At 70.8% G+C, this 55,532-nt stretch carries 52 protein-coding genes and 2 pseudogenes (1 of these 54 running past the window's edge); 24 read left to right on the forward strand and 30 right to left on the reverse strand.

Features of this window, described 5'->3' with window-relative positions; translation table 11 throughout:
* Positions 1–295 precede the first annotated feature (295 nt).
* Positions 296–952, forward strand: coding sequence for a hypothetical protein (locus tag AB0G35_RS15145; protein WP_360948621.1), 657 nt, complete (start codon positions 296–298; stop codon positions 950–952).
* Between the two features lie 17 nt (positions 953–969).
* On the opposite strand, the gene AB0G35_RS15150 is transcribed toward AB0G35_RS15145, so the two are convergent.
* Positions 970–3,675: a SpoIIE family protein phosphatase gene (locus tag AB0G35_RS15150; RefSeq protein ID WP_360948623.1), complete on the reverse strand. Its 2,706-nt coding sequence runs from the start codon at positions 3,673–3,675 to the stop codon at positions 970–972.
* A gap of 594 nt (positions 3,676–4,269) precedes the next feature.
* Here AB0G35_RS15150 and AB0G35_RS15155 point away from each other — a divergent pair.
* Positions 4,270–4,767 (forward strand): DUF1772 domain-containing protein, encoded by a 498-nt coding sequence (locus AB0G35_RS15155; RefSeq protein WP_360948625.1) that lies wholly within the window; start codon positions 4,270–4,272, stop codon positions 4,765–4,767.
* 197 nt (positions 4,768–4,964) lie between these two features.
* On the opposite strand, the pseudogene AB0G35_RS15160 reads toward AB0G35_RS15155, so the two are convergent.
* A pseudogene (locus tag AB0G35_RS15160) lies at positions 4,965–5,441 on the reverse strand (GNAT family N-acetyltransferase); the annotation flags it as partial.
* A gap of 533 nt (positions 5,442–5,974) precedes the next feature.
* On the opposite strand from AB0G35_RS15160, the gene AB0G35_RS15165 reads away from it, so the two are divergent.
* From AB0G35_RS15165 to AB0G35_RS15180, 4 genes are all read left to right on the forward strand, one after another.
* Positions 5,975–6,553 (forward strand): hypothetical protein, encoded by a 579-nt coding sequence (locus tag AB0G35_RS15165; RefSeq protein ID WP_360948627.1) that lies wholly within the window; start codon positions 5,975–5,977, stop codon positions 6,551–6,553.
* Positions 6,554–6,747: 194 nt separating this feature from the next.
* Entirely contained in the window at positions 6,748–8,145 is a 1,398-nt protein-coding gene (locus AB0G35_RS15170; RefSeq protein WP_360948629.1) for an MFS transporter, read from the forward strand.
* Between the two features lie 144 nt (positions 8,146–8,289).
* On the forward strand, positions 8,290–8,991 hold the full coding sequence (locus tag AB0G35_RS15175) for a response regulator transcription factor (protein ID WP_360948631.1): 702 nt from the start codon (positions 8,290–8,292) through the stop codon (positions 8,989–8,991).
* Positions 8,988–10,373: a HAMP domain-containing sensor histidine kinase gene (locus AB0G35_RS15180; RefSeq protein ID WP_360948633.1), complete on the forward strand. Its 1,386-nt coding sequence runs from the start codon at positions 8,988–8,990 to the stop codon at positions 10,371–10,373. Before AB0G35_RS15175 ends, AB0G35_RS15180 begins: the two co-directional genes overlap by 4 nt.
* Before the next feature lie 29 nt (positions 10,374–10,402).
* Here the strand turns inward: AB0G35_RS15180 and AB0G35_RS15185 are convergent, their stop codons facing one another.
* Positions 10,403–11,446 (reverse strand): TAXI family TRAP transporter solute-binding subunit, encoded by a 1,044-nt coding sequence (locus AB0G35_RS15185; RefSeq protein WP_360948635.1) that lies wholly within the window; start codon positions 11,444–11,446, stop codon positions 10,403–10,405.
* Between the two features lie 157 nt (positions 11,447–11,603).
* On the opposite strand from AB0G35_RS15185, the gene AB0G35_RS15190 reads away from it, so the two are divergent.
* Both AB0G35_RS15190 and AB0G35_RS15195 read left to right on the forward strand, forming a co-directional pair.
* Positions 11,604–12,731, forward strand: a complete 1,128-nt coding sequence (locus tag AB0G35_RS15190) for a DUF5937 family protein (RefSeq protein ID WP_360948636.1) — start codon at positions 11,604–11,606, stop codon at positions 12,729–12,731.
* Between the two features lie 52 nt (positions 12,732–12,783).
* The gene (locus tag AB0G35_RS15195; protein ID WP_360948637.1) at positions 12,784–14,037 is read left to right on the forward strand and encodes an MFS transporter; all 1,254 of its coding nucleotides are present in this window, start codon (positions 12,784–12,786) and stop codon (positions 14,035–14,037) included.
* Positions 14,038–14,061: 24 nt separating this feature from the next.
* Here AB0G35_RS15195 and AB0G35_RS15200 read toward each other — a convergent pair whose 3' ends face one another.
* Positions 14,062–14,568, reverse strand: a complete 507-nt coding sequence (locus AB0G35_RS15200; RefSeq protein ID WP_360948939.1) for a MarR family winged helix-turn-helix transcriptional regulator — start codon at positions 14,566–14,568, stop codon at positions 14,062–14,064.
* Between the two features lie 341 nt (positions 14,569–14,909).
* Between AB0G35_RS15200 and AB0G35_RS15205 the strand changes: the two genes are divergently transcribed.
* Positions 14,910–15,980, forward strand: coding sequence for an alkene reductase (locus AB0G35_RS15205; RefSeq protein ID WP_360948638.1), 1,071 nt, complete (start codon positions 14,910–14,912; stop codon positions 15,978–15,980).
* 288 nt (positions 15,981–16,268) lie between these two features.
* Positions 16,269–16,595: a helix-turn-helix domain-containing protein gene (locus tag AB0G35_RS15210; protein ID WP_360948639.1), complete on the forward strand. Its 327-nt coding sequence runs from the start codon at positions 16,269–16,271 to the stop codon at positions 16,593–16,595.
* Here AB0G35_RS15210 and AB0G35_RS15215 read toward each other — a convergent pair.
* The 8 genes from AB0G35_RS15215 to AB0G35_RS15250 all read right to left on the reverse strand — a co-directional run bounded on the left by AB0G35_RS15215 (position 16,542) and on the right by AB0G35_RS15250 (position 23,265).
* Positions 16,542–17,144, reverse strand: coding sequence for a DUF3995 domain-containing protein (locus AB0G35_RS15215; protein ID WP_360948641.1), 603 nt, complete (start codon positions 17,142–17,144; stop codon positions 16,542–16,544). The two genes, AB0G35_RS15210 and AB0G35_RS15215, sit on opposite strands and share 54 nt — an antisense overlap.
* Positions 17,141–17,677, reverse strand: coding sequence for a hypothetical protein (locus tag AB0G35_RS15220; protein WP_360948642.1), 537 nt, complete (start codon positions 17,675–17,677; stop codon positions 17,141–17,143). The genes AB0G35_RS15215 and AB0G35_RS15220 overlap by 4 nt, the downstream gene beginning before the upstream one ends.
* Positions 17,678–17,797: 120 nt before the next feature.
* Positions 17,798–18,469: a response regulator transcription factor gene (locus AB0G35_RS15225; protein WP_360948643.1), complete on the reverse strand. Its 672-nt coding sequence runs from the start codon at positions 18,467–18,469 to the stop codon at positions 17,798–17,800.
* Positions 18,466–19,677: a sensor histidine kinase gene (locus tag AB0G35_RS15230; protein ID WP_360948645.1), complete on the reverse strand. Its 1,212-nt coding sequence runs from the start codon at positions 19,675–19,677 to the stop codon at positions 18,466–18,468. The genes AB0G35_RS15225 and AB0G35_RS15230 overlap by 4 nt, the downstream gene beginning before the upstream one ends.
* A 286-nt stretch (positions 19,678–19,963) precedes the next feature.
* Entirely contained in the window at positions 19,964–21,136 is a 1,173-nt protein-coding gene (locus AB0G35_RS15235) for an FAD-dependent oxidoreductase (RefSeq protein ID WP_360948647.1), read from the reverse strand.
* Positions 21,137–21,144: 8 nt separating this feature from the next.
* Positions 21,145–21,339: a ferredoxin gene (locus tag AB0G35_RS15240; protein WP_360948649.1), complete on the reverse strand. Its 195-nt coding sequence runs from the start codon at positions 21,337–21,339 to the stop codon at positions 21,145–21,147.
* Between the two features lie 43 nt (positions 21,340–21,382).
* On the reverse strand, positions 21,383–22,585 hold the full coding sequence (locus tag AB0G35_RS15245) for a cytochrome P450 (protein ID WP_360948651.1): 1,203 nt from the start codon (positions 22,583–22,585) through the stop codon (positions 21,383–21,385).
* On the reverse strand, positions 22,582–23,265 hold the full coding sequence (locus tag AB0G35_RS15250; protein WP_360948653.1) for a DUF3159 domain-containing protein: 684 nt from the start codon (positions 23,263–23,265) through the stop codon (positions 22,582–22,584). Before AB0G35_RS15250 ends, AB0G35_RS15245 begins: the two co-directional genes overlap by 4 nt.
* A gap of 711 nt (positions 23,266–23,976) precedes the next feature.
* Here AB0G35_RS15250 and AB0G35_RS15255 point away from each other — a divergent pair.
* Positions 23,977–25,083, forward strand: a complete 1,107-nt coding sequence (locus tag AB0G35_RS15255; RefSeq protein ID WP_360948655.1) for a DUF5954 family protein — start codon at positions 23,977–23,979, stop codon at positions 25,081–25,083.
* Positions 25,084–25,128: 45 nt separating this feature from the next.
* On the opposite strand, the gene AB0G35_RS15260 is transcribed toward AB0G35_RS15255, so the two are convergent.
* A complete protein-coding gene (locus AB0G35_RS15260) occupies positions 25,129–25,614 on the reverse strand; it encodes a winged helix-turn-helix domain-containing protein (RefSeq protein ID WP_360948657.1) in 486 nt (161 codons plus the stop codon).
* Between the two features lie 17 nt (positions 25,615–25,631).
* On the opposite strand from AB0G35_RS15260, the pseudogene AB0G35_RS15265 reads away from it, so the two are divergent.
* Positions 25,632–25,955: pseudogene (locus tag AB0G35_RS15265) on the forward strand (aldo/keto reductase); the annotation flags it as partial.
* 37 nt (positions 25,956–25,992) lie between these two features.
* Here AB0G35_RS15265 and AB0G35_RS15270 read toward each other — a convergent pair.
* Positions 25,993–26,364, reverse strand: coding sequence for a hypothetical protein (locus tag AB0G35_RS15270; RefSeq protein ID WP_360948659.1), 372 nt, complete (start codon positions 26,362–26,364; stop codon positions 25,993–25,995).
* 615 nt (positions 26,365–26,979) lie between these two features.
* On the opposite strand from AB0G35_RS15270, the gene AB0G35_RS15275 reads away from it, so the two are divergent.
* Together AB0G35_RS15275 and AB0G35_RS15280 are read left to right on the forward strand one after the other, a co-directional pair.
* Complete coding sequence (locus AB0G35_RS15275; RefSeq protein WP_360948661.1) at positions 26,980–27,387, forward strand: YciI family protein; 408 nt, start codon at positions 26,980–26,982, stop codon at positions 27,385–27,387.
* 8 nt (positions 27,388–27,395) lie between these two features.
* Complete coding sequence (locus AB0G35_RS15280) at positions 27,396–28,541, forward strand: DUF6596 domain-containing protein (protein ID WP_360948941.1); 1,146 nt, start codon at positions 27,396–27,398, stop codon at positions 28,539–28,541.
* Positions 28,542–28,651: 110 nt separating this feature from the next.
* Here the strand turns inward: AB0G35_RS15280 and AB0G35_RS15285 are convergent, their stop codons facing one another.
* Positions 28,652–29,554: a GNAT family N-acetyltransferase gene (locus tag AB0G35_RS15285; RefSeq protein ID WP_360948663.1), complete on the reverse strand. Its 903-nt coding sequence runs from the start codon at positions 29,552–29,554 to the stop codon at positions 28,652–28,654.
* A 412-nt stretch (positions 29,555–29,966) separates the two neighbouring features.
* Here AB0G35_RS15285 and AB0G35_RS15290 point away from each other — a divergent pair, with 412 nt between their 5' ends.
* Positions 29,967–30,638, forward strand: coding sequence for a TOPRIM nucleotidyl transferase/hydrolase domain-containing protein (locus AB0G35_RS15290; protein WP_360948665.1), 672 nt, complete (start codon positions 29,967–29,969; stop codon positions 30,636–30,638).
* A gap of 96 nt (positions 30,639–30,734) precedes the next feature.
* Here the strand turns inward: AB0G35_RS15290 and AB0G35_RS15295 are convergent, their stop codons facing one another.
* Positions 30,735–31,232: a cupin domain-containing protein gene (locus AB0G35_RS15295; protein ID WP_360948667.1), complete on the reverse strand. Its 498-nt coding sequence runs from the start codon at positions 31,230–31,232 to the stop codon at positions 30,735–30,737.
* A 21-nt stretch (positions 31,233–31,253) separates the two neighbouring features.
* Here AB0G35_RS15295 and AB0G35_RS15300 point away from each other — a divergent pair, with 21 nt between their 5' ends.
* Positions 31,254–31,718 carry an Lrp/AsnC ligand binding domain-containing protein gene (locus tag AB0G35_RS15300; protein ID WP_360948669.1) on the forward strand — a complete coding sequence of 155 codons (465 nt, stop codon included), beginning with the start codon at positions 31,254–31,256 and terminating at the stop codon, positions 31,716–31,718.
* A gap of 307 nt (positions 31,719–32,025) precedes the next feature.
* Here AB0G35_RS15300 and AB0G35_RS15305 read toward each other — a convergent pair whose 3' ends face one another.
* A complete protein-coding gene (locus tag AB0G35_RS15305; protein ID WP_360948671.1) occupies positions 32,026–33,177 on the reverse strand; it encodes an extracellular solute-binding protein in 1,152 nt (383 codons plus the stop codon).
* A gap of 263 nt (positions 33,178–33,440) precedes the next feature.
* Between AB0G35_RS15305 and AB0G35_RS15310 the strand changes: the two genes are divergently transcribed.
* On the forward strand, positions 33,441–34,190 hold the full coding sequence (locus AB0G35_RS15310; RefSeq protein ID WP_360948673.1) for a GntR family transcriptional regulator: 750 nt from the start codon (positions 33,441–33,443) through the stop codon (positions 34,188–34,190).
* 291 nt (positions 34,191–34,481) lie between these two features.
* Here the strand turns inward: AB0G35_RS15310 and AB0G35_RS15315 are convergent, their stop codons facing one another.
* The gene (locus AB0G35_RS15315; RefSeq protein ID WP_360948675.1) at positions 34,482–34,844 is read right to left on the reverse strand and encodes an AAA family ATPase; all 363 of its coding nucleotides are present in this window, start codon (positions 34,842–34,844) and stop codon (positions 34,482–34,484) included.
* 638 nt (positions 34,845–35,482) lie between these two features.
* Here AB0G35_RS15315 and AB0G35_RS15320 point away from each other — a divergent pair.
* Positions 35,483–36,286 (forward strand): alpha/beta fold hydrolase, encoded by an 804-nt coding sequence (locus tag AB0G35_RS15320; RefSeq protein WP_360948677.1) that lies wholly within the window; start codon positions 35,483–35,485, stop codon positions 36,284–36,286.
* Between the two features lie 670 nt (positions 36,287–36,956).
* On the opposite strand, the gene AB0G35_RS15325 is transcribed toward AB0G35_RS15320, so the two are convergent.
* Entirely contained in the window at positions 36,957–38,345 is a 1,389-nt protein-coding gene (locus tag AB0G35_RS15325; protein WP_360948679.1) for a PA14 domain-containing protein, read from the reverse strand.
* Between the two features lie 1,019 nt (positions 38,346–39,364).
* Positions 39,365–39,871 (reverse strand): hypothetical protein, encoded by a 507-nt coding sequence (locus AB0G35_RS15330; protein WP_360948681.1) that lies wholly within the window; start codon positions 39,869–39,871, stop codon positions 39,365–39,367.
* A gap of 571 nt (positions 39,872–40,442) precedes the next feature.
* Here AB0G35_RS15330 and AB0G35_RS15335 point away from each other — a divergent pair.
* Positions 40,443–41,333, forward strand: coding sequence for a hypothetical protein (locus tag AB0G35_RS15335; RefSeq protein WP_360948683.1), 891 nt, complete (start codon positions 40,443–40,445; stop codon positions 41,331–41,333).
* Between the two features lie 248 nt (positions 41,334–41,581).
* Here the strand turns inward: AB0G35_RS15335 and AB0G35_RS15340 are convergent, their stop codons facing one another.
* A complete protein-coding gene (locus AB0G35_RS15340) occupies positions 41,582–42,787 on the reverse strand; it encodes an acetylhydrolase (protein ID WP_360948685.1) in 1,206 nt (401 codons plus the stop codon).
* A 426-nt stretch (positions 42,788–43,213) separates the two neighbouring features.
* Here AB0G35_RS15340 and AB0G35_RS15345 point away from each other — a divergent pair, with 426 nt between their 5' ends.
* Positions 43,214–44,413 (forward strand): hypothetical protein, encoded by a 1,200-nt coding sequence (locus AB0G35_RS15345; RefSeq protein WP_360948687.1) that lies wholly within the window; start codon positions 43,214–43,216, stop codon positions 44,411–44,413.
* A gap of 268 nt (positions 44,414–44,681) precedes the next feature.
* On the opposite strand, the gene AB0G35_RS15350 is transcribed toward AB0G35_RS15345, so the two are convergent.
* On the reverse strand, positions 44,682–45,290 hold the full coding sequence (locus tag AB0G35_RS15350) for a TetR/AcrR family transcriptional regulator (protein WP_360948689.1): 609 nt from the start codon (positions 45,288–45,290) through the stop codon (positions 44,682–44,684).
* Between the two features lie 168 nt (positions 45,291–45,458).
* Here AB0G35_RS15350 and AB0G35_RS15355 point away from each other — a divergent pair, with 168 nt between their 5' ends.
* Both AB0G35_RS15355 and AB0G35_RS15360 read left to right on the forward strand, forming a co-directional pair.
* Positions 45,459–46,415, forward strand: coding sequence for a beta-ketoacyl-ACP synthase III (locus AB0G35_RS15355; RefSeq protein WP_360948943.1), 957 nt, complete (start codon positions 45,459–45,461; stop codon positions 46,413–46,415).
* A gap of 126 nt (positions 46,416–46,541) precedes the next feature.
* Entirely contained in the window at positions 46,542–47,243 is a 702-nt protein-coding gene (locus AB0G35_RS15360; RefSeq protein WP_360948691.1) for a hotdog fold domain-containing protein, read from the forward strand.
* A 616-nt stretch (positions 47,244–47,859) separates the two neighbouring features.
* Here the strand turns inward: AB0G35_RS15360 and AB0G35_RS15365 are convergent.
* The 4 genes from AB0G35_RS15365 to AB0G35_RS15380 form a co-directional block, all read right to left on the reverse strand.
* Complete coding sequence (locus tag AB0G35_RS15365; RefSeq protein WP_360948693.1) at positions 47,860–48,225, reverse strand: beta/gamma crystallin-related protein; 366 nt, start codon at positions 48,223–48,225, stop codon at positions 47,860–47,862.
* 67 nt (positions 48,226–48,292) lie between these two features.
* On the reverse strand, positions 48,293–49,165 hold the full coding sequence (locus tag AB0G35_RS15370) for a hypothetical protein (RefSeq protein ID WP_360948695.1): 873 nt from the start codon (positions 49,163–49,165) through the stop codon (positions 48,293–48,295).
* A 151-nt stretch (positions 49,166–49,316) separates the two neighbouring features.
* Positions 49,317–49,685, reverse strand: coding sequence for a peptidase inhibitor family I36 protein (locus AB0G35_RS15375; protein WP_360948697.1), 369 nt, complete (start codon positions 49,683–49,685; stop codon positions 49,317–49,319).
* A gap of 297 nt (positions 49,686–49,982) precedes the next feature.
* Entirely contained in the window at positions 49,983–50,867 is an 885-nt protein-coding gene (locus AB0G35_RS15380) for a LysR family transcriptional regulator (protein WP_360948699.1), read from the reverse strand.
* Between the two features lie 128 nt (positions 50,868–50,995).
* Between AB0G35_RS15380 and AB0G35_RS15385 the strand changes: the two genes are divergently transcribed.
* Entirely contained in the window at positions 50,996–51,397 is a 402-nt protein-coding gene (locus AB0G35_RS15385; protein WP_360948701.1) for a carboxymuconolactone decarboxylase family protein, read from the forward strand.
* 128 nt (positions 51,398–51,525) lie between these two features.
* On the opposite strand, the gene AB0G35_RS15390 is transcribed toward AB0G35_RS15385, so the two are convergent.
* The 3 genes from AB0G35_RS15390 to AB0G35_RS15400 all read right to left on the reverse strand — a co-directional run bounded on the left by AB0G35_RS15390 (position 51,526) and on the right by AB0G35_RS15400 (position 54,378).
* Entirely contained in the window at positions 51,526–52,836 is a 1,311-nt protein-coding gene (locus AB0G35_RS15390; protein ID WP_360948703.1) for a HAMP domain-containing sensor histidine kinase, read from the reverse strand.
* 3 nt (positions 52,837–52,839) lie between these two features.
* Positions 52,840–53,559 carry a hypothetical protein gene (locus AB0G35_RS15395; protein WP_360948705.1) on the reverse strand — a complete coding sequence of 240 codons (720 nt, stop codon included), beginning with the start codon at positions 53,557–53,559 and terminating at the stop codon, positions 52,840–52,842.
* A 333-nt stretch (positions 53,560–53,892) separates the two neighbouring features.
* The gene (locus AB0G35_RS15400) at positions 53,893–54,378 is read right to left on the reverse strand and encodes a DUF6194 family protein (protein ID WP_360948707.1); all 486 of its coding nucleotides are present in this window, start codon (positions 54,376–54,378) and stop codon (positions 53,893–53,895) included.
* Between the two features lie 87 nt (positions 54,379–54,465).
* On the opposite strand from AB0G35_RS15400, the gene AB0G35_RS15405 reads away from it, so the two are divergent.
* Positions 54,466–55,188, forward strand: coding sequence for a MerR family transcriptional regulator (locus AB0G35_RS15405; RefSeq protein WP_360948945.1), 723 nt, complete (start codon positions 54,466–54,468; stop codon positions 55,186–55,188).
* Here the strand turns inward: AB0G35_RS15405 and AB0G35_RS15410 are convergent.
* Positions 55,167–55,532 carry the 3' portion of an SRPBCC domain-containing protein gene (locus AB0G35_RS15410; protein ID WP_360948709.1) on the reverse strand. It continues 273 nt past the right edge of the window, so only the last 366 of its 639 coding nucleotides appear in the window; its start codon lies beyond the right edge, outside the window — the gene reads right to left on this strand; the stop codon is at positions 55,167–55,169. The genes AB0G35_RS15405 and AB0G35_RS15410 overlap by 22 nt on opposite strands.

Genomic DNA, 55,532 nt, shown 5'->3' on the forward strand with positions numbered 1-55,532 from the left:
AGCACGACGTCGCCGGGTGCAGGCGGCCGGGACCGCGGTGGTGGTCCTGTGCTACCTCGTCTCCCTCGCCGTCTTCGCCCTGATCACCCATTGACTCCGTGTACCCCTCGCGGCCGAAGCCGTGCTGGTCGGCCGCGCCTCTTCGTGGTCGAGTGACGGGGAACCGAGCCGGTCGCCGGCGTCGTCCTGCAGGTCATGATCGATCCCAGCAACCTCAGCCTTGATCAGCTCGCCGATGCCTGGCGGCGGGTGCATGACGGGTCCCCGGCGGACGAAGTTGGAGGACGATATCTGGGTGGGTGATACCGGGCTGCTGAACGGTCAACTCGCCGCGCAGGACGGCGAGATCGACGCCGGGCGGGTGCTGTGCCCAGGCAATGTGGCGGGGTGGGCGCGTCTTGCCGCGGAGGTGATCGCGCCGTTCAGCGTCCGTCGCGTCCCGGTGGGAATGCCCGAGCAGCACCTCAGTCGTATGCGCATCCTCTCGGGGATCGTCAACGACTACCCCTACGGCGATCCGGGCCAAGACCTGATCGACGAGGCCGCCTGCCTTCCGGCCCGGCCGACCCGCGGAGTGCTGGCCGGCTACCTCGTGACCATGAACGCGACCAGTTGGTACGCGATGTCGGAGAGAATCACCACCCGCTCCGTACCGGACGCCATGATCAAGGGCATCGAGGCCGCCGTGTTGCTGCTGGGCGATCGGCCCTGCACGCACGGCTCCGGCGAGCACCCCGACACCAACGATCCGGACCACGTGAACCGGATCGGCTATCAACTGCGCAGCCCGGGCGGCCGGGCCGAAATCTCCGAGTATTACGGGTGGGATGAGGAAGACGAAGAGGACCTGGAGGACGAGCCCCTGGATGCCTGGGTGTGCCCTGCCTTCCTGCGCGACCTGGCGGACGAGACGCTCACGACGTTGGCCTGTGAGGTACGCACGGCGCGGTGACAGGAGCTGAGCACCGTTCAGCGGGCCGCCAGGTCCTGCTCCGCCCAGATGGTCTTGCCCCGCCTGGCGTGCCGGGTGCCCCAGCGCTGGGTGAGCTGGGCGACCAGGAGGAGGCCGCGTCCGCCCTCGTCGAAGACGCGGGCCCGGCGCAGATGCGGGGCGGTGTCGCGGGAGTCGGAGACTTCGCAGATGAGGCTGCGGTTGTGGATCAGCCGCAGCTGGATGGGCGGCTGCCCGTACCGGATGGCGTTGGTGACCAGTTCGCTGACCACCAGCTCGGTGGTGAAGACCGCGTCGTGCAGCCCCCAGGCCGTCAGTTGCGCGGTCGCGTCGCGCCGGGTCCGGGCGACGGCGGCGGGGTCGGAGGGCACGTCCCAGTGGGCGACCCGGTCGGCTCCCAGCGCGTGGGTGCGGGCGATCAGCAGCACGATGTCGTCGGCGGGACGGGCCGGGAGCAGTGCGTCGAGGACGTTGTCGCAGGCCTCCTCCATGGACGTGGCGGGCCGGGCGAGAGTGCTGCACAACAGGTCGAGCTGCTCGTCGGGATCGCGGCCGGGGGACCCGAGGAGGCCGTCGGTGAAGAGGGCCAGCAGGCTGCCTTCGGGCAGCTCGACCTCGACGGATTCGAAGGGCAGACCGCCCAGCCCGAGCGGTGGGCCCGGTGGTACGTCGAGGACCTCCGCCTGGCCGTCCGGGGTGACCACGGCGGGCGTCGGATGGCCGGCGCGGGCCAGTGAGCAGTGCCGGGAGACCGGGTCGTAGACGGCGTAGAGGCAGGTGGCGCCCACGTCGCCGGGAGCGGCGGGACGGGACCCGTCGGCTTCGACGTCCGACTCGGTCGCGGCGTCGGCGGACAGCCGCAGCACGATGTCGTCGAAGTGGGTGAGCAGCTCGTCCGGCGGCAGATCGATATCGGCCAGGGTGCGGATCGCGGTCCGCAGCCGGCCCATGGTGACCGATGCCTCGACCCCGTGGCCGACGACATCGCCGACGACCAGGGCGACCCGGGCACCGGAGAGCGGGATGACGTCGAACCAGTCGCCGCCCACCCCTGCCTGCGCGGGGAGGTACCGGTAGGCGACGTCCAGGGCGCTCTGGTCGGGCAGGCCCCGGGGCAGCAGGCTGCGCTGCAGGGCGTCCGCCATGTGGTGTTCCCGGGCGTAGCGGCGGGCGTTGTCGATGCAGACGGCGGCTCGGGCGCAGAGTTCCTCGGCCAGGGCCAGGTCGTCCTCCTCGAACGGTGCGGTCCGTCCTTCGCGCCAGAAGTTGGCCACGCCGGCGACGAGGCCGCGGGCGTACAGCGGGGCGGCGATGAGGGAGTGGATGCCGTAGTCGAGCAGCCGCCGGGCGCGTTCGGGGTCCTGGGCCTGCCATCCGTGAGCCGTGCGCAGGTCCGGTTCGATCCGTGCGCGCCCCTCAGCCATGCCTCTGGCCTGGGGCGTCGAGGGCCGGAAGGTGATCCGTTCGCCGGTGGGATAGAGCGGGTGGTCGTCGCGGACGCCGACGGTGGCGGTGCGGCGCAGCGTAGTCTGCGTGCCGTGGGGCTCCTCGCCGCGCAGCACCGGCTCGGCCAGGTCGACGGTGACGAAGTCGGCGAACCGCGGTACCGCCGCATCGGCCAGTTCCCGGGCGGTCCGGGTCACATCGAGGGTCGAGCCGATGCGGACGCTGCCCTCGTACATGACGTTCAGCCGGTTCCGGGCCGCCTCCGTCTTTCCGGACAGGGCGTGCAGCTCGGTCGAATCGCGGAGGGTGACGACGGTGCCTCCGGGGTCGTCCTGCCCCTCGGTGGCGCGCTGGTTGACGGCGAGCAGCCGGTCCCCCGCCGAGTGCAGCTCGTCGCTGGCCGGTCGGCCCGAGGCCAGCAGGGCGGCGGTGCGCGGGGCGAGGCCGAGGGTGTCGACGTGCCGGCCCTCGGCATCGGCGGGGAGGTCGAGCAGCCGACGGGCCTCGTCGTTGGCGAGCAGCAGCCGGCGGTCCTCGTCGACGATCAGGACGCCTTCCCGGACGGAGTGCAGCACCGCGTCATGGTGCTCGTAGAGCCGGGTGATCTCGGCCGGTCCCAGGCCGTGCGTCTGCCGCAGCAGCCGCCGGCTGAGCAGCGCCGTCCCGCCGGCGGTGACGGCCATCGCGGCGGCCGCGGCGGCCAGGACCACCGGCACCTGCCGGTTGAGGGTGGCGCTGACGTTCTTCGTGGTGATGCCGGCGACGACCGCGCCGATCACCCGGCCCTGCGCGTCCCTGATCGGCACGTTGGCCCGGACCTGGGGTCCGAGCGTCCCCTTGGCCGTCTCCGTCGTCGTGTGACCGGACAGCACCGACCTCAGATCACTGCTGAAGTGTTTGCCGATCCGGTCCGGTTTGGGATGGGTGTAGCGGATGCCGTCCCGGTTCACGACGACGACGAAATCGACCCCGGACCCCAGCCTGACCGACTCGGCCCGGGGCTGGAGCGCCGCCGTGGGATCGCGGGACCGCATGGCGGCCTCGATGCCCGGCGCATGGGCGAACGCCTCGGCCACGCCCAGTGACCGCTGACCGGCCTCGTGTGTGCTGTTGCGCTGGGCGTCGATGACGAGTGCGAAGGCGGCGCCGACGCAGAGCAGCACGATGACCGCCAACTGCAACAGGAACATCTGGCCGACGACGCTGTGCACGCTCAGCACCGAGCGGGAGCCCGTGCGCCTGCCGCGTCCGGGTCTCCGCGCATGTGCGGCCACCATGCCCTTCCACTCCTCTTTCGCTGGGGGAAGGCGATGTGTCGCCGGGGAGGCGACCGGGCCCCTGCCCGCCAGACGGTCCCCGCAGGCCGGAACCCCGGGCCCTACGACGGTCCGGTTCACAGACCGCCGGCTGTCGTGGAACGTACGGCCTCGGATGACGGCCCTCTCTCGGGCAGTGCCGCCCCAGGGCGCACCTCCAGAGTGCCGTCCCTGCGCCAGCCCTGCATGAGCGGTGCCGTCCTTACGTCAAGGGTAGGACGTCAGCAGGCGGATCCCAGGCCCGAAGCCCAAGCCCCTGGCCCGGCGGCCGGGCTCGGCGTGCCAGCATGCCACCCCGGCGGCGGGGCCTCGGGGGGGCACGGTGCCTGGTGTCCCCGCCGTCGGCACCGCTGGATGATCCGGGTGGCGGCGTCCGGCGGGGCGGGACGGCGGGGTGCAGAACAGATGCTTCTGGCTGCCAGAAGCGAACGATCTTGGACTTGCGGCGGATACCCGGCCATCCTTGAAGCCGATCTCGGCTCCCGGCTCACCGCCTGCCAGGGCCGGCCCACGGTCAACTCCTCCACCCCGCGCCAAGCACCGGAGCCGACAACCATGCACATCAGACTCATCCATGGATTCGCCCTGCTGTGCACCGGCCTCCTCGCCGGTGCGTTCGGCTACGGCGCGGCCAACCTCGTCCCGACCTTCCACGCGGTACCGCTGGAGATGCGGTTGTCGTTCCACGCCGAACTGATGAAGATGAACGGCATCACGATGCAGACGGCGATGGGCGCGTCGATCCTGAGTTCCCTCACACTCGCCGTCCTGACAGCGGGCCGCGCCCGACTGGTCGCGGGTGCGGCAGGGCTACTGGCCCTCGCGTCCTTTGTGATAACCCGGTTCGGCAATGTGCCGATCAACGCGCGGATCAAGCAGTGGGCGCTCGCCTCGGCCCCGCCCGGTCATGCGGAGATCCTGCGGCGCTGGGAACTGTTCAACACCATGCGCACACTCACCGCCTTGGCGGCCTTCGCTCTACTGATCGCCCTCGCCGTCCGCGAACTGCGAGCAGCCGGCCGCTCCGTACCTGGTCAGGGGCACGGGTCCTAGTGTGCTGTCCCGGCCCGGCTGCAGAACTTCCTCAGACACGGCAGCCCAGACTCCAGCTCCTTGACACGCTCCAGGGCATCGCGGACCAACTCCCGTTCCTGGTAGGTGAGAGGGACTGCCCTCGCCCGGGCGCGGGCGAACCTTTGGCGTAGGCGGAGTCGGTCGTCAGAGATCGACGGGTGGAGCGCAAAAATCGGCAAGTGCCGAAGAAATGTCAGGCCGGGGCGGCCGGAGAGCCGCGTCTCGCCGGTGACGGTGAAACCTGCACGGGCCAGTACGGCCCGGGACGCCGCGTTGTCGAGGGTGGCGGCCGCGCGCAGGGTGGTCAACCCGTATCTGTTGGCGGCGAGGCCGCACACCTCCCGCACGGCCGAGGTGGCCAGCCCCATACCCGCGGCCCGCTGCGCGATCCGATACCCGAGCTCGGCACCGCCGTCCATGACGTCCACCAGGTTGATCCGCCCCAGTACCTCGTTCGCGGCACCGATCAGCACGTGGAAGAAGCAGACCCCGGCCTCCTGCTCGGCCAGCCGGTCACGGTGTACCTCGTCGAACCGGGCGAAGTAGTCCTCACCGCGGTCGGGAACGGACGCTGCGAAATAGGCCCGATTCTCCCGCTCGAAGGCCAGGAGCGCAGGGACGTGGTCCGGACGCAGCAGTTGAAGCTCAGGCATGGCCTAGGACGATAGGCAACCTGACGGTCCGCCCGCCACACGTCGCACCTTCCTCTCCGCTCCGCAGGGTCACCGGGGTCACCGGGGGCACCGCAGGACCCGATCACGACCCGGAGCCGGCGGGAACGCTCGGGTTGGCCGTGTCGAAGTAGACCGTGTCCGTGTCTGGATCGAGAAGGAACGTGCCGGAGCACGTCCCGCCCGTCACTTCACGGTCGCATCATCACCGCGCCGAGCGCGAGCATCGCCGCAGTTGCGCCAGCGGGCACGCCGGATGCTTGGCGGCCGGGAGCCGCGGGCGGCGACCACGGGCAGGCACGTCATCTCCCGTCAGGGACCGTCGCGGTGTTCCGGCGGCTTGCGGCGATCCGCGCCGGAGCGGGTCAGTGCGCGAAGCGGGCGCTGGGCAGGGCGACGGTGACGGTGGTGCCGAAGCGGGCGCCGGCCAGGGCGACGTTGACGGTGGTGCCGCCGATGACGCTCAGCCGTCTGTAGGCTCTGTGGCCTCGGGGGGAGAGCTCATGCGCCTTGTGATGACCGACGACTATGCCGCGATCGTCATGTCCGTCGACGCCGGTCTGCTGGTGGGGGGAGCCGTACAGGCCCACGGCACGATCAACACGGTCAAAGAGCGTGTCAGAGCGGTGAACGAGCGACACGCGGCAGCCGTGAGGGTGATCGCCGACCGCCTTCGCGCAGGGGAAGAGCCGACGCATGCCGAACTGTCCCGGGCGCACAGGTGGGCCCGGAAGGCAGCAGGAGACCTGCGGAGGCGCTTCGAAAGGCCCGCAACCGTAGGCCTGTTGTGGGCCGTCATGTCGTTGTGGCTCGCCGTCTCCGTGATCGCGACCCTGTGGTGGTCAGCTACGGCAGGACACGGCCGAGCCCCGTGGCTGGCCGCGGCAACGTTGGCGACCACAGCCCTCGCCACCCTCGTCCTCCTGGCAGAGACGGCTCTCCGGTTCTGGTGGGCCGGCGAGGCGGCGACGGACGCCTTGGAGGAGGAACGACTCCAACGCCACGTTGCGGCGGTCGACATGGACCCCGAGTTGTCTCAACGTGTCAGGCAGCACCTCGACGAGTTCGCCAGGGGCGGCCCAACACCCCACTGAGGGCGAAGCGGTCTGGTCGGTTTCGCCACGGCGCCCGTCGTGTGGAGATCGCGGGTGCACTCGCAGTGCCGCCGCTCCTTTTCTTAGCGGGATGTTAGATCTGGCGGCGAAGCCTTGTTCCGGTGTGCTGGCGCACGCATGCTCTGGGCACGTCATCACCCCTCTCACCAGGGGTCTTTTCGTCAGGAGCCGCCATGTCACTGTCTGCCGGAACGCGCGAAACACCGCCCGGCGACGAGCGCGCGAAGCGCCGTCTCGCTCTGGTCGGCGGGTCGCTCGGCAATCTCGTCGAGTGGTACGACTGGTTCGTCTACGCCACCTTTGCGATCTACTTCGCCGACTCGTTCTTCCCCGGGGAGAACCCGACCGCCCAGCTGATGAACACGGCGGGGATCTTCGCCGTCGGCTTCCTGATGCGACCGGTCGGAGGCTGGATCCTCGGACGCGCCGCGGACCGTCACGGGCGCAAAAGCGCGCTCACCCTCACCGTCGCCATGATGTCGATCGCGGCACTGCTCATCGCCGTCGCACCCACCTACGGACAGGCCGGCTACTTCGGTGCACTGGTCCTGCTGCTGGCGCGGCTCTTGCAGGGGATGAGCATCGGCGGGGAGTACGCCGCGAGCGCCACCTACCTGACCGAGGCCTCGGCCCGCGGTCGCCGGGGGCTGGGCTCGTCGATGCAGTACGTGTCGATGACCTGCGGCCAGCTGCTCGGTCTGGGCATTCTCATCACCATGCAGCACACCCTCAGCAATGACCAGCTGGCGAGCTGGGGATGGCGGATCCCCTTCGTGCTGGGGGCGCTCTTCGCGGTGGTGGTCTTCTGGCTGCGGCGTCGCTTGCAGGAGACCGAGGCGTTCACCGAGGTGTCGGCGGCCGGCGGCGCGAAGGACGACACCCGCGGCACTCTGAAGGCGCTCTGGTTGCACCGCCGTCAGGCGTGTCTGGTCATGGCGCTCACCCTCGGTGGCACGGTGGCCTACTACACGTACACGACGTATCTGACCAAGTACCTGGTCGGTAGCGCGGGCATGGCGAAGTCCACCGCGACGCTGGTCAGCTTCACCTCGCTGGTGGTCTTCGCCGTGCTGCAGCCGTTCGCGGGGGCGCTGTCGGACCGCATCGGCCGCCGTCCGCTGCTGATCACCTTCGCGGTCGGCTGCACGGTCGGCACCTACCCGATCATGATGGCGCTGCGGTCGGCGTCGTCGTACTGGTCAGCGCTGGGGCTGTCGCTGCTGGCCCTGGTGATCGTCACCGGGTACACCTCGATCAACGCGGCCGTGAAGGCGGAGCTGTTCCCCACCGGGGTGCGCGCGCTGGGCGTGGCGCTGCCCTACGGGATCGCCAACGCGCTCTTCGGCGGTACGGCGGAATACGTGGCGCTGTGGTTCAAGGACGCGGGCCACGAGACCATGTTCTTCTGGTACGTGTCCGGGTGCGCGCTGGTCTCGCTGGTGACGTACGTCCTGATGCCGGACACTCGGGACGCCGCGCTCAGCCGGGCCGAGGCCGTGTCCGAGGCCGCGTCCGGGGCGGCATCCGAACCGGCCGTCGTGCCGGGCGCTCCGCTGGAAGCCAGAAGTTGATCTTTCGCGGCGGCAGGGGCAGGTAGCTGCACGGCGCCGGCCGCAGCCAGGGCGATCGGCAGCCTCTTTCGTGGAGGCTGCCGATGTTGTATGCCAGGAGGCACACTGTCCCAGGTGACCGGGGGATGACAGAGGAAAGCCCGCATGCACGCACTTTTGGTCGAGGACGACGACCGCATGGCCCACGCCCTGGGCATCGCCCTCGCTCAGCGCGGGCACACCGTCCGCCGGGTCGGCCGGGCCTCGGACGCGCTGCAGCATGCGCACGAGGCCGAGTTCGTGCTGCTCGACCTCGGCCTGCCGGACCTGGACGGCCTGGAGCTGCTACGGCGGCTGCGGGCCGTCTGCAGTGCCCCCTTGATCGTGGTCACCGCCCGCTGCGGGGAGCGCGACATCGTGCAGGGCCTGCGCGCGGGCGCCGACGACTATGTGATCAAGCCGTTCCGGACCGCGGAGCTGATGGCCCGCATCGATGCCGTCCGCCGGCGCACGGACGTACCCTCCGGCGGCCGGAACGCGGGCGACGGCGACCGCGGCGGGCCGGTCCGCACCGGTGACGTCGACATCGACCTGGCGGCCCGCACCGTCACGGTGGCCGGGGCGGAGGTGCGGCTGACCCGCCGGGAGTACGACGTGCTGGCGTTTCTCGCCGCGCGGCCGGGCGAGGTGCACTCGCGGGAGGAGATCCTGGACCGCATCTGGGGCGATGTCTTCCTGACCGCCTCACGGTCGCTGGACGTCCATGTCGCGGGCGTCCGCGCCAAGACGGGCCGGCCGGGCCTGATCCGTACGGTCCGCGGATTCGGCTACCAGCTGGGTGACGGCGGCCGGGAGGACGGCCCATGAGGCGCCGGCTGCTGGCCGTGCTGATCGTGCTCATGGGAGTGGCGGTGCTGCTGCTGTCCGTCCCTCTGGCCGGCACCCTCGCCCAGAGCCGCACCGAGCATCTGCTGCTCCAGCGGCGGGCCGACGCGGTGCGGTTCGCCGACCTCGCCGACCGGGTGCGTACCCCGACCGACCGGGCTGAGCTGTCCGCCGAGATCGGCCGGTACGCCGAGCTGTACGCGGCCGGGGTACTGGTGGAGGACGCGGCAGGACATCCGGTCGCCCGGGCCGGCCGGGGCGCTGCGGCGAAGGCTGCCGCCCAGGCGGTGGACGCCCGGAGCCGGGCCTTGACCGGCCGCCCGACGGCGCAGCTGCCGACGATCTGGCCCTGGGGCCCGTCCACCGTGGTGCTGGCCGAGCCGGTGGGCCAGGACGAGCGGGTGAGCGGAGCGGTGGTGCTGGCCGCCCCCACCGATGCGGCACGACGGGACGTGGCCGTCCGCTCCGCCCTCATCGCGGCGGGCGCGCTCGCCGCCTTCACCACGGCTGCCCTGGTCGCGGTGGGGATCACCCGGTGGCTGATGCGCCCGGTGCGTGATCTGGACCGGGCCGTCGAAGGGCTGGCCGCCGGCAGCCTCCAGGCACGGGCCGCCTCCGACACCGGGCCGCCGGAACTCCGCCGACTGCGACAGCACTTCAACACCATGGCGGAGGCGGTGGCCGACTCCATCGGCCGTCAGCGGGACTTCGTGGCCGACGCCTCCCATCAGCTGCGCAACCCACTGGCCACCCTCGTGCTCCAGCTGGAGAACATCGAACCGCACCTCCGTCCCGGCCCGGGCCGGGACGAGTTCACCCGCGCCCTCGACGAGGCCGAACGACTGGGGGAACTGCTCGACGGACTGCTCGCGCTGGCCCGGGTGGAATCGGGCACCGCGGCCCTGACCGAGCAGGACCTGTCCGCGGAGGTACGTGAGCGCGTGACGGCCTGGGACTCCGTCTTCCGCAAGGCCGGTATCGAGCTGACCGCCGACGTCAGCGACGGCCTGCGCGGGCGGGTCCTGCCCGATGCGGTGGGCCGCATCCTGGACGCGCTGCTCGACAACGCCGCCAAGTTCCTCCCGCCCGGAAGCCGGGTCGAGGTACACGCCACGCTGCGGGACGGCACCGTCGTCGTGCGCGTCGCCGACGACGGCCCCGGCGTCTCTGAGGACCAATTGCCCACCCTGCTGCGGCGTTTCGTCCGCGGCGCGCAGCACCAGAACACCCCCGGCAGCGGGCTGGGGCTGGCCATCGCCGACGAGATCGCACGCATCAGCGGCGGCCGGCTCTCCGTCGGCCACAACACACCGCGAGGCCTCGCGGTGGAGCTGCTGTTGCCGGAGAGCGGGGGAAGGCAGTGACCGCCGTGTCTGCCTGGTCCGGTTGCCGGTCAGCCGTATGCGGAGCGGTAGTAGTCGGCCGCGCCGGGGTGGAGCGGCACGCCTCCGGTGGAGATGGCGAAGCGGGGCTCCAGCCGCGCCCCCGCCGTCACGTCCCGTAGCAGGTCGCGCCACCGGACGAAGACCACCTGGAGCAGTTCGCGCACCGCGTCCGCGGGCACATCGGTCCGTGCCAGCAGGTAGTTGCCGACGCCGATGGTGCCCACGGGCGCCCGCAGCCCGTACACCCCGACGGGGAGCGTGACCGTCGTGTACACCGGGCCGTAGCGATCGCGCAGCGGGGCCACGAAACCGTCCAGCGGCAGGAAGCGCAGCGGGACGGCGCGGGCGAGCTGCGACAGCGCGGGCGTCGGCACACCGCCGGACCAGATCAGCGCATCGACCGTGCCGGCGCGCAGGGCCCGCACCGACTCGCCGAGGCCGAGCCGCAGCTCGCGCACCGCTCGGTCGCCGCTCAGTCCGGCGGCCCGCAGCAACCGGCTCGCCAGGACCTGGACTCCCGACCCTTCCGCTCCCGTGGCGACCGGCCGCCCGGCGAGTGCCTGGACCGTGCGGACCGGTCCGTGGGCGGGGACGACGAGATGCGTGTAGTTCACATAGACCCGGGCCAGTGCCCTGACCGGCACCGGCCGGGAGAACTCCGCCCGGCCGTGCACCGCGTCCTCGGCGGCGTCGGCCATCGCCAGCGCAAGCTCCACCGCACCCCGGTCGAGCCGACGCAGGTTGTCGACGCTCGCCGAGGTCCCCACGGGAACGATCTTCAGCCGGTGCTCGCCGGAGGTGACGGCCTTCGCCAGCGCCCGGCCGAAGGCGTGGTACGGCCCACCCTGGGGTCCCGTGGCGAACCGCAGCCGCCGCACGGGACCGGACTGCGACGAGCAGCCGGCCAGGAGGGCGGCCAGCCCGCCGACGCCGAGCCCCAGCACGCTCCGGCGACCGGGGCCGGGGTACGGCTCCTCTCCGGCCCGCGACACGGCTTGCGCCGGAGCCGGTGCCCCGGCTGCCGCTGTCCGCCCCGCATCTGCGCTGGTCACGGGCCGGAGTGTAACCGCCGTGCGCACATCACGGCCATGGCCTCGGACCGGCGGTAACGGGCGGCAAGGCCGTGGATACGGAGCCGCCGGAGGGTTCTCCCGTCCTCGTCCGCGGGGCATGCCGGCGCCGGGGAACCGTGCGGCGAGGATGGCGTGCATGACGATCGTGTTCCGGATTCCGGCCAGTGGTGCGGAGCGAGTGGGGTTCGCCTACTCGCCGGCGATGGAAGCCGTGCTGAGTCTTCATGTGCTGGTGGAGCCCAAGCACCACCCGGTCCAACATGGGTGGGTGCGGGCCATGCGCAAGCTGTCACCGGGGCTGAAACGGGAGATCGAGGCCTTCTCCTTCGCGGTGCGCGCGTACTTTCCCGAGTTCCTCTTTCCCCAACCGACGGGCGGGCTGCCGGACTTCGCGGGTGAGCTGGCCGGCCTGCGCGCAGCGGACCCGGATCTGGTACGTCTGGAATTCGCCGTCCCGTTGCTCAGCCCGTGGCCGGGCGGCGACGAAGGCAGGGATCCGCGGGTTCTGGACCGACCGGAAGTGCGCCGCCGTCTGCGCGAGCGGGCCGTGGTGGAGAGCGACGAGGCGATGGCCGCGATGCTGTTGGACGACCCCCGGGCGCTGCTGGAGCGGTTCCTGGCCATGCTGGAGCGGTACTGGCAGGAGGCGTTCGAGGACGAATGGGCGCGGCTGGAGCCTGAATTGGCGGCCGGTGTCAGCGAGGCGGGCCACCAGATCGCCGAGCGCGGCCTGTACGGGATGCTCCGCGGCCTGTGGCCGGAGGTACGCAGTGATGCGCGGGCCGAGACGTTCTGGCTGGAGAGACCACACGATCACGACATCGCCATCGGGCCGGAGGACAGGCTCGTGCTCGCCCCCAGCGCCTACGTATGGCCGCATGTGCGGGTCAACTGCGATGTCCCCTGGCCCCTCGGACTGGTCTTCCCCCTCTCCTCGATCACCCGGGAGGCCCGCCCGAGGATTCCGCCCGCCCGGCTCGTCGGCACTCTCCGGGCGCTCGCCGACGACACCCGGCTGCGCGCCCTGCGGCTGATCGCCGAACGCCCGCGCAGCACCCAGGAACTCGCTCCGCTCGTCGGCGTCAGCGAGGCCGCGCTCTCCAAGCACCTGCGCGTACTGGCGGACGCCGGCCTGCTGGAACGCCGCCGCGAGGGCTATTACGTCCTGTACCGGCTCGTGCCCGACCAGGTGGCGGGCCTGGCCCCCAGCCTGGACAGCTTCCTGCACAGCGACGATCCCGGCCAGGGACGGGCCACTGATTAGCTGTCTTCCGAATGAGTTGATCACGGCCGCTGGGGAGACCAACAGTGGCGGCATGTCACTGCTGAGGGACCGCAATTTCCTGCTTCTCTTCGTCGGCCAGGGCGTCTCACGCTTCGGCGACGGTCTGTACACCGCCGCGACCGCGTGGCTGGCCTGGTCACTGACGAAGGATCCGGCTGCCGTGGCCCTGGTCGGCGTGGCCGCGTTCGCGCCCGCCTTCGTCGCCACGTTCGTCGGTGCCTCGTACGCCGATCGCCACGACCGCCGGAAGCTGATGGTCACCACCGATCTGGTCCGGGTCGCCGTGCTGGCGGCGGCCCTGGGGCTGCTCTCCCTCGGCCTGTTGAATCTGCCGGTGCTGGTGGCGGCGACCGCGTTGCTGGCGTTGGTCGGTGCGCCGTTCGCACCGGCCCGCAACGCCATCGTCACGCAGATCGTGCCGGGCGAGCGGCTGCTGCAGGCCAACGGGCTTCTGCAAGTGGCCTTCAGAGCGGCCTTCTTCGTCGGTCCGCTGATGCTCGCGCCGCTGCTCGCCTACGGCTCACTGCAGTTGGCGCTGGTGGTCAACGGGCTGACGTTCGTGGTCTCGGCGGGTGCGGTGGCCGCCATCCGCGTGCCACGCCCTGCTCCGAGCGACAGCCGTGCGGGGCTGTGGTCCGATCTCGCGGCCGGGCTCAGGGCGGTGCGCGCCGCCCCCGACGCGCTGGTGGTCATCGTGACGTTCGCGCTCGCACTCGCCCTCACCAACGGTTTCCTGACGGTCGGTCTGGTCGGCGTCGCGGCCCAGGGCAGTCAGTACGGCTTGCTGCTGGGCGTCGCCGGGGTTGCCGAGGTGGTCGGGGCGCTGCTGATCTCCCAACTGCCCGTCCGCCGGCCGGCCATGGCCGCGGTGCTGGCTTGGGCGCTGCTCGGGATCTTCCGGGCTCCGCTGGGCATGGTCACCTCCGGTGCCGTGGCAGCGGTTCTCCTGGCGGCCACCGGGCTGGCTTCGGCCCTCACCGACATCCCGCTGATCGCAGTGGTGCAGCAGCGCATTCCGCCGCACCATCTCGCGAAGGCGCTGGGCCTGTGGGAGGCCGGGGTCGCCGGAGCCCTGACGGTCTCGCCCTTCGTGGCCTCGACCGTGATCACGCTCGTCGGGGTCCGGCGAGCCTTCCTGCTCTCCGGTGCCGCCCTCGTCGTCCTGGCCGTGATCGCCGCGCTCGTCCTCGCCCGTATCAGCGCACCGCAGTCCCCGCGAGGCCGGAGCGACGTTACTGCCGAGGGGTCCGGGCCGGGCGCAGTCGCCCACAAGCCTGCGCGGTGACGTACCGGTGTCCGCGGCACTGCACTACGTGCTCGACCGCTTCCGTCCGCTGTCGGCCGGGGCGCCACCGGGCGCGGCAGACGCGGCAGTCTGGGCGGCGGCGCGGGCGAGGCTGGCTTCGACGCGTCGCAGGGCTTCCAGCGTTTCGGCTTCCTGCTCAGGGGTGAGGGCGCCGGTCGAGGCCTCTTCGAGCTCGGCCCAGATGCGTTCGACTTCTCGGCGCAGCGCCTGACTGGCGGCAGTGGGCTCGATGAGGGTGGCGCGTTTGTCGTCGGGGCAGGGGCGGCGGCGGACGAAGCCGGCGTTTTCCAGACGCTTGATGCTGCGGGTCATGGTGGCGGCGTCGGAGTCGATCAGACGCACCAGATCGGTCTGCCGCTGGGGGCCGAGTTCCCACAGGTGCATCATGACCAGTTCCTGGCCGAGGTGGAGGCCGAGCGGACGCAACAGCTGTCCGGCGATCATGCGGTGCAGGCGGGCCACCCGGAAGATCGCGTGACTGACGGGCCCCGCCTGGGCGGAGGCGGGCACCGGCACGGTGGAGGTGGCCGGCGTCACCTTCGGCGGCTGGCTCGGTCGGCTGGAGGTGTTCGGGTCGGCTGCCCGGCTCATCAGGATCTCTCCTTCCCCGGCCCTGAAGCTGGCCGGACAGCAATCAGGATAACCGCCGCTTCACGCTCTTCGACGCCTCCGTGAACAACGGAGAGCCCCAAGTGAAGACGGACAAGGTGACACGGCTCACGCACCACGCCGGAAGGTCTGACTTGATTTACTTGTCCGGACAGGTGTTTTACTTGTTCGGACAGGCAACGCCCTGGCGCGGGCACGGAGAACCCGGCCCGCAGCACATCACTCACCCCCAGGGAGAGACCATGACCACTGCTTTCGACCCGATCGTCCTCGGCAGCAAGCCCCTGGCAAACCGCGTCGTGATGGCGCCGATGACCCGCAGCCGCGCCTACGGACCCGGTGCCGAGCCGACGGAACTGATGGCGACGTACTACGCACAGCGGGCCGGCGCCGGGCTGATCGTCACCGAGGGCATCCAGCCCTCGACGGTCGGCCAGGGCTACCCCGACACCCCCGGCCTGCACACGCCCGGGCAGGTCCGGGCCTGGCGGACGGTGACCGACGCCGTGCACCGCGAGGGCGGCGTGATCTTCGCCCAGCTGATGCACACCGGGCGGATCGGCCACCCGAGCCTGCTGCCCGACGGCCTGGTGCCGGTGGGTCCGTCGGCGGTGGCCGCCAAGGGACAGGTCTTCACCCATGAGGGGCCGAAGGAATACGTGACGCCGAAGGAGCTGAGCGAGGCGGAGATCCAGCAGACCATCGCCGACTTCGCCGACGCGGCCCGCAACGCCGTCGAGGCCGGCTTCGACGGCGTGGAGCTCCACGGCGCCAACGGCTACCTGATCCACCAGTTCCTCGCCCCCAACACCAACCAGCGCACCGACGCCTGGGGCGGCGACACCGAGGGCCGGATCCGCTTCGCCGTCGAGGTCGTCTCGGCCGTGGCCGAGGCGATCGGCAGCGACCGGGTGGGCCTGCGGATCTCGCCCGGAAACACGTACAACGACATGGCGGAGGACAACCTGGGCGAGGTCTACGGGGCGCTCCTGGAGCGGATTTCGGGCCTGGAGCTGGCCTACCTGCACCTGATGGAGGGCCCGGACCGCGACCTGACCCCGCTGCTGCGCAAGGCCTGGAACGGCGCGTTCGTCCTCAACCCGTTCACCTACCCCGACGTCACCGGCACCGACGCGCTGAAGCTGGTCGAGGACGGCAGCGCGGACATGGTGGCCTACGGCGCCCTGTTCCTGGCCAACCCCGACCTGCCGCGCCGTCTGCTCGCCGGCGGCCCGTTCAACACCCCCGACAAGGCCACCTTCTACGGCGGCGACCACCGCGGCTACACCGACTACCCCACCCTCAGCGCCTGAGCACCGACCCCGCCGGCGTGGCCGCACGGTGAGTCAGCACGCGTGCGGTTCGCCTCTCCCCGCCTTCTCCGGGAGTTCCGGGCGTCCGCTTCAGTGCCGGCAGTGCCGAAAAGGGCCGCGCAACCAGGGCAAGGCCGTTCTCCTTCCCTGACGCGGGATGCTGCCGCCTCGTCCTGTCGTCCGCCGTGGAGCGGGCAAGGCGGCATCGGGGCCGCAGCCGGAACCCCCGGCCGGCTGCGGCCCGTCCCCCGCATTGCCGCACCACCAAGCACGGAGCACCCAGACCCGATGGCAGCCCGGCCCGCCCTCGCGCCGCTGACCGCCGATGCGGACCTCATCGCCGCGTTCGAGGTCCTCGGCCACAAATGGAACGGAATCATCCTCCACACCCTGGCCCCCCGCCCCGCCCGCTACGGCGAACTGCACACCGCCATCGGCTCGATCAGCACCAAGATGCTCGCCGACCGGCTGCGCGAACTCGTCGACGCCGGACTCGTCACCCACCACCAGCTCCCGCCCGGCCCCGCCACCTACGCCCTCACCCCCGAGGGCCGAGCCCTCCTACCGGCCCTGGATCAGATCCGCACCTGGGCGCGGCAGCACCGCACCGCCTGACCCGTCCCGTTCCCGCTCCGTGCCGAGCCGCCGGTAGCGCCAGGCCGCGATGCCCCAGCATGCGCCGAACAGCAGCCAGTACGGCGACCACAGCAGGAGATCCCACTGTGCCTGGAAGCGCGCGAGGTCCTCGTGGTCGGGTGGTGCGGAGGACCAGCCGGCCAGCAGGCCGAGGTCACCGGCAAACCCGTAGCCCAGCAGGCCGGACGCCCGCGCCACCATGAACCCACATCCCACCCACGATCCGGCGAGCAGTGCCGCGCGGCGGAACCTTCCGTGCGGCCCGAAGCGGCCGGACAGGTGCAGCGCGGCCGCCATGCCGACCAACGCCAACGCGACCGACGCCCAGTGACCGGCGACCGCTCCCGGAGTACCGTCGAGCAGGTCGTCCCGGGCGCCGGCGGGCAGCGGGGTCTGCCGCATCAGGAACGTGCCGCCCAACGCCCAGTCGAGCTTCATCGCGCCGTAGGCGAAGGCGCACCCGAAGACGAGGGGGGCGGCAGCCGCTGTCGGGCTCCGGCGACCGGTCCGAGCACGCCGAGCGGTCATGTGCGTGCCTCCGCCCTCACGACGGCGCGGGGACGGCTGCGCCGCACGTACGACACCGCCACCACGATCCACGCCACGATGCCGACGCTGCCCGCGACGGCCTCGTAGAGGGGGCCCCAGCCGAGGTGTGTCAGGGCCAGGTCCGCACGCTGCAGGATGAGCAGCGCTCCCAGCCACTGCAGTACCACGGTGGGTGCCAGGGCGCACAGCAGCGCCCAGCGCGGGAGGCGCGCTCCCCAGCGTGCGGTGGTCGCCCATGCCACCACCGCAGCGAGGAGGCCGAGTGCGGCGTTGCCCGCCTGGGCCAGTCCCGGATGCGCGAACTGCGCCTGGACGTGGGCGGGTGCGGGGTGGCCGGGCATACCGACCTCCCCGCGCGCGGCCATGTACACCTTCTGACCCACGTACACCAGCGAGCCGACCACCGACACCCACGCCGCCACCCTGACCGCAAACCCCGCGGGCACCGGTCGCGCCGACCGGAGCAGTGTGCGGCGGAGCACGGCAAAATGCGCGGTCACATGCACTCTCATGGCCTCCATGCTGTTCCGCCGCCGACGCCCCCGCTTCGTCCCGCAGTCGCATCCCGCTCCGCCGAGCGGAGGAACGCGCGCGGCCGCGCCTCCCCCTCGGAAGCACGGCCGCGCCGCTCGTCATGTCGGTTCGGTGCGGGCCAGTCCCGTCTGGTAGGCGATGACGACGAGTTGGGCCCGGTCGCGGGCGCCGAGTTTCGTCATCGCTCGGTTGGCGTGGGTCTTGGCGGTGACGGGGGTGACGAAGAGCCGCTGGGCGATCTCGTCGTTGGACAGGCCGGCCGCGACCAGGGTGACCACCTCGTGCTCCCGCGGGGTGAGGGTGGCCAGTTGCGGTGGTGTGTTCGGGCCGGGTGGTGCGGGTTGGGCCAGGAAGCGGGCGATCAGGGACTTGGTCGCGGCCGGGGACAGCAGGGAGTCCCCGGCGGCCACCACCCGGATCGCGTTGAGGAGTTCGTCGGGGTTGATGCCTTTGCCGAGGAAGCCGCTCGCACCGGCGCGGAGTGCTTCGGCCACGTATTCGTCGTTCTCGAAGGTGGTCAGGATGAGGATCTTCACGCCCGCGAGGTCCTCGTCGTCGCTGATGAGCTGGGTTGCGGCGAGGCCGTCGAGATCGGGCATGCGGATGTCCATCAGCACGAGGTCGACGTGGTGACAGCGGGCCAGTGCGACGGCCTCGCGTCCCGTTGCGGCTTCGGCGACGACTTCCATGTCGGGGGTGGAGTCGATGAGCATGCGGAAGGTGCCGCGCAGGAGGGCCTGGTCATCGGCGAGCAGGACGCGGATCGTCATAAGGTCAGGTCCTTCCGGTCGGTGCGCAGCGGCAGTTCGGTGTGGATGCGGAAGCCTCCGGCGGGGCGGGGGCCCGCGGTGAGGGTGCCGCCCGCTGCCTTGGCCCGCTCGCGCATCCCGATCATGCCGTGGCCCGTGCCGGACCCCGCGCCGGGGGCGTCGTCGCGGCTGTTTTCCGGTGTGCGGGGGCCGTCGTCCTCGACGGTGATCCGCAGGACGTCGGGCCGGTGGTCCAGGTGGATGCGCACGGGGACGGGTCCTGCGTGCTTGCGGGTGTTGGTCAGCGCTTCCTGGATGATCCGGTAGGCGGCGAGGTCGGTGATGGGCGGCAGCGGCGCCCCGGGTGGCCGGCCGGTCCGTTCGAGGGTGAGGTCGAGCCCGCTGTGGCGGAAGGAGTCCAGCAGGTTTCCGAGGCCGTCGAGGCCGGGCGCGGGCTCGCGCGGCGCGGTCTGGTCGTCACCGTGGCGCAGGACTCCTACCGTGTCGCGCAGCTCGTCCAGTGCCGTCCGGCTGGTGTCGCGGATGCGTTCGAGGGCCTGGTAGGCGTGGTCGGGGTCGGTGCGCATCAGGTGGTGGGCGACGCCTGCCTGGGCGTTGACCAGGGTGATGTGGTGGGCGACGACGTCGTGGAGTTCCCGGGCGATGCGCAGGCGTTCTTCGGTGACGCGTCGGCGGGCCTCCTCCTCCCGGGTGTGTTCGGCGCGTTCGGCTCGTTCCAGGGCGCCGGCGAGCAGCTGGCGGCGGCTGCGGGCGGCGTCGCCGCTGGCCACTGCCAGGCACATCCCGGCGATCACGGCCAGGTGCTGCCAGAGGTTCTCCAGACCCGGCTCGCGGAGCAGCGACGCGGCCACGATGACGGCGGCCACCCAGGCGGCGACGCGTCGGGCGAAGCGCCGATCGGACCGCACGGCCACGGCCTGGACCGCGACCGCGGTCGGGATCGGCGAGGCTCCGGGGAAGGAGAAGAGGAGGATCTGGGCGATGTTGACGGCCACGGTCGCCACGACCACCTGGACCGGCCGGCGGGTGCGGGCGACCAGCGGCACGCAGGCGAGCGCCAGGCCGCCGACGGACCAGGCGATCGGGCTCTGGTGCCGGTAGGCGGTGCCCGCCGCCACCGGGGCGGACAAGGCGAAGCAGGTGAGTGCGACCGTCAGATCGGCCATCCGCGGCCAGGCCCGCAGCCGCCCCATGGGCCCGTCGATCATGTGCACTCCTTCAGCGTACGCAGCCCCGTGCGCATCTGAGTTCTGCACACCGAGGGCTCCGCACCCGGATCAGGCCCGGGTGCGGAGCCTGCGGGCTTCGCGTGGTCATGGTTGCGGCGGTTTCGGCCGGGCGTTGGCCCCTGTCGTCGCGCGGGTGCGGACTCTTGGCCTACCGCGGCCGCAGAACGGGCCCGGTCAACAGCTGCCACCGCCGCGGCGGATGCCGCTCTGCCGTACGTCCGTCAGGCGTCTGGCAGGTGCGGCGGCCGTGGCGCGGGTGGGGGAGTCAGGCGGCGGCGTGCTCGGTGAGGCGGCCGCGGTACCGGAGCAGGGCGCGCGGACTGTTCCAGCCGAGCGCGCCGACGACCCGGCCGTCTGCGTGGTAGAGGGCGACGAACCTGTCTGAGCGCGGGTCGCCGTCGACGACTTCGATGTCTGCGTCGGAGGGGCACCAGCCGTGGAATTGGACCTTGGTGTCGTAGTGGTCGGTCCAGCCGAACGGGACCGGGGCGTAGGGCAGGGCGCGGCTCGGGCCGGCCAGGAGGTTCGTGGCGGCGGTGACGGCTTGTTGGGTGGCGTTGGTGCGTTGTTCCAGCCGGATCCGTCCACCGGCGGTGGGGTGCGGCCAGTTGGCGACGTCCCCGGCCGCGTAGACGCCCGGTACGACGTGGCAGGTGGGATCGCACAACACTCCGTCGCCCAGGGGGATCCCGGAGTCGGCCAGCCAGTCGGTGGCCGGTACCGAGCCGATGGCGACGACGACCACGTCGGCGGGCAGCCGGGTGCCGTCATCGAGGACCACCGCGGTGACCCGGCCGTCGTGGCTGCTCATGCCGGTCACCTGGCGGCCCATGCGCACGCTCACTCCGTGGTCGCGGTGCATCTGAGCAACCAACTCCCCTATTTCGGTGCCGACTTGGCGGGCCAGTGGGGTGGGCTCGATGTCGACGAGGGTGACGTCGAGGCCGAGGCCGCGTGCGGTGGCGGCGATCTCACTGCCGAGGAAGCCGGCGCCGATCACCACCACACGGGGCCCGGCCAGCAGCTGGGCGCGCAGCGTCAGCGTGTCGTCGAGGGTGCGCAGCACATGCACCCCGGCCAGGTCGTGACCGAAGGGCAGACGGCGGGGACGTAGCCCGGTGGCGAGGACCAAACCGTCGTAGTCCGCCCTGTCCCCGTCGTCCAAGGTCACGGTGCGGGCCACCGGGTCCACCGCCGTGGCCCGGCAGCCCAACTTCAGTTGCAGTCCAAGGAGTTGGATGTCCTTCTCCGGGCGCAAGGTGGCCTTGTGGGGTTCCCAGTGGCCGGCCAGGATCTGCTTGGACAGCGGTGGCCGGTCGTAGGGGGGCCGCAGTTCCTCGCCGATCATGGTGAGCGTGCCGGTGAAGCCCTGGCGGCGCAGGGTCTCGGCCGCGGTCAGGCCGGCGGCCGACGCGCCCACCACGACGATGCGGTCCATGGTGGGCACTACTTCTCCACCTCGATGGCCAGCGCGGGGCAGCGGGCGGCGGCGTCCTCGACCCGGGCCAGCAGTTCCTGCGGCGGGGCCGGGGCGAGCAGGACGACGATGCCGTCCTCATCGCGCTGGTCGAAGACCTCGCCGGCAGCCAGCACGCACTGCCCGGCCCCCACACACTTGCCCTCGTCAATGGTGATCTTCATGGGAGTCTTCCTCTGTGATGTCGTTCGATGACGTCGGCGCGGCCTACCAGGTCACGGGCAGTTCGTGGACGCCGTAGACGATCATGTTGTCGCGCATCGGCACCTGTTCCACCGGCACGGCGAGGCGCAGTGTGGGGAACCGGTCGATCAGAGCGGTCAGGGCGGCCTTCATCTCCACCCGGGCCAGCTGCTGCCCCAGGCACTGGTGGATGCCGTGGCCGAACGCCAGGTGCGGGCTGGAGGACCGGTGCACGTCCAACTGCTCGGGGTCGCCGGTGAAGTGCTCCCCATCGCGGTTCCCCGACGGCAGGCAGGCCACCACGGTGGCGCCTGCCGGAATCAGGTGGCCGCCCAACTCCACGTCCTCCAGGGCGGCGCGGCGCACGCCGTACTGGATGACGCTGAGGTAGCGCAGCAGTTCCTCGACGGCGCCGTCCATCAGGGACGGGTCGGCGCGCAGGGCCTCCCACTGACCGGGGTGCTGCAGCAGGCACATGGTGGCCAACGCGATCATGTTGGCCGTCGTCTCGTGCCCGGCCAGCAGCAGCAACACCCCGACACCGGCCAGTTCCTCGTCGGTCAGTTCGCCCGACGTCACCAATCCGCTGAGGATGTCATCGCCGGGCTCGGCCCGCTTGGCGACCGCGAGTTGGCCGATGAAGCCACTCAACGCCTGGTGTGCCTGCAGGAGTTCCTCGGGAGTCGCATCGATCCTGATGAGCGTGGCGGAGTTGCGTTGGAACTCCTCACGGTCGGCGTAGGGCACTCCGAGCAGTTCGCAGATCACCAGCGAGGGGATCGGCAGCGCGAAGGCCTGGACGAGGTCGACCGGGCGGTCCTCGGTGGCGGCCAGGGCGTCCAGATGCTCGGCGACGATCTTCTCCACCGCGGGGGTCAGCTGCCGCATCCGGCGCACGGTGAACTGACCGGTGAGCAGCCGGCGGAACCGGGTGTGCTCCGGCGCGTCCATCATGATGAACATCCCCGGCAGGGGCGGCGGCACCGGAGCGTCGGCCGCGGGACCCCCACCGGTCCGCAGCTGGCGGCGGCGGGAACTGAACCGCGGATCGGCCAGCACCTCCCTCACCTCCTCGTACCCGGTGACCAGCCAACCCGGCAGGCCGTCGGGCAAGGTCGCCTCCGCAACGGGGGTCTGCTCCCGCAGCGTGCGGTACGCCGGCGGGGGGTCGAACGGGCAGGTCCGCGTCGTGGGCTGCGTCCTGGTGACGGGCTGTGCTTCGGTCATGACCGGGAAGTCCTTTCCAAACAGGGAGAACGGGGGGATGCCTCGATGCCCAGGGGGCCGGGGGTCTCGCAGCGGTGCGTTCCGGCATCGCGCCGGTAGATCCGCCACCCCAGCAGTGCGCCGAGCGCGAGCACCACCGGGCCGAAGAGGTCGACCGAGCCGAGGGCGACCACCTGACCGGAGAGGAACAGCGGAAGCTGGATCGCCAACATCGCCAGGTGCCCGGCGAACACCACGAGGTTGCCCTTGACGAAGGCCCGCCGACGCACCGCACACCGCCGCCACTTGGTCCGCTCCCCCGTGATCAGCCCGACCATCAGGCCCATCGGCGGCCATCCGAGCAGCAACAGCACCGGCGTCACCACCGCCATCACGCAGTGGATCACCAGCCCGGGGAGGAAGAAATCCGTGGCCTGGCCGCTGCGGGCCGCCAGCACACCCCCGACGCAGATCAGGCCGAGAGCGACCAGAGCGCGCCGCACGGCTTCGCCACGCACCAACCGGTAGACGCAGACCCCCACGCCGGCCCCGACGGCCAGCGCCAGGGCGACGACGACCCGGTGCGTGACGGCAATGCCCACGGTGAAACCGAAGACCGGCGCGACATCGATCACGGCGTCGCGCAGCCGGCGACGGATCGCGTCGCCAGTGACGTCCGCATGGTCTGGCCCAGGATCCATGGCCGCTCCAACCCCTCGACGTGCGGCGTTCGTTCGGCCGCTTGGGCACTCTCCACGGTGCCGTGCGACGGCACGGCTGTCGTCGACCGTCCGCAGACTCTTGGCCTGCTGCGAACGCAGTAGACGGCTGCCGGACCTGCTGCGAACGCAGACACCGACCGGGGCCGGAGCCAGATGAGCGGGACACCGAGCGCCCGAAGCAGACCATGGGGCACCGCCGACACCGGCGCCGTCGTCCGGAACGGCGGGCCGGCCCCACTGCCGGACGGGTCGAGCGGGGCCTTGGACGCGGGCGGTGGCATCCCCCCGATCGGCTGAAAGATCAACTCATGACGCAAAGGTCGATCGCAGGCGGGGGCATGCCCTGGGTGATATCCGCCCGTCACTGGAGGTTCCATGCGCCATCGTCACGTCCTTCGCCTTGTGGCCGTTCCCCTGTCGGCTCTCCTCCTGACCCTGGGAGCAGCCCCCGCCGCATCTGCGGCGGACGGCGCCACCATCGGCGTTGGCCTCGGCGCCGGTCTCACCTCGGCCGTCGGCGCCGTCCTCCGTCTCGGTGTCGGGTAGTCGTCGCTTCGGTCACTTCCACCGGCCCCGACCCGCTTTCCGTGCCCGGGCCACGCCGGGAGGCCTGACGGGTGCGGTACCTGAAAGAGGCAGGGAATCCGGAAATGCCGGATGGCGGCATGCCGTCGTCGGCAGGATATGGGCATGAGCCATGGGAATGTGGGGCCGGGCGGAGCGCGTCCGGTAGTGGTGCGGGTCCCGGTGGAACCGGTGGAGGCCGCTGTGGAGGCGGACGCGGTGGACGCCGTGGTGCAGGTCGACGCGGTGGCGGTGCGCGGCCCGCTGTTCGGGGTGGCCGCGCAGGGGGTGGCGGAGGGTCCGCGGTGGCGGGTGGTGGTTCCCGTAACGGCCGGCTGTCCACAGACGGCGCGTGACAGTCTGAACTCGCTGCTGTGGTTCCGGGCGAAGGACGAGGCCCGGGACAGGACGGAACGCCGCGCTCTGCTGGCAGCGGTCGCCCGGTTGGAGAGCGAACGCGTCGACGAACTCGTCGTGCTCGGGACCCGCTATCGCATCGTGCGTGCCGAGGAGTACGCCGGTATGGACGCCGACGGCATCGAGCAGCCGCGCCCGACCGACCCGGAGCCGGTCAGGCCCGACTGGGCCCGCGGTTCCAGGGAGGCGCCGATCGATGACGGGCTGGTCCTGGACCCCGATGAGCCGGTCACACCCGCCCAAGCCGCGGAGCGCCTGGCGCTGCGCAGCCTGGCCTACACCGGTTCCCGGTTCCCCGACGACGTACGCGGTGACTCACAGCGGGCGGTGGAAACCCACCCCGACGTCTTACTGCTGCCTGCGACGTTCGCGGTGGTGGAGCGGGCCGCGGACGGTGGGTGGATGCCGGGCAGCGCCCTGCACGGCAGTGCGCACGAGGCCCGTAAGACACTGGACTTCTCCCTGACGTGGTGGGAGCCGCGCAGGAGGGGTCTCGTCCCGGTGGGCGCTGACAGGGACATCGACGCACGTACCTTGGTCGCCGAAGGTGTCGACCCCGCGGCCGCGGAACTGACCGCGTACGTCGAGGCCGCCGACCGGCTCCGCGCCGGCCGGGTCAACCAGCTTGAGGTCGACGGCACCGTCTACCGGATCGGCCGCACCCGCCGCCTGCTGCGCTGGGGCCCCGACGGCCCCGAAGGGCCACGCCCCTCCGACATCGACAGGCATGCTCCCGAGCGCATCCACCCGGTGCTCGACGAGGACGGCACCATCCTCCCCGAGGACCCGGAGAACGAGGCTGAGCCTTCGCTCTGATGGCTGCCTTCGCTCTGACGGGCCCACCGCCCGGCACTCCCTTCGCTATGGGCCGGCGGCGAGCACGGATTCTGCGACCGAGGTGCGTGCATACAGCACGGAGCGGCCGGTTCGGTGGGCGCTGACGAAGCCTGCCGTGCGCAGTGCCGTCAGGTTCTGGGAGACCCCGGCCATGGAGATCCCGGTGCGCTGTGCCAATTCGGTGGTGGTGGCCGGGGTCTCCAGTTCGATGAGCAGCAGGGTCCGCGAGCGGCCGAGCACGGCGGAGACCGCAGCGGTCCGGGCGGCGGGGCGGCGTTCCCAGAGCGCACCGACGCCGCGCGCCCGGTAGGCGAGTTGCGGTGGGTCCGGCGGTGCCACCCGGGTGGACAGGCCCGGTCCCTTGAAGGCGGAAGGAATCAGGTCGAGGTCCCGCCGGACCCGGTCGGCGGGCGTGGCCATGATCGCGGCCAGCTCCTCCCTCAGCGCGGGGGCCGGCCCGGGGGGTGCCGGGTTGAGGAAGTCCGGGGCGTAGCCCGAGGCCGGGATCAAGTCGGCGAGCCACCCGCCGTCCAGACCAGGACGCCTTCGTCTACACCTGCGGTCAGCACGGTGTCGCCTTCGTTCCGTTCTACGCGATCGCCGCTTCCGGGCGCCAAGCCGGGAGAACGAGCGACCGCGATCGCCCGGAGCTCCTGGCCGTCGCCCAGGCCCACGGGGCCAGCCCCGCGCAGGTCCGCATCGCCTGGACACTGCACCGCGGTTCGCACGTACTGGCCATCCCCGGCACCGGCAACCCGGACCATCTGGCAGCCAACGTGGCCGCCGGCGCCCTACGGCTCTCCGAGACCCAGCGTGCTCTCCTTGACTCCCTTCACTGCCAGGGAGCGTGAGAAGTCCCGGGGGACGACTCACCGGTCCAGGGGTGCCTCAGGCCCGGTACAGCGCCTCTTCGAGCCGCGCCTTGATGACCTGCTCATACTGCAGGCCCCTGCGCTTGTCCTTCCGCATGTTGGCGTCCAAGGCCCGCTCGGCGTAGTCCGTGGACTCGTGAAGGAGATCCCTGACCTTCTCGCGGTCGTGTGCCCTCCTGCAGGCGGGCAACGCGTGGCTGATCTCCCTCTTGGTGGCGTTGTTGTACGACGCGGCCTCTCTCGTGTTCCCCCGCTTGCTGGACTGGATGGCGTAGTAGTTGCGTGACTTGGCGAAGTCGATCCTGCCCTTGCACTCCGACACGGCCGCGGCGGGCTGGGCCGATGCAAGGGGGATGACGAAAGCGGCGGCGGCCAGCGCGAGCGCCATGGACGCCCCTGCCGCCTTGGTGTTCCCCGTTTTCCCACGCACTGTGACTCTCCCTTTTTCCGGGACGCCTGCCGGGTCCCGTGACGGTCGGCCGGTGGTCGGCTGATGGTCGTCCAGCCGCCACCCATCATGCCGATCCCGGTGAGCCGCTCGCCTCCTCTTCAGGTCGGAGGACACTCCTCCGCAAGACGGAGGGGAATCATCGACGCTGGTCATGCTTGGCGCCATCGTCCTTCATGCCCGTCGCAGCGAGACCCGGACGAGCACCGCCCCATACCCTCCTCCACGCCGAACAGCCCGCCGGCCCGAGCGCACTATGAGGCACCAGGAGCACACGTACGGTGATGTGCGCGCGAGGCCCTCTCACCCTCTCACCCTCTCCCCACGCCGCGAAGCGGACACCGCGGGACGACTCACCCGCCCACCCGACGCACCCAGCCCACCCGACACACGCAGCTCACCCGGATCCCCCGGACCCCCCGGATCCCCCGGATCTCCCGGCTCATCCGCGCGTGCCAAAAAAATTCGTGCGGCGATGTCGAGAAACCGTGGCTGGCTCCGTCCCCGAGGTGAACGCGACCACAATGGGTCGCACCAGCAACGAGGAGAAACACGATGGCCAAGTACTTGCTGCTCAAGCACTACCGCGGCGCCCCGGCTGCGGTGAACGACGTGCCCATGGACCAGTGGACACCGCAGGAAATCTCGGACCACGTCCAGTACATGCAGGACTTCGCCGCCCGGCTGGAGAAGACCGGCGAGTTCGTCGACGGGCAGGCGCTCGCCCCGGAGGGCGCCTGGGTCCGGTACGACGGGGAAGGGCGCCCGCCGGTCACCGACGGTCCGTTCGCCGAGACCAAGGACCTCATCGCCGGCTGGATGGTGATCGACGTCGACAGCTACGAGCGGGCCGTCGAGCTGGCCGGGGAGCTGTCGGCCGCGCCCGGGAAGGGCGGGAAGCCGATCCACGAGTGGCTGGAGGTGCGCCCGTTCCTGGCTGCGCCGCCCACCATCACGGAGTGACCTCCCCCATGGACGAGGCGCTGCTGCGCAACCTCACGCCGAGCGTGCTCGCCATCCTCGTCCGCCGCGGAGCCGACTTCGCGGCGGCCGAGGACGCCGTCCAGGACGCGCTCGTCGAGGCGATCCGCGTCTGGCCGGCCGAGCAGCCGCGGGATGTGAAGGGCTGGCTGGTCACCGTGGCCTGGCGCAAGTTCCTCGACGCGAGACGCGCGGACGTCGCCCGTCGCCGGCGTGAAGAACGCGTCGACGAAGAGCCGGCGCCCGGGCCCGCGCCCACGGTGGACGACACGCTCCAGCTCTACTTCCTGTGCGCCCACCCGTCGCTGACACCGTCATCCGCGGTCGCCCTCACGCTGCGCGCCGTCGGCGGGCTCACCACCCGCCAGATCGCCCAGGCCTACCTGGTGCCCGAGGCGACCATGGCACAGCGCATCAGCCGGGCCAAGCGCACCGTGTCCAAGGCGCGGTTCGACCAGCCCGGCGATGTCGCCACCGTACTGCGCGTCCTCTACCTGGTCTTCAACGAGGGCTACTCGGGCGACGTCGACCTCGCCGCCGAAGCCATCCGGCTCACCCGGCAGCTCGCGACCGCGATCGACCATCCGGAGGTGGCGGGGCTGCTCGCCCTGATGCTGCTCCACCACGCCCGGCGCGCCGCCCGTACGGTGCCCGACGGCAGCCTGGTACCGCTCGCCGAGCAGGACCGCGGTCGGTGGGACACCGAGCAGATCGCCGAGGGCGTCGAGATCCTGCAGGCGGCCCTCGCCCGCGACCGACTGGGCGAGTTCCAGGCCCAGGCCGCCATCGCCGCCCTGCACGCCGATGCGCCCACCGCCGAGGAGACCGACTGGGTACAGATCGTCGAGTGGTACGACGAGCTCGTGCGCCTGACCGACAGCCCCATCGTCCGGCTCAACCGCGCGGTCGCCGTCGGTGAGGCCGACGGACCGCGCGCCGGCCTCGCGGCACTGGCGGCGCTGGACGACTCACTGCCCCGCCACACCGCGGTGGCGGCGTACCTCCACGAGCGCGACGGCGACCTGGAGACGGCGGCACAGCTGTACGCCGAGGCGGCCCACAAGGCACCCAACCTCGCCGAACGCGACCACCTGACGCGCCAGGCCGCCCGGCTCAACACCCGCCGGTGTCGCTGACGGGTCACGCTCGGACGCGAGGGCTGCGGGCACGGTGGCCGAACAGGCAAGCGGCGGGGCCGTGCAGAATGAGCCTGCCGGTCCCAGCCCCGCACAGTCAGAAGGCCCGCTCAGACGAAGTCGATGCGCTCCTCGCTGACCGGGTAGCCCACCCTCTCGAAGTGTGCCGCCATCGGCAGGTTCGTCTGGTCGGTGGCGGCCGCGATGCGCGTCGCGCCCCGTGCCACCAGATCGTGGGTGCACTCCACCAGCAGGTCGTGGGCGTAGCCGTTGCCGCGCTGCTCAGGCAGGACGCCGATGAAGCCGATGCACGGACCCGAAGGATTGTGCGCGGGGACGTGGAAGCCCGCCAGTTCGCCGGCCCGGGTGTAGGCCAAACGCCACCAGCTCCGCGGCGAAGGCATCCAGGTCAGGATCCTCAAGAGCTCTTCCACCGCCCCGTCCCGGCCGTACCGCGCGATGTCGTCCAGGTCGTGGGCATCCAGCGAGCCTTCCTGGATCCGGCGCACCACCCCACGGATGACGTCGTCGTCCGGCTCCGGCCGGTACACCAGGCGCCCGGTGCGCTCAGGAAGCGCGCAGTCCACGGTCCAGGTGTAGCGGTAGCGCTCGACCAGCTTGCGCAGGCCCGCCGCCTGGGCTGCGGCCATCCGGGCGTCGGCCGCCGCCCGCACCTGGGGCTTCTCGCGCCAGCCAGGCGGCAGCAGCAGGCTGTACTCGGCGTGAAACGGGGCGGTGCGCAGCAGTCGGACGGCGGCCTCGGCATCGGTGAAGTCGAACCAATCAAGGGCGATCGGCTTTTCGTCACCCGGCTTGGCCCACCAGGCTGCGCGGGCGACCACGACGCCGTCGCGCAGCGCGACCCAGGTCCATTCGGGCCGGTACTCGCCGCCGTCACCCACCATGCCGTAGACACCGCCGAGAACCGCGCGGCCGACCAAGCCGGGGTCGGGCAACGAAGCGAACAGAGGTGTCTCGCCGGCAACCAGCGGACGGATGACCAGTTCAGTCATGATGAAGCAATCCTTCGGGAAAGTAACGCGAAGTGACGCGCTCCCGAATCAGACCTCCGGCGCCCGACGGGCGGGGCGGGAGCGCACAACAGCTGTGATGATGAGCATTGCTCTCGCCTCCTTCCCTACGATCACGGGCGCCTGTCCACCATAGACGCGCACGCACACAGACGTCCACGCATTACCCACCCCCACCCCCATCCCCGCCTCAATGCCTCAATGCCTCAGCTGGAACACGGCAGTTGGGGCCATCGGTCACCCCGTGCTCTCAATCCGTCCATGCACCGAGGCAAACCAAGGACCACCGGCGACAGGACTCCCCTCGCCGTCCCCGTACGCGCGCTCAGGCACCGATCGACCCACTGGCAGAAAATCCCTACCGTGACGGCCGGAAGCAGCGCACACTCGTCCCATGGCTGACATGGCGTCGTTCCGGGAAGCAGTCACCGCATGGGCAGCCGGCGGCCCCGGGGACCTGGCGCGCGAGCTGGCCGTACAACTTCCCGTGCGGGCAGCCGTCCTCCTCGAAGGACTCAGCGACGCCGCGGCGATCAGCGCACTGGCCACCCGCCGCGGCCGGAACCTGGCTGCCGAAGGCATCTGCGTCCTGCCGATGGGCGGCGCCATGAACGTCGGGCGTTACGCCCGCTTCCTCGGACCGTCCGGGCTGGGCCTACGCCTGACAGGTCTGTGCGACGAAGCAGAGCGCCCCTATTACGCCCGCGCCTTGGAACAAACCCAGGCAACGGAGCAAGCCCAGACAACAGGGCCGGCCCAGGCACCGGACCACGCCCGGGCCACACGGCAAGAGTTCTTCGTCTGTACAGCGGACCTGGAAGACGAACTCATCCGCGCCCTGGGCGTCACACAGGTGGAAGAACTCATCCGAGTCGAGGGCGACCTGCGCCCCCTGCAGACCTTCCTACGCCAGCCCGCGCAGCAAGGCCGCACCCCACAACAGCAGTTGCGCCGCTTCCTCGGCACGAAGAAAGGCCGCAAAATCCGCTACGGCCGCCTCCTCACGGAAGCCCTCGAACCCCACCGCACACCCGCCCCACTCGACCACCTGCTCACCAGCCTCTGACCACTGGCCGGCCAGCCATGGCGAAGGGGCCGGTGAGCGCCCGGCTTTGAAGCAGAGCCGGATGAGGGCTGTGGGGCAGTGTCGTCCTCCCGGCCGTCAGGTGAAGTCAGTGGCGGGCTCGGTGGCATAACGGCTCATCGTTTGGACGTGTGCCTCGGGGGTCAGTGTCCGGCCGCCGGCAATCATGTCCTGGAGGTCTCGGAAGTACTGGACGTACCGGGCGGGTGTGAACGTGCTGAGCATGACGGCCGGTTGGCCGGTCACGTTGGCGAATGTGTGCGGGGCTCCGGGCGGGACCATCACGAGCGTGCCCGCGGTCGCGTCGTAGTCCCTGTCCCCGACCGTGAACCGCACGGTGCCGGAGAAGATGTAGAAGCCCTCGTCGTGCTGGGCGTGACGGTGCTGCGGCGGTCCGGGGGTGTGCGGCGCGAGGACGGACTCGGCGAGCCCGAGACGGTGACCGGTGTTGCTGCCGTCTTCGAGGACGCGCATGCGGGTGGTGCCCAGGAGGATCGTCTCCCCGTGTCCCGGGCCGACCACCGATACGGCGCCCCTTTCACGGAATCTCCGGTCGTCACTCGGGAGCCCGTGCACCTCGCCCCCGAGGACGAGAAAATGCTCGACGTGCTCGCCGCAGACGGTCGCGCCAGCCTCGTCGATCTCGCCGCCGCGTCGGACCTCACGCCCGGGCGCGCCTCACGTCGCCTTCACGCCTTGCTCCTGCGCCGCGTCGTCCACATAGACGTCGAGATCGCCGCAACAGCCCTGGGCTATCACGCTCGGGCCAACCTTTGGCTCCTCGTGCATCCGTCGGCAGTCAAAAGCGTCGGACGCGCCCTCGCGCAAGAACCCGAGATCGCCTTCGCCGCGGCCGTCTCCGGGCCCTACAACATCCATGCCGTCGCGCACTGCCGGGATCTCGACGAACTCTTCGAATTCACTTCGGACCGCATCGGGTCCTTGCCCGGCCTCCAGCACATGGAGGTTTCTCCTCTGCTTCAGCAGATCAAGCAGGCGGGCACGCTCCTGTCCGGCGACCGTCTCATCGAGCCGCGAAACACCCGTCGAGGGCGACCCTGACGATGCACAGCCGCGACTCGGCCCGGACCTGCCCTTCTCGAACGGGGGGGCGTTCATGGGCTTTCCCAGCGGTGAGCGTGAAAACCGGCGGCCGGCCCTGCCCGTTACCGGGCAGAGGGATCGTCGTGGTCGGCCCGCCGCGGGACGTGCGTGAGGCGGCCGGCACATCACGCGCCGGCCGCTGTCGTCCCGCGGCTCGGCGGGTGATGCGTCCGCCGGGGGAGGCGAGGCGAGCCGGCCGGCAGCACGGTGCCCGCCGCTGAGAATCAAGCGGCGGGCACCACGTCGGGCCGGGTGGGAGTCGCGGTCATCCGGAAGTGGCGTCGCCCCAGCTCTGGGAGATGAGGACCTTGGCGTTGCTCTGCTGGGTCTCGGTCGGGAAGCTCGGCGTACCGGAGACCTTCGGCAGCTTCGCCGCGGCGGTCTTGTCGAGCGTGCCGGCCTTCTTCATGGCGGTCATCAGCGCCGGGCGGGCGTATCCCTTGAGTCTGAGGTTCTGGCCCTCGGTGCTGTAGAGGTACTCCAGCCACAGGCGCGCGGCCGCGGGGTGCGGGGCGTCCTTGTTGATGGCCTGCGAGTAGTACTGGGAGAACTTGCCGTCCGAGGGGACCGTGACCGTCCAGTCGATGCCCTTGGACTTGAACTCGTCGGTGTACCCGGCGTTGAGGTAGTCCCAGTCGATGCTGATCGGCGTCCGGCCCTTCGCGATGGCGGCCGCGGTGGAGTCGACGCGCGTGAAGTTGCCGCTTTTCTTCAGCTTTGCGAAGAAGTCGATACCGGGCTGGATGTCGTCGAAGGAGCCGCCGTTGGCGAGGGCGGCCGCGTACACGGCACCGAACGCCGACCCCGACTTCGTGGGGTTGCCGTTGAGCGCGATCTGCCCCTTGTACTGCGGCTGGAGCAGATCCTTGAAGCTGGTCGGGCAGGTCTGCACACGCTTGGCGTCGCAGCCGAAGGAGATGTAGCCGCCGTAGTCGTTCGCCCAGCGGCCGATCGAGTCCCTCTGGGCGTCCGGTATGTCAGCGAAACCGTCGACCATGTACGGCGCGAGCAGGCCCTGCTGGGCGGCGCTCTGCGCGAAGGAGCTGCCGAGGTCGAGGACGTCGGGCGCGTTGTCCTTGCCCTTGCGCGAGGTGACCGCGCTGATCTCGTCCTGGCTGGCGCCGTTCGGGTTCTCGACCTCGACCTTGATGCCGTACTTCTTCTTGAAGCCGTCGATCAGGGCGCCGTAGTTCGCCCAGTCGCGGGGCAGCGCGATCGCGTGCAGCGTGCCCTCCTTCTTGGCCGCCTCGGCCAGGGCGTCGATGCCACCGAGGGCCTGGGCCGTGGTCGCGGTGGCCGCACTCTTTCCGCCGGCCGCCGACTCGTCGGGGGCCGCGCCACAGGCACTGAGGACAAGGGCGGCAGGGATGGCGAGGGCACCGGTGAGGGCGGCGGTCCTCGGCAGGGACAGGGTCACGGACTCTCCAGGGGTACGCACAGAGGGGTTGAGGGGTTCATGCGGGGCCACACAGGGGATGCACGTGGGGGGTGAGCACTCCGACAACTTGTCTGAACAAGTGGGGCCTCAGTAGGCCTAACTATGGTGTCCAACAGGTAAACATTGGTAAAACTAATGACTCCAATTCCCTCACAATCGCAGCTCGCAGCGGTTACTACGCCAGCTCCCCCAAGCTGACCGTGCTGCACACTTTGCACACAACTCCGCGCGAGGGAGGAAGCATGGTGGCACGACACGAGGAGATCGCCGAAGAGCTGAGGCGGGCGATCGACTGTGAGGACTACACCGTGGGCAGCCTCCTCCCCACGGAGACCGACCTCGCGTCCCACTACGGCGTCTCGCGCGGCACGGTCCGCCAGGCGGTCGCGGCTCTGACCGCCGAGGGACTCATCGGGTCGCGCCAAGGAGCCCGCCGCGTGGTCCTGGCCGACTGTCGCAGCCAGAGCTTTTCCGAATTGTGCAGTTTCGCGCAGTGGGCGCACGCAATGGGCCGCGAGGCGTCCGGACAGGTGATGTCGTCCGCATATCGCCCCGCGACGCGGGAGGACTCCGAACGACTCCAACTCCCCTCCGGCACAGTTGTGTTGCACATCCTACGAGTGCGCGGCCTGGACGGCGAACGGGTACTGCTGGAACGGACCGTGTACGCGGACTGGATCGCCCCCGCCGTCGAGCGCATCGAGCCCGCGTGCCCGTCCGTGACACAGCGGCTGTACGAGGACGAAGGCCTGGTCTTCGCGTACGGCCAGCACATGATCGACGCCGTGGCCGCGAGCGCCCAGGACGCCGAACTCCTCGGCGTGCGCCGCACCAGCCCGCTGCTGCGGGAACGGCGGGTCACCACCACGCACGAAGGGCGCCCCGTCGAGTGGTCGGACAACCGCTACCGCCCGGACGCCGTGACCTTCAGCGTCCACAACTCGACTGGGAACAACGCTCTGGCTCGCAAGATGGGCCCCGCCATGAGCTGAGCGATCGTGCGGAAGTTGGACTCTCGGGACATATCGGCTGGCGGGAGGCGTGCCGGAATGCCGGTATGCGGTATGCCGGAATGCCGGTACGGATGCGCCCGCACCGGCACCAGCGTCAGTCATCCGCACCGGCACCGAGAGCGACAGCGACAGCGACAGCGACAGCGACAGCGACTGATCGGCACCGGCACCCTGAACAAAGCGGATGAAAGCCTCCAGCAGGTCGTCCGGGGCCAGTTGGAGGGTATGTGCCGAGTTCTGGGATGTGCCGAGGATGCGCGCGGGTGTGCGTTATCCGGCCGGTCCGGCGAGACCAAGTGGCGCGGACCGCACCTCGAAGCCGCCCTGGCCGTCGAAGCACACCTCCCGCGCCGTGTCGAATCCGTCCGCGGGCGAGGGCCTGCGGAGCTGGTTGAGCGCGGCCAGGACGCCGACGTCCGGGACGCGGTCGCGGCCCCGGCGTGCGGCGTTCCGCCGCAGTGAGCCGGTCACGTCCGGCGGGAACCAGTACGCCGTCACCATGGCACCGCAGGCGTGGGCCAGTTCCACCAGCGGGGACCACTCCTTCGGTGACGGGTTGGTGTTGTCCACCGCCACCGACCGCCCCGCGGCCAGGTGCGCATGCACCAGCCGTAGCTGCCGCTGCTGCTTCACGATGGCACGTCATCGCCGGACGAAGGAAACCGCGCGGGAGCCGTCGCGAAGCCGGGCGGCGCCCTGCACCACTGCGCGCGCCGTGCGCCGGCCCGTGTGACGTACGCCGGCCCGTGTGCCGTGATCGCGATCTCCGGGGAGATCGCAGAGACGGTCGGGAGCGGCTCGGCGTACCCGCCGACCGGATCATCCGGGCCCGCGACGGCGTGGACGTCCCGCCGCATGCCGAGCCGCCGGCGGTCCGCAGGGCCGCGTGCCGGCACCTCCCGCTCCCCGTACCTTCCCTGCCCCTCCCATCGCGAGGTGCCCTCCCGCAGGCACTGCCCTTCCGTCGGGAGGTGAGGCCGAGGCCTGGTCCGGCCAAGCGGGGCGGGGCGGGCCGGGGCAACGGCCGTGCTCCGCAGCGCGGGTCGGGGCATCGCAGAGCGGCCTGTGTGTTCAGCGCCTCAATGGGGTCCCAAAGGGTTGACGCCCCAGTAACCGGAATCCAGAATCCCGCTTACTGTTCGACATTGCCGAACAGGGGACACAGTTGTCGTCAATGCGCAGGGTGCCGAGCCGCCGCTCCCAGGCTCCCCGCGCAGTCGGCACCCGGTGGCCACGCGGGCTCCGCCTGCGCGGTCCGCGAAAGGAACGGCATGCGTCTGAGGACCCTCCCGCTGGCCCTGCTAGTGGCCACCTGCGCCTTCTTCGGTTTCACCGCCGGCCCCGCCCAGGCCGACGGCATCTCGCCGCCCGGCGCGAACGACTGGACGTGCAAGCCGTCCGCCGCGCACCCTTATCCCGTCGTGCTGGTCCACGGCACCTTCGAGGACATGGCCAAGAACTGGTCGGTGCTGTCGCCGCAGATCAAGGACGCCGGATACTGCGTCTTCGCACTCAACTACGGCAACAACGCCACCGCCCACATCGCCGATTCGGCCCGGGAACTCGACACGTTCGTCGACTCCGTACTCGGCGCGACCGGCGCCAAGAAGGTCGATCTGGTCGGGCACAGCCAGGGCGGGATGATGCCCCGCTACTACCTCGACTTCCTCGGTGGCGCCACCAAGGTCGACGAACTGGTGGGAATCGTCCCCTCGAACCACGGCACGACCAATCCCCTGACCATCCCGACCGGGTTCGCCGGCTGCGACGCCTGCACCGACCAGATGGTCGGCTCGCCCTTCCTGACCCACCTCAATGCGAACGGGGACACGGTGGCGGGCCCCGACTACACCGTGATCACCACCAAGTACGACGAGGTCGTGACCCCGTACACCAGCGCTTTCCTCAGCGGACCGGCGAAGCAGGTCACCAACGTCACGCTTCAGGACCGCTGCCCCCTGGACGCCTTCGAGCACGACCAAAGCCCCAACGATCCGGTCGTCGCCCAGTGGGTGCTCAACGCACTCGGCCGCAGCGGCCCCGCGGACCCCGCCTTCGTGCCCCGCTGCCTCTGATCTGACCCGTTTGCGTGCCTGCGGTTCCGGGTGGGACATACCGCCCGGAACCGTACGCGCGCAATGACCGTGCGGGAGAACAAAGGGGGGCACACCGTCCGGGCATGTGGCGCGCAGCGCTTGGCAACGAGCGCGTCGGGAGGACGCCGGCCTGCTCCAGGCTGCCCGGGCAGTCGACGAGGACGGGCCGGGGCCTCGCCGTAGGCCGTACGGTCAGGTACTGACTCGCCCGGTCAGCCGGGGCCTGGCCGGGGCTCCGGCTCAGGAGGGTGAGGCGGCGGAGGAACAGGCTCCGGCCCGGGCGGGATGGGGCCTGGCCCTGGCTCCGGAGGGGTGGGCGGAGAACCAGGGGCGGGCGGGACCGGCTCAGGGTGGAGGGGCCCTGGTGGCCCGGGAGGCTGCGGAACAGTCATCGCGTGTCCTTTCCGGTCAGCGTGCGGTCCACGGCGTCAGCGACAGCGACAGGGCCAGGGAGAGGGACGGCGACAGCGACAGCATCAGCGCCGGCCTCCGGAACGCTTCGCGCCCGTACGGACGTCTCAAGCGTCTCTCCCGGAGAATGCGGCACTTCGCCCCGCCGGCCATGCCGACGGGGCGAAGCAAACCGGCCCCCGGGTCAACCAGCAGTGTCGTGATCGCCTCCGGGCCTGCCGCGTGTTCCCCGTGACCGTCAGCCGACCGGCACGGTCATGGCACGGATCTCGCTGTACGGCGAGTAGTTCCCGGCCGCGTCATAGGTCCGGGCCCGGTACTCATAGGTGCGCCCGTCGGCGGGCAGCGGGTCGCAGACGGTGACGTAGGCCGGGTCGTGGCGCGGGTCGTAACCCTGGTGGGCGGCGACGGACCAGGCGTCCGTCCCCGCCTCGCGGCGCTCGATCTCGAAGCCGGTGAAGTCGCGGATCGGGGCCGGCGTGTAGTCGTTGGCGGTCGCCCGTATGCCGCCCTCGCAGGAGCCGACGAGGAGTTCGGGCGCATTGGCGGGGGCGATGCCGTCGGGGATGTTGAGCCAGAGCTCGTTGGTCGCGTAGGCGTTGAGGGCGTCACCGCTGTACGTGGTGGTGCCGCCGTCGTTGGTGACGAGCACACGGTAGTGGCGGGTCTCGCCGTCGGCGACGATCGGAGCCGTGGTCCAGGTGTTGCCGGTGGTGGTGCCCAGCGGGACCCACTTCCAGTAGCCGTCCACCTTGTCGTTGCTCAGGACGGTGTAGTGGTCGAAGTGCGGCTCGGTGTTCTGCGGCCAGTTCAAGGTGACCTTTCCGGTCGCCTTGTCGTAGGTGCCGGTCAGGGACGTGACGATCGGCAGCGGCCGGACGATGGTGTCCGTGCTGCCCGACGAGGTGTTGCCCGCCTTGTCCGTGGCGCGCACCTCGTAGTAATAGGGCGTGCGGTCGTCGGGGTTCACGAGGGGGTCGGTGTAGCTGCGGGCGGTGGTCGTGGTGACCTTCGTCCAGGTGCTGGAGCCGACCGGCCGCCGGTAGAGGGAGTAACTCGCCAGGTCCATCTCCTTGTTGGCGGACCAGGAGACGGTCGTCTTGCGGGTCGTGGTGTTGTAGGCGGTCTTCACGCCGGTGGGGGCGAGGGGCTTCGTCTGGTCGTACGTGGCCGACGTCCGGGGCGTGTACGTGAACGCCACCTTCGCGGCGCCGGACCAGTTCACGTGGTCGACGCGGATGGTGTGCTTGCCTGAGGGGATGGTGAAACCGAGGAACGTGGAGCGGGCGGTGTCACCGGTGCCGTACCACAGGTCGATCTGGCGGACGCCGTCCAGGTAGACGCGGACGCCGTCGGTGGCGGAGACGGTGAACATGAAGGGGCCGCCGGAGCCGAAGTCGCGGGTCACCGACCAGCGGACACCGAAGTTGTCCGACCGGACGCCGGAGGCCGGGCTGCCGGACCAGCTCTGGCTGATGGTGCCGTCGCAGTCGGTTTTCACCGGGGTGCCGGAGAACGAGGTGTTGTTGTAGAACGTCCGCTTGTAGACGTTGGTCGAGCAGGTGACGTCGGCGGCTGCTGCCTGCGGGGCAACGACCAGCAGGCTGCCGAGGACCACGGCGGACATGGCTCCACCTGTCCGGGCGACAACGAGACTCTTCTGGTGCACGGGGACCTTTCACACTGTGCGGGCTATACGTACAGCGGGGAGACACGTGAGCTGGGAAGAAGGTTGCACGGTGCGCCCCCGACGCGAAGGCGCCCGGAAGCGCGAACGAGGGAGAGCGCGGCACCGGTGAGCGGGTGCTGGAGGCTGGCCCCCTCCGGCCCCCGCCCCCAACCGGCCACGGGTGCCAGGCAATACCACTGAGGTCTGCCTTCCGCACCGCACCATGGCGCGGATAACGGAACGGGACGTGGCAGCACCCGTACATTCTTGGCTTGACGTTGAACCGTCGAACGTGGGCGGGCCGCCGAGCGGTCGGAGGAGTGGGACTGTCAGTGGTGGGGCCTCTGGTCTTCGCCCATGGGATTCGGATTCTTCGGATCTTTCGTGAGAGCGCGGCGCGACAGACCTCTGGCGGAACTTCCTGCTATGGAGAAGGCAGGCGGTGAGATGTGCTGGTCGGCTCAGGACGGTGGGTGGCAGATCGTGCAGCTTCGTCGCGGTGGCAGACCTGCCGAGTCAATCGCCCAAGAGACCCAGGCTCCGCTGCTCGTTGCCCATGTCTTCAACAGCGACAGTGATGTGGTGGCGGAGGAGGCGACGAGCCCGCGGGGACAGAGAGGGGAACGCGTGCCGCGCCCCGGCCGGCCTCGATGTTGGCGTCCAGCGCGTGGCTGCGGCGCACCTTGTCCGTGGCCCGAAGTAGCGCTCGAAGCTGTGCTGGCACAGCAGGGCCCATGCTCCGCCGCCTGCGTTGAGCAGGCCTTGGGCGCGTGCAACGAGCATCGGGCTCACGAGGCGCCTTCACCTTCGAGGTGATAGGGCCCGGCCCGGGGCCGGGCCGCGAGGTGGTCGTGCCCACAGGAGGGACAGACCGTGCGCGGCGGTCGGCGGTGGCGGGCTCATCGGTCGGCTTCCGCGTTCCGTTGACCGGGCCCGTCGGTCAGATTCCGTTAACCGGACCGGTCGGTCAGATTCCGTTAACCGGACCGGTCGGTCAGAAAGTTCTGAACGGCCCTGGTGTGCAAGGCATCCAGTGTCTCGGTCTGCTGTCGCGCGCCGTTCAGGAGTTCCTGGAGCCGTCGGGTATCCAGACGGGGCTCCCGGGGAGCCCAGCCGAGGAGAGTGCGCCAGAGGAGTGCCTTACCTTCGACGCCGAGACGCATTCCCTCCAGCTCGACGATCATGCTGAGACCGGAACGACGGATCACACGGCCGTTGGGCTTCAGTCGCCCGACCTTCTCACCCGCCCAGGCTCCGTAGATCTTGTACCGACGAGCAGGAACGTCCAGGGAGGCCATGAGCCGTAGAAGAGCTTGCCGGTCCAGCGAGATCTCCGCGGCAAGGTCCTTCAATTCCCCGCCGCAGTCCGAATCCTGGTACTCCCGGGCCATGCGCCGGGCAAGCTCAACACCGGCTGTGGCACCGGCCAAGTGATCATTGAGATAGACCGCGACCATCCGCGAACCCGCAAGCAGACCGCCCATGATCGACCTCCCTCGCCGGGGATCGGTGATCCTTCCCTGCGTCCTGAGTGGCCAATTTCAGCCTATCGAATCGCGGCGGCGCCAAGCCGGTCATGCACGGTTGCCCAGGGTGACTACCCGGCGCGTCAGCCGTTGGGCCGCGTCACGCTCCGCGGCTTGCTGCCCGTCACCCGTACGCCCTCCACTGAGTCGTTGACTTGACAACTGCTGTCCGTCGCGGCAGCCGCAGTTGCGGGTGCCGAGTGACGGGTGTCTCCTGAAGTTGAGAGGGCCGGTTCACACGGTCCCGCGCACTGCTGCGAGGACACAGAGGACGGCAGCGAGGACGGCAGCGGTCTCAATGCCCCGAGTGTGTGTCCCGAGTGTCGCGACCGCAGCGGTGTGCCAACAGCAGCGTGTCCCAACTGCAAGCGGCATAGGTGCACTTCCGCATCGCGTCCGCATCGCTTCCGCATCCAGGTCCTCCAGGTCCTCCAGGTCCTCCTGGAATCGAAGTCACCGAGTAATCGGGATCACCGAGTAATCGGGGTCACTGAATAATCGAGGTCACCGAGTAGGTGAGAGGGCAACCATGAACATCACGGTGACGCAAACCAACCCCCTCACCCTGACGCTTCCGCACGTCGTGACCAATCCGGTGATCAAACCGGTGATGCAGGGTGACTTCCTCGAAGAGATACAGCTGACCACGACGATCCACGAATTCCTGTTCAAGGTCACCAAGGACAATCGCGTCTTCTGGGTGGGTGTCGCGGTGCCGTTCGGCACCATCGACTTCTCCCGAATACAGGTCTTCTTCCACCCGACAGTCGTCCAGCTACGGCCCCCGCCGCAGCCCCCCGTCATCCACGCAGCGGAAGCCGACTATCCCACCTTCACCGGCGGTTGGTCCGGCCGCCTGCAGCGGTATGTGGCCCTCCAGGGCGGCCAGTTGGCGTCCGTCCGGCGTGTTCCACTGCTGGTCCCGTTCACCACTATGGCCGCGCTCGGCGTCGATCCTCAGCAGAACATGTTCTCCATCGACCCGGTGGCGACCCTCAGCAACATCACAGCGGCCACTCAGGCCGCGTTGCTCCCGTTCCTGCCGCCGCCGAATCTTACGGACGTGGGCGTCACCTCGTTCAGCTCCGGCATCCAGGCCATGCGGAAGTTCATCGCTGCGATGAAGCCCTCGGGGTTCATACGCGAAGTCATCGACTTCGACAGCCCCTTCATCACCACTGAACCCGCGGAGCTGACCCCGTCTCCCGGCGCCGTGTCCAGCTGCTACACCCAGCGAGCCCGGCAAAACCCGCCCTCGGGCTACCGGTTCATGCCGGCGGACAGCTTCTCGCACGTGCCGAGCCACCCGGACCCCGACCCCGGCACGCATGCACACGCCTGCATCGGCTTCATGATGTACCACACCGCCATGATCACCAGCAGCATCACCGCAGCGTCGGACCTCCCACTCCCCCACTAATGCTCAGCGCTCAATGCTCGGCGCTCTGTGGTCAGCGCTCAATGCTCGGTGCTCACGCTCTTTGGTCAGTGCTCGGTGCTCGCGCTCTTCGGTCAGTGCTCGGTGCCCGGTGCTCTGTGGTCGGTTCTCAGTACTCGGTGGTCGGTGGTCCGTGCTGCTTGGTCAAGTTCGTTCCGACTCTCCCGACCGATGGCGGGACCTCGTCACCGGACCGCGGCGCCCACGGCTGGGGCGCCGCGTCCGGCGTCTCACGGCAGGAAGGTCACCTCCGGGAACGCGCGGGACGGGCCGTCGAGCAGGTGCCCGCGTCGGTGTCGCAGGTGCCGGTCGAAGAACGCGAGCGGGTACGCCTGCTGGATGCGCACCGCCCGGGCCGGGGCGAGGGTGCCGATCCAGCGGCGAAGCTGCTCGTCGCTCATCCCCACTGCCTTAGCCAGCTGCGGGACCAGCACCTGATTGTCACCGTAGGACGAGTGGACGGCACCTTCGGCCTGGATGTTGAGCCGCCACCCGCGCAGGTGCGTCCAGAACTCTGCGACGCTGGGCTCCTGGGCCCGGGTGAACTGGGCGGTCATCATCATGAACGGCCGGTGGAGGTCCCCGGTGATGGTGGGCAGCATCGGGCCGTCGAGACTCAGCCCGGCTCGGACGCGCGGGTCGTCGAGCATGACGCGGGCGGTCGCCGTCCCACCCTTCGACCAGCCGAACATGCCTATGCGCCGCGGGTCTATCGCGCCGGTCAGGCCCTCCGGCAGCGGGCGGCCGTCGGCGCCGGGATTGCGCCCGGCGGCGAGATCCTCGACGCAGTCGAGGACGAACCGGATATCTGTGGCGAAGTCTGCCGGCCCCATCGCGTGCTGCGGGTCCTCGTCCGGGGCGAGGACCCGCCCCTCGGGGAACTCGGTGAAAGCGTCGTAGGTGTGGTCCACCGTCACCACCACGTAGCCGTGGCTGGCGAGTTCCTGCACCATGACGGTGTGGTCGGCGCGGTGGCTGTGGGCGCCGTGCGAGAACACGACGACGGGCAGCTTTCGGCCGCTCCGCCGCGCGGGGGCGCCCTGGCGGCCGGCGGTGAGCGGCGCCTGTGCGGCGTCGGCGTCGAACCCCGCGGTCGCGAGTAGCCCCCGCAGCGCGGCGGCGGACATCCACGGCGCCGGCGGGTACCGTTCGACGTCCCGGGCGGGATACCAGACGCTCGCCATCAGCTCCCGATGGCGCCCCTGCCCGGCCCCGGGATCCGGGCGGGCGGTGTCGACGAGGTGCAGCGCCACCGTGCCCACCGGGTACGGTCCGGTCGGGGCAGGCAGGGTGAGCCGCACCGGGGCCGGCGTGCCCGAGGCCGCCCGGGCCGACCCGGCGAGGCCGAGCGGTACGGCCGCGCCGACCGCCAGCGCGGCTCCCAACAGGCGACGGCGCGTCACGGTGTCTCGGCTGGTGAACGGTGTGGTGGTCACGGCCCCTCCCTGGTTCTCCTGACGAATCCGGGCTGAACTGACCGGCGCTGACTGCCCGTTAGCTGTACCCGTGGTCGCGCATCGGTGTCGTGTCGAAGGTCCGTGCGCTTGGGTGGAACACTGTCACCCGACTCAGGTGAGGAGCATCCACCCACGGGTTGCCATCCACCCCCGCCCCGTCACCCCACGGGTTTACATCCGCAGGGTGACGGTAGCCACCGCTCACTCCGGCAGCGCGCCCATGTGGCTCCCGCCTGCGGCCGGGGTGGGCCCCCAACCGTCGCCGCGGACCAGGTATCACCTGATGAAGGGGAGTGCAGCACGGTGGTCTGCGTCGTTCGATCGGCAGCACGACGCAGAGCCCTCACGCAGGCGCCGCCCCTACGATCGACTCGGCCGTCGGAGGCCGGAGGGGGCAAGGCAGGCGTGGACGAGGACGGTTCTCTGCGTGAGGTTGTCTGGGGGCGGGATCTGCCGCTGCGCTTCGCGCTCGCCAGCGAGGAGTGGGATGGGGAGCAGACGGTGTGGGCGCGGTGCGTCGACGCCGAGGGGCTGTTCCTGGACCGGGCCGCGGTCCGGGAGCGACTGACCCTCCTGGGGTGCGCGCCCACCGGTCGGCTCCTCCAGGCGGCCGAGCAGTGTGCACGGCACGCTCCCGTTCCCTTCGGTGAGTTGGACCTCAGCGTGCACGACGTGGACGCCGAGGATCCGTACACCCATGACTACGGCGCGCTCGACGACGTCGTCCTCATCGGCAGCAGGCCCAGCACGGACAGCGCGGAGGGCCCCGCGCGGCTCGACCTCGTTGTCGAGTGCGTGGTGACGGACGCGCCGCCCTTCTACCGCAAGGAGCCCGCGCGCGCGGACGTCACCCTCCTGAACGGCACCAGCGGTGCCCCGCTCGGCCGCTGTCGGCGGGTGGCCGGCCTGTACGGTGATCGGCCTGCCCCCGCCCGTCAACCCGTACGGCTCCTCGGCTGCGAGCCCTCGCCGAGCCTGCTGCGCCGGATGGTCCGTCCCCGCCACGGCGGGGGCGACCACCTGCAGCTCTGGCTCCTCGACCGGACGGGCCGGCCGACCCCGGTCCAGGAGCACATCAACGTGGAGGTCGACGAGTGCCGTCCCTCCCTGCTGGGCGGTGCGCTGATCGACGTGACCCTCAAGGGCGGTCTGTTCCGCCGGCTGCCCTCTCCGCCCACGGCCCGGCCCGTGTGGGACGCCTGGTACGAGGGTCCGCCCCGCGAACGCAACGCGTGGGCGCGGTTCCCGACCGAGGGGCGCAGCGAGTGGCTACGGTTCACGGAGGTCTGCTTGGGCCCCGGGGAGCCCGGCGCGGTGTGCGAGATGGACGGGCGGTATGCGACCGACATCCCGGGCCTGCAGTGCGCAATCGGCGAGGCGGTCGGCGGCCCGGGGTACCAATGGCACCAGTGTTGGAACGCGCTGCGCGGCTGCCAGTGCGGCGGCGAGGCCCCCCGCATGCCCTTCACGCTCGTCTGGCACGACGCGGACGTGGCCCGACAGGCCCTGGCGAGTGTCAGCGTGGACCCGGACGGCGAGCTGAGCTACTTCGAAGCGGTGGTGCCGTTCCTGGAGCGGATGGGCGTCACGGTGGTGCTGCGCTAGCTGTGCTGTCCGGGAGTGCTGCGCTAGCTCGTATCCGAGGGTAATGCGCCTAGCTCATGTCCGAGGGTGACGGGGGCAAGGGTGAGGTGGTGGTTGGCAAGGGTGAGGTGGTGGGGCCCCTTGGCTTACGTCCAACCGTCTCGTGGCCACGTCCGCAGCACTCCGAAGCGGTTGGCATCGTCGGTTGGAGCCGGTGTGCGTGCACTCGCCGGCCCCGTAGTCAGTCAGCAGCTGAGCGCGGCCAGGCGCCACGGATGTGCCCGGATCGCTACGGCTGGTCGAGGAGCCGGTTCACGGCACGGCGGGTGCGGGCGGCGGCCGTGGGGTCGGCGAAGAGTTGGATTTCCTGGTTCAGGGCCATGTAGAGGCCCGTCAGTTCGTAGACGACCTGATCCGGGTCGGTGTCCGTCGGCAGATCACCCGCCGCGACGGCGGTGCGCACTTCGGCGGCGAGGCGGTGGCGCCAGGCCCGCAGCAGGCGGGTCACGGCGTCGCGGACGAGGCCGTCGCGGGCGTCGAACTCGGTGGAGGCGGCGGTGAAGAAACAGCCGCCGGGGAAGATGTCCCGCCCGGTCTCCAGGTAGGCGATCCAGGTGTCGCGGACGGCCCGCAGGCGGGGCAGGCCCGGCTGCTCGTGGGCCACGGGCTCCCAGACCAACCGCGAGAAGGCCGCCGCGGCCCCTTGCAGGGTCGCCAGCTGGAGCGCTTCCTTGGTGCCGAAGTGCCCCAGCACCCCGGCCTTGCTCATCTTGAGGTCGGCGGCGAGTCGCCCGATGGTGAGCCCTTCGAGACCCTCGACCGAGGCGAGCGCAATGCCGCGCTCCACGATGCGTTCCCGGGTCCTACGGGCTTCGGCGCGGGAGTTGCGAGGGCTCATGGCGTCATCCTACCGAACCGGCCACCCTTTAGCGTCCGACCGATCGGTTGCTATATTCCGGAGCTCAGTCGCCGAGCCGACCCAGTCGTCGGTCGACCCAGTCGTCGGCCGACCCAGTCGCCGACTCGCCCAGTCGCCGAGCCGAGGAGATCACCTGTGCGTTCCACCGTGCCGGGAAGCCGCATCACCGCCATGGGCCACTACCAGCCGATGCGAGTCCTGACCAACGACGACCTGGCCGCCCTGGTCGACACCAGTGACGAGTGGATCCGGCGCCGTACCGGCATCGCCACCCGCCGCATCGCCGCCTCGGACGAATCGGTTACCGACATGGCCGCGGCGGCCGCCGCCAAGGCGCTCGCCGCGTCCGGGCTGGCGCCCTCCGACATCGGGCTGATCACCGTGGCAACGTGCACGGCGATCGACCGCTGTCCCTCCATCGCCGCCCAGGTCGCGGCACGCCTGGGCCTGCCTTCGCCGGTGGCCTTCGACCTCAACAACGGTTGCGCGGGCTTCTGCACCGCGCTCGCCTGCGCCGACCACACGATCCGCGCGGGCGCCGCCCGACATGCCCTGGTCGTCGGTGCCGAGAAGATGTCCGACGTCACCGACTGGACCGACCGCCGCACCTGTGTCCTGCTCGGCGACGGGGCGGGCGCCGCCGTGCTCAGCGCGACCGACGCCGCCGACGCCGTCGCCGGAATCGGTCCGGTCGTCTGGGGCTCCGACCCCACCCGAGGTGATGCTGTCCGCCTGGTCGACGACTGGCACCCGCACTTCGCCCAGGAGGGCCAGACGGTCTTCCGCTGGGCCACCGGCGAACTCCCCGCCGTCGCCCGGGAGGCCTGTGCACACGCCGGCCTGGCCCTGGCCGACCTGGCAGGCGTCGTCACCCACCAGGCCAATCTGCGCATCATCGACGCCGTCATCCGCCAACTCGACCTGCCCGAGAGCGTGGTGATCGCCCAGGACGTCGTCGAGTCCGGCAACACCTCCGCCGCGTCCGTCCCGCTCGCCCTGTCCAAGCTCACCGAACGCGGCGAGCTCTCCCCCGGCGCCCCGGTCCTGCTGCTGGCCTTCGGCGGCGGTCTGTCCTGGGCCGGACAGGTCGTCAGGTGCCCTTGATGCCGCGCACCGCGGCGAGGACACAGGAGGGCAGCACAGGAGGGCAGGGTGCACAATCAGGTCCGGCCGGAGCAGCCGGCCGGGAGATGCGGTGAGATGGGGCCCATGATGAGGACTGACGCGATCGTGGTGCCAGAACTGTACGTCGGCTATCCCGGGGTGGCCTTCGGCGGCTACGTCGCCGGCGTACTGGCGGAGCGAGCCGAGGCGAAGGCGGTACGGGTGGACTTCCGTGGGCCCGTGCCGACGGAGGTGCCCGTGCGGATCGCCGAAACCGCGGGAGGAGGCGTGGAGCTGGGCGAGACCGAGCGGCCCCTTGCCGCTGCGCGCCCCGCCGAGCTGCTGCTCGACCCGCCGGCCGCGCCCTCGTGGGACGAGGCGACGGCCGCGACCGACAGGTTCCGGGCGGCCCCGCCGTCCGGTGTGGTCGACTGCTTCGGCTGCGGTCTGCGCACGGCCGACCACGGCCTGCGCCTGCACTGCACGCCGGTGCCGGGTCGCGACCTCGTGGCCTCTGCCTGGGTCCCCTCCCCCGCTTTCGCCGGCCCGGACGGCCTCCTCCCGACCCGACTGGCCTGGGGTGCCCTGGACTGCCCGGGAAACTGGGCCGGCCGCCTGCTCGGCACCCAGCGTCCGGGCGCGGTCACCGCAGCCCTCACGGGCACGGTGCTGCGGCCGGTCGTCGCGGGTGAGCGGTACGTGGTGTACGCGTGGCTGCTGTCGGAGTCCGGCCGCAAGCACATGGTGGCCGTGGCGCTCGCCACGGCGGAGGGCGAACTGTGCGCGGTCTCCGAGGCGTTGTGGATCGATCCCAGGCCCGCGCCCTGAGCGGATCGCCGGCCATGCCCCGGCCGTGGTTCCAGCACCGCTGCCGGGAGCGGAACCACCAGTGGCGGCAACGACCAGCGGCACGAGCGATCAATGAGGGGAGCGATCAATAGGGGGAGCGAGCACCAGCGGGAGCGATCAGGCGGCGGTGCGCTCCTTCGGAAGGGCCAGGGACAGGGCCAGGGCCAACCACCGGCGCCTCGGCCCCCGTTAGCCGCATTCCAGAGGTCGGGCCAACGGGAGGTCCGGTCGGTCGTCAGGCGCGGCAGCGCAGCATCTCGAACGGGGGGTTGGCGCGGAAGTCCGTCCAGAAGTCCGCACCGAACGTGCGCACACCGGCGTCGGACACCTCCAGCGGTAGCCAGGTCGGCTCGCTGAATCCGGCCGCCCGCAGACACTTCTCGTAGACCTCGCGGCGCGGGCGGGTGGCGACGAACGAGACCGGCGGGTCGAGCAGCGCCGTGACCCGGACTCGCGGTCCGGTCTCGGCCTCCTCGCCCGTCAGCTCGCAGAGAAAGCCGTACTTGGCGGGCGCACCGGTGCGAGCGGAGGAGCAGCAGTAGGCCCTCGGCCGGTGCCCTCCCCGGCTGAGGGCCCCGGCCGTCGCGGCGCGCCGTCAGCGGAAGCGGAGGGAGCCGTGCGGCAGGCCACCGTCACCGGCGTGTGTCACGTACTTTCCCGGCGCGAGGGAGAAGGCGGCGCCGTGGTAGTTCTTGCCGGTGTAGAAGACGGCCGTGCGCTTGCCCGGATTCATGGCGGAGCCCACGTGGTACAAGCCGCGGGCTGCCAGGTTCGGCTCGGCGCGGGTGAAGGTCGTGCGCATGCCTTTGAAATTGGCGTGCTTGTACACCATGACCTTCGCCCCGCGCGTCTTGGGGACGCCGGCGTTCGCCTGGACGCCGTCGGCGGCGGCCGGCAGCGCGGCGCCGAGCGAGAGTGCGGCGACGGCGGCGCCGGTAGCGGCCATGTAACCGATACGCATGAGGTGCCCTTTCTGGTGTGGGTACGTGCAGCGGAACGTGGGGGAGGCTGGCGAGGGTTGGTCCGACTCAGCCGTCCTCGCGGTTCAGTACGCGGCGGGCGGCTGCCAGCCAGCGGTCCTTTTGGGCCTTCGCCTCGTCCAGACGGCCGGCGTTCTCCTTGATCAGGCGGCGTTGGATGCGGATCTCGGCCGCTGCCCATACCGTCATGACCTTCGTCGACCGCTGGCAGGCCACGTCGGTGCGGGCGGTGTCGCGTTCGGTCGGCGTGGGCTCGGCCGTTTCCCAACGGCGGCTGCCGGCGACCGCCAGGGGATCCTCGTAGGCGAGGCCGGCCTTCGCCATACAGGTACGCCATGAGCGCACGGCGCTGCGTACCTCGGGAGCGCGCCGGGCGGCTTCCAGCGCGGTGCCGGTCAGCTGGTTGAAGGCGTGGTAGTCGGGTGGTGCGTTGTCACCGGCGAGTTGGCGCTGGGCGGTCTTGAGGCACCCGCCCTTGCCGGAGGTCCCGTAGGCCGCGCGTCGCACCTCGGCGGGGAGAGCCTCGCGCTCGTCCCAGGCGCGGTTGCGCCGTACCACCGACGCCGGGTCGGGGCGCGGGTGGTAGCCGAAGTCAGCGGCATCTGCCTCGACGGCTCCGTAACGGCCGACGTTCGGCGGCTCGATGTCCTGGGCGCTCACCCGGGGCAGTGGCTTCCACTCCAGGCCCCGGTCGTTCATGCACCGGCGCATGAGGATGTCCTGGGCGTCTTCCACCGTGTAGGTCTCTGCCGTGGTCGAGGCATAGGCGTCCAGCGGGAGCGTCAGCTGCCCGGCCTGCCGGCTTGCGGACGGCGGTGCGGTGGGGTGCCCGGCGGGTGATTCCTGGTGCCCGGCGGTGCAGGCGGTGGTGGCCAGAAGCAGCGTGAGCGCGGTGGCGGCCCGGGCGCGGGAGCGCGACATGGTTGCCTCTCGTCGTGCGTGGCGCGGTGTGCGTGGGGCGTAGGGCGGTGTGGGGTGGCGGGCGGGACGAGTGCGGTGCCGGGTGGGGCGGGGTGCAGCCCGTGGGCCGCACCCCGCCCGTCAGCAGTCCACCGTTGACGGAACGTGCTGTTTAGCGGAACTTGATGGAGCTCACGGCGTCGCTCAGGCCACGGTGGCCGAAGTGCGCCTCCCGGTCGCCCGGCGCCAGGGAGAAGCTGGCGCCCTTGTAGTTGCCGTGCTTGTAGAAGGTGACCGTGCGGTTGCCGAAGTTCTTGGCGGAGCTGATCTTGTCGCCCCAGCCCTCGTCCCCCAGGTGCGGGCGGTTGGAGTGGAAGCTGGTGGTCGCACCGTTGTACTTGGCGTCCACGTAGACCTTGACGTGCCGGTTCGCGGCCTTGGACGCGACGGTCGCGTGGGAATCGGCGGCGGCCGGCAGCGCGGCGCCGAGCGAGAGCGCGGCAGCGGCGGCAAGTCCAACGGCTATGGGTCGAATACGCATGAGGTATTCCTTCGGCTAGTGATCACGCGTGAGGCGTGGGACGGAAGTCGTCCGTTCGGTCGGCCGCCGGGCCGTATGGGCCCGGCGGCCGGTGACGCGTCCTACGATGCCGGGCCGCCGGCAGGTTGTCGTCAGCGCTGAGTCCACACTCGTTTGGCAATGCGTCCACGCACCGCCGCCGGCCCCACCGGTACGGCTTCCCACGGTCGGGACGGAAGGGGGCCGGCGCGGAATGCGCCACCGCGCACGGCGTGACCGAGGGCGCGGCACGGGCAGCGCCCCACGCCGCGACCGGTCTCATCCGCCGATCGCCTCGGTGAGGACGGTGCGGATCCGTTCGACGAGAGGGTTGGTGTCGTCGGCCCGCCACACCAGGTGCAAGGTCGTCGAGGTCTGGGCCAGTGGCCGGGGGGTCACTCCGATGCGGCGCAGCGCACGGTGCGAATCGGCGAGCACGGCTGCGCCGAACTTGGCCGCGACCAGGGCCAGTAGGGTCTGCACGCTACGGCCTTCCGCCCCGATCTGCGGCACGATGCCGGCGCCGTGGCACAGGGCGATGATCTCGTCGTAGGAGCGCGGTGAGACGTCACGCGGCCAGATGACCAGGGGGATCTGGCCCAGTGCGGTGAGCGGGGCGGGTTCGGAGGGGTAGGCCAGCGGATGGCCGGCGGGGAGGAACAGCGTCAGCGGTTCACGCCACCACACCTGGGTGGCCAGCCGGGCATCGCGCAGCGGAAGGCGCTGGACCGCGAGGTCGTAACGCCCCTCCAGAACACCGTTCGACATCTCGGAGTCGTTGAAGCTTTCCTCCAACTGCAGTTGGACTCGCGGCAGTTCGCGCCGTACGCGCCCGAGCGCGGCACCGAGCGGTCCGTTGATGCCCGAACCGGCGAAGGTCACGACCAGTCGCCCGGTCATGCCTTGTGCGGCGAGGCGCACGTCCTTGAGAGCGGCCTCCGCCTCGGCGAGCACGGTGACCGCACGCCGGACCAGAACCCGTCCGGCCTGCGTCGGCGTCAAACCGCGCCCCTCCCTGACGAACAGCTTCGTCCCCAACTGCCGCTCCAGATCGGTCAGTTGGCGGCTGAGGGTGGGCTGCGTCAGATGCAGCCGCCGCGCCGCGGCGCTGATGCTGCCCTCTTCCGCGATCGCGACGGCGTAGCCGAGTAGCCTTAGCTCCATCCATACCTCCCAGGCATGGGAAGTATAGGCAGTAATGCCTACGGAGCAGATTTGGGCGCCGCTCAGGCGAGGCTGGACACAGCGCACCGGACGGAACCGGGACGCACACCCGACCCTGAGGAGCATCCATGAACCGCGAAGACCGCTACGCATACGGCATGAAGGTGCTGGAGGAAGTTGACGGCGAAGCGGGACAGCGCATCGTCGACTCGCTCGCGGACACCTCACCCGAGTTGGGCCACCAGGTGGTGGCATGGGCGTTCGGCGACATGTACTCCCGTCCCGAACTGGCACCTCGCGAACGGCAGTTGGTCACCCTGGGCGTGCTCACCGCGCTCGGCGGTTGCGAAATCGAGCTGCACGTGCACATCAACGCGGCGCTCAACGTCGGCCTGACGCCGACCGAGATCTCCGAGGCGCTGCTGCACTCGGCCGTCTACTGCGGCATGCCTCGGTCGATCAACGCGACACTCGTCGCCAAGAAGGTCTTCGCCGAACGTGGCCTGCTTCCCCTCACCAACCTCGGCTGACCCTGTTGGACGACGAGGACGGCAGTACTCGTGGGAACTGGCTGGCCGCACCAGAACGGCCCCCGGCCGGGTGAGCGAGCCGGGAGCCGCCGGTGCGCCGGGCATGTCGGCCGTCCCAAGGTGGTGGGCTACCGAACGCCGCCTGGAAATGACTCCGGTGACGGCGGGAGGTGGAGTTCGGCGACGGCTCCGCCGTCGGGGGCGTTGGAGAAGCGGAGGGTGGCGCCGAGGACGTGTGCCTGGCCGGCCGCGATGGTCAGGCCCAGGCCGTGACCGGTCCGCTTGCCGGCGTCGGACCCGCCCGACTGGCTCCGAAAACGCTGGGGGCCCTGGTCGAGGAGGTAGGCCGGGTAGCCGTCGCCGTGGTCCCGCACGGTGATGACGGGGGCCTCGACGGTGACCACGACGGGCGCACGGCCGTGTTTGTGGGCGTTGGCGACAAGGTTTCCCACAATGCGTTCGAGCCTGCGCCGGTCGGTCTCGACCTGGTCGTCCCCCACGACGCGGACCTCGGTCGTCGTTCCGGTGGCCCGTACCGCGCGTTCGGCCAGGGGGCCCAGTTGATGGATGTCGAGGTCGGCGCTCTCGACCTGGGCGTCGAGCCGGGAGATCTCCAGCAGATCCTCGGTCAGCCCGCGCAGCGCCTGGACGCGGTCGCGCACCATCTCGGTCGGGCGGCCGGGCGGTAGCAGCTCGGCCGCGGAGTGGAGTCCGGCGAGCGGGGTGCGCAGCTCGTGGGAGACGTCGGCGGTGAAGCGCTGTTCGCTGTGCAATCGGGCCTGAAGGCTGGCGGCCATCGCGTCGAGCGCGGTCGCCACGGCGGCGGCCTCGTCCTGGGCGCGGTCGGGACGACGGGAGCGGGGGTCGTTCACGCGGGCGTCGAGATCGCCGGTGCTGATGCGTCGGGCGACGCGGGCGGTGTGGTGCAGTCGGCGGGTGATGCGGGAGACGGAGACCAGTCCGGCCCCCAGGGTGAGGGCGATCGCGGCGGCGGAGGAGCCGATGATGGCCCCGTCCAGGCCGCGGAGTGAGGCCGCCTGTTCGCTGTAGTCCAGCCGTAGCGCGAGCACCTTTCCTCCGGTGACGGGGGTGGCCGCCCACATCACGGGGCGGCCCTGGTGCGTGGCGAGTTGGGTGCCGCGCTCGTGCCGCCGCACGGTCATCTCGCGGAGCGGAGCGGGGAGGTCCGACGGGTCCACCGACACGTTGCGGTCGAGGGGGTCCCCGGCGACGTACGCGGACGTGCTGCGGTCCAGTTCCGCCAGCGCCGTGTGGCGTGCACGGTCCTGGGTCTGCCGGTCGACCAGGACGTGCACCAGGATGCCGAGCACCGTGGCGAGCAGGCAGCACATCACGGTGATGAAGACGGCCGCCTTCCAGTAGAGCGTCGCCGTCCAGGCATGCAGCCACCGTGGCGGACGCGGCCGGAGAGTGCGCACGGCTCACCTGCCCGAAGGGGTTGCAGAGGCCGGGGCCCGCCGCCCGTAGCCCACGTCCTGGATCGTCATCACCTGGTGCCGCGCGTCCCAGACGTAGACCGTGCGGCTTTCGTAGCCGGCCGCGTCGCCGGGCTCGTGAATGACCAGCTTGTGGTCGGCGACCTCCACCGACTGCGGGGAACTGGTGGAGCCCAGGATCGAGGTCACCACCCCGTTCTTGAGCGTGTAGGCATAGATGATCAGGAGGTTGCTGCCGCTCCGAACGCCGACGATCAGCTCGTCCTTCCCGTCGCCGGTCAGATCGTGGTACTCGGGGGCCTTCACCGGACAGGAGCCGGTGCCCGGCCTGTCGGCACAGGAGCGGATCTTGCGTTCCTCGCCCTCCTCGAAGACCGGCTGGTCGCGGCGCTTGTCCGCGTCGATCTGCGCCAGGAGGACGGACCCCGCGGACACCTTCCTGATGTCCCCGGACGGCACCCGCGGCACCGCGGTCAGCGGCTGCGGTCTCTCCTCCCCTCCCGTGGCCGGCGGGGCCGCCGGCGCGGGCTTGCTACCGGGCCACAGTTGTGCCGGGCCGGTAACGGGAGCCGCATGCCCCGCGCTCTTGGGCGCACCGTCCTGCGCACACCCGCCCAGCAACACCGCCGTGCCCGCCGCCACGCCCGCCAGGGCCACCGCCCGTCCGACGGGATGGCGCGAGCGCAGGCCACGGACATGGGGCACGGCGCCCCTCGGAGAAGGACCGGAAGGCGCAGGGGCTGGGTTGTGAGGAGTCAAACGTTCTCTCCGCGTGGCTCTGCGACGGTCCGACAAGTCCGGAAACGGTAACTCATCGGTCGCACCGCAGGTCGTGTGCCCCGTCACACCAGATGGCCGGGACAACGCCCTGCGGTTCGCCACACGGCCGTGCTGGACGACGGCTGCGGCAGCCTGCTCTGATCCGGAGCGCCCCGTACGAGTAGGCCCGGTGCGAGTAAGCCCCGTGCGGGTGGTCCCGGCGCGGCGACCGGTTGTGAGCTGCCCGTCACGCGGTCCAGGGCCCACGGCTCGGTCGCGTCATCGCGCCGTGCGCTCCGAAGATCCGGCGCGCCGTTCATAGCGTGAGCGTGCGCGGTGGTAGGCCGCGGACAGCAGCTCATGGGTGGCCGCTTCGGTACGCGGGCCCGGGTTCACCACCGCAAGCCAGCCGACGGTGCCGTAGACGGGGTGGGCGAGCACGGTGTCGGCGGTGCCGGGGTCGGCCTCGGTGGTGGCCGGTTCGCGGGGCGCGTGACCGGTCCACCGGATGAACTCTTCTTTTCCTGCGGCGATGTTCACGCGGAAGGTGTCGGGGCGGTCCAGACGTGATGCCTCGTCGCCGGGGTAGTTCTTGGTCACGACCGTCGCGAACGGTTGGGTCGTTGTCGGGGTGACGCCATCAGGTGCGTAGTAGAAGAACGTGTCGCCCCAGCCGACTTCCGGTGAGCCGTCACCGGGTGCCGGCCTGAGGGTCAGGACGCCTTCGAGGCCGTCCACGAAACTGATGATCTCATCCATGGTCATGTGCTCTAGCGTTGCATTGAAGTGCTTGTGGAGGCTTTGAGGCTGAGGTGGAGGGGCTTCGCGATGTCAGGTCTCAAATCGGGGGGTATGCGCCCGGCCGATGTCGCGCGGCGTGCCGGGTACTCGGTTCAGCAGGTGCGCAATCTTGAGCGGGACGGGGTGCTTCCGTCGGCGACGCGCACCGCGACCGGCTACCGGATCTACCAAGAGATACATCTGCGGTCCGCGCTGGCCTACCGGGCCCTGGCAGCGGGAGTGGGTCCGACCGAGGCCAAGAAGATCGTCAGGGCCGTCCACCGGTTCCCCGCCTCGCAGACGGCGCTTGCCCTTCTCGACGCGGCGCACGCCCGGCTCCACGCGGAGCGCACGGAACTCAGTCAGGCCAAGGAGGCCGCCCAGGCAATCTCCGGCGAACCGATCGACGACGTTCGTGCATCGGACTCGATGACCATCTCCGAGCTCGCCACCGCCCTGGGCGTGCGGCCCTCGACGTTGCGGCACTGGGATGCGGAGGGCCTCGTGGTCCCCGAGCGCGACCCCGTACGAGGAACACGGCGGTACGCCCCGGCCCAGGTGCGGGATGCGCGGATCGTTCATCAACTGCGTAAGGCCGGTTACCGCATCGCGCCCCTTCGGACCCTCATGCCGGAGCTGCGGTGCGCCCGCCGGTCGGAGGACGTCGCCTCCGCGCTGGCTGCCCGGGACGCCGGCATCGCGGCTCGCTCCCAAGCCCTCCTCGACGGCGCGGCCGCACTCAGTGCCGTGCTCGCACTGGCCGCCTCAGCACCTCAAGAGCCGTTGGTCAGGTAGCCGGTGGCCCTTTCGTCCAAGTGCGAGGGGCCGGCATCCGCACCATGCTCATTCCCTCCGGGAAGCTCGCCGTCCTGGCCGGTGGCGGTCAAGGCTGACGCGAGGCCGTTCAGCCGCAGGCGGGTGGCTCCGCGCAGGTGGGGGAAGTCGTGTTCGGGCTCTGCGGAAGGGGTGAGGAAGGCTGCTTGCTCGGTCCACTTCAGGTGGGTGCCGTCGGCCTCTGTGCGCAGTTCGACGGTCACCAGCGAGCTCCAGCGCGGCACGTCGTCCACGCAGGAGGTGTAGGCGTACACGATCCTCGCCCCGGAAGTGATGTCGAGGTATCGGGATGCGTACGCGAGCCG

The organism is Streptomyces sp. NPDC021749 (assembly GCF_040640655.1).
In the GTDB taxonomy this organism is placed as follows: domain Bacteria; phylum Actinomycetota; class Actinomycetes; order Streptomycetales; family Streptomycetaceae; genus Streptomyces.

Bases quoted from the DNA above. Each gene is read 5' to 3' on its own strand.
- AB0G35_RS15150 (WP_360948623.1), bottom strand. From the start codon at position 3,675: ATGGTGGCCGCACATGCGCGGAGACCCGGACGCGGCAGGCGCACGGGC.
- AB0G35_RS15155 (WP_360948625.1), top strand. From the start codon at position 4,270: ATGCACATCAGACTCATCCATGGATTCGCCCTGCTGTGCACCGGCCTC.
- AB0G35_RS15165 (WP_360948627.1), top strand. From the start codon at position 5,975: ATGACCGACGACTATGCCGCGATCGTCATGTCCGTCGACGCCGGTCTG.
- AB0G35_RS15170 (WP_360948629.1), top strand. From the start codon at position 6,748: ATGTCACTGTCTGCCGGAACGCGCGAAACACCGCCCGGCGACGAGCGC.
- AB0G35_RS15175 (WP_360948631.1), top strand. From the start codon at position 8,290: ATGCACGCACTTTTGGTCGAGGACGACGACCGCATGGCCCACGCCCTG.
- AB0G35_RS15180 (WP_360948633.1), top strand. From the start codon at position 8,988: ATGAGGCGCCGGCTGCTGGCCGTGCTGATCGTGCTCATGGGAGTGGCG.
- AB0G35_RS15190 (WP_360948636.1), top strand. From the start codon at position 11,604: ATGACGATCGTGTTCCGGATTCCGGCCAGTGGTGCGGAGCGAGTGGGG.
- AB0G35_RS15195 (WP_360948637.1), top strand. From the start codon at position 12,784: ATGTCACTGCTGAGGGACCGCAATTTCCTGCTTCTCTTCGTCGGCCAG.
- AB0G35_RS15205 (WP_360948638.1), top strand. From the start codon at position 14,910: ATGACCACTGCTTTCGACCCGATCGTCCTCGGCAGCAAGCCCCTGGCA.
- AB0G35_RS15210 (WP_360948639.1), top strand. From the start codon at position 16,269: ATGGCAGCCCGGCCCGCCCTCGCGCCGCTGACCGCCGATGCGGACCTC.
- AB0G35_RS15215 (WP_360948641.1), bottom strand. From the start codon at position 17,144: ATGACCGCTCGGCGTGCTCGGACCGGTCGCCGGAGCCCGACAGCGGCT.
- AB0G35_RS15220 (WP_360948642.1), bottom strand. From the start codon at position 17,677: ATGAGAGTGCATGTGACCGCGCATTTTGCCGTGCTCCGCCGCACACTG.
- AB0G35_RS15225 (WP_360948643.1), bottom strand. From the start codon at position 18,469: ATGACGATCCGCGTCCTGCTCGCCGATGACCAGGCCCTCCTGCGCGGC.
- AB0G35_RS15230 (WP_360948645.1), bottom strand. From the start codon at position 19,677: ATGATCGACGGGCCCATGGGGCGGCTGCGGGCCTGGCCGCGGATGGCC.
- AB0G35_RS15235 (WP_360948647.1), bottom strand. From the start codon at position 21,136: ATGGACCGCATCGTCGTGGTGGGCGCGTCGGCCGCCGGCCTGACCGCG.
- AB0G35_RS15240 (WP_360948649.1), bottom strand. From the start codon at position 21,339: ATGAAGATCACCATTGACGAGGGCAAGTGTGTGGGGGCCGGGCAGTGC.
- AB0G35_RS15245 (WP_360948651.1), bottom strand. From the start codon at position 22,585: ATGACCGAAGCACAGCCCGTCACCAGGACGCAGCCCACGACGCGGACC.
- AB0G35_RS15250 (WP_360948653.1), bottom strand. From the start codon at position 23,265: ATGGATCCTGGGCCAGACCATGCGGACGTCACTGGCGACGCGATCCGT.
- AB0G35_RS15255 (WP_360948655.1), top strand. From the start codon at position 23,977: ATGAGCCATGGGAATGTGGGGCCGGGCGGAGCGCGTCCGGTAGTGGTG.
- AB0G35_RS15270 (WP_360948659.1), bottom strand. From the start codon at position 26,364: ATGGCGCTCGCGCTGGCCGCCGCCGCTTTCGTCATCCCCCTTGCATCG.
- AB0G35_RS15275 (WP_360948661.1), top strand. From the start codon at position 26,980: ATGGCCAAGTACTTGCTGCTCAAGCACTACCGCGGCGCCCCGGCTGCG.
- AB0G35_RS15280 (WP_360948941.1), top strand. From the start codon at position 27,396: ATGGACGAGGCGCTGCTGCGCAACCTCACGCCGAGCGTGCTCGCCATC.
- AB0G35_RS15285 (WP_360948663.1), bottom strand. From the start codon at position 29,554: ATGACTGAACTGGTCATCCGTCCGCTGGTTGCCGGCGAGACACCTCTG.
- AB0G35_RS15290 (WP_360948665.1), top strand. From the start codon at position 29,967: ATGGCTGACATGGCGTCGTTCCGGGAAGCAGTCACCGCATGGGCAGCC.
- AB0G35_RS15300 (WP_360948669.1), top strand. From the start codon at position 31,254: ATGCTCGACGTGCTCGCCGCAGACGGTCGCGCCAGCCTCGTCGATCTC.
- AB0G35_RS15310 (WP_360948673.1), top strand. From the start codon at position 33,441: ATGGTGGCACGACACGAGGAGATCGCCGAAGAGCTGAGGCGGGCGATC.
- AB0G35_RS15320 (WP_360948677.1), top strand. From the start codon at position 35,483: ATGCGTCTGAGGACCCTCCCGCTGGCCCTGCTAGTGGCCACCTGCGCC.
- AB0G35_RS15325 (WP_360948679.1), bottom strand. From the start codon at position 38,345: ATGTCCGCCGTGGTCCTCGGCAGCCTGCTGGTCGTTGCCCCGCAGGCA.
- AB0G35_RS15330 (WP_360948681.1), bottom strand. From the start codon at position 39,871: ATGGGCGGTCTGCTTGCGGGTTCGCGGATGGTCGCGGTCTATCTCAAT.
- AB0G35_RS15335 (WP_360948683.1), top strand. From the start codon at position 40,443: ATGAACATCACGGTGACGCAAACCAACCCCCTCACCCTGACGCTTCCG.
- AB0G35_RS15350 (WP_360948689.1), bottom strand. From the start codon at position 45,290: ATGAGCCCTCGCAACTCCCGCGCCGAAGCCCGTAGGACCCGGGAACGC.
- AB0G35_RS15365 (WP_360948693.1), bottom strand. From the start codon at position 48,225: ATGCGTATCGGTTACATGGCCGCTACCGGCGCCGCCGTCGCCGCACTC.
- AB0G35_RS15370 (WP_360948695.1), bottom strand. From the start codon at position 49,165: ATGTCGCGCTCCCGCGCCCGGGCCGCCACCGCGCTCACGCTGCTTCTG.
- AB0G35_RS15375 (WP_360948697.1), bottom strand. From the start codon at position 49,685: ATGCGTATTCGACCCATAGCCGTTGGACTTGCCGCCGCTGCCGCGCTC.
- AB0G35_RS15380 (WP_360948699.1), bottom strand. From the start codon at position 50,867: ATGGAGCTAAGGCTACTCGGCTACGCCGTCGCGATCGCGGAAGAGGGC.
- AB0G35_RS15385 (WP_360948701.1), top strand. From the start codon at position 50,996: ATGAACCGCGAAGACCGCTACGCATACGGCATGAAGGTGCTGGAGGAA.
- AB0G35_RS15400 (WP_360948707.1), bottom strand. From the start codon at position 54,378: ATGACCATGGATGAGATCATCAGTTTCGTGGACGGCCTCGAAGGCGTC.
- AB0G35_RS15405 (WP_360948945.1), top strand. From the start codon at position 54,466: ATGCGCCCGGCCGATGTCGCGCGGCGTGCCGGGTACTCGGTTCAGCAG.